This window comes from Flavobacterium oncorhynchi, assembly GCF_002217355.1.
Taxonomy (GTDB): domain Bacteria; phylum Bacteroidota; class Bacteroidia; order Flavobacteriales; family Flavobacteriaceae; genus Flavobacterium; species Flavobacterium oncorhynchi.
This window is the reverse complement of record NZ_MUHA01000028.1, coordinates 115,343-163,250: the sequence shown is the minus strand read 5'-3', so window position 1 is coordinate 163,250 and position 47,908 is coordinate 115,343. Positions and strand designations below refer to the sequence as shown.

The 47,908-nt window shown below is 32.2% G+C and carries 48 protein-coding genes (1 of these 48 only partly in view); 16 read left to right on the top strand and 32 right to left on the bottom strand.

From position 1 onward, the window contains the following. Positions 1–62: 62 nt before the first annotated feature. Positions 63–224 (top strand): DUF1328 family protein, encoded by a 162-nt coding sequence (locus B0A75_RS18500; RefSeq protein ID WP_089055742.1) that lies wholly within the window; start codon positions 63–65, stop codon positions 222–224. A gap of 81 nt (positions 225–305) precedes the next feature. On the opposite strand, the gene B0A75_RS18495 is transcribed toward B0A75_RS18500, so the two are convergent. The 12 genes from B0A75_RS18495 to B0A75_RS18440 form a co-directional block, all read right to left on the bottom strand. Then, on the bottom strand, positions 306–935 hold the full coding sequence (locus tag B0A75_RS18495; protein WP_089055741.1) for an MCP four helix bundle domain-containing protein: 630 nt from the start codon (positions 933–935) through the stop codon (positions 306–308). Positions 936–1,043: 108 nt separating this feature from the next. After that, a complete protein-coding gene (locus B0A75_RS18490) occupies positions 1,044–1,496 on the bottom strand; it encodes a DoxX family protein (protein WP_089055740.1) in 453 nt (150 codons plus the stop codon). Between the two features lie 144 nt (positions 1,497–1,640). Continuing rightward, a complete protein-coding gene (locus B0A75_RS18485) occupies positions 1,641–3,365 on the bottom strand; it encodes a sodium:solute symporter (protein ID WP_089055739.1) in 1,725 nt (574 codons plus the stop codon). 122 nt (positions 3,366–3,487) lie between these two features. Beyond that, the gene (locus tag B0A75_RS18480) at positions 3,488–6,019 is read right to left on the bottom strand and encodes a PIG-L family deacetylase (RefSeq protein ID WP_089055738.1); all 2,532 of its coding nucleotides are present in this window, start codon (positions 6,017–6,019) and stop codon (positions 3,488–3,490) included. Between the two features lie 162 nt (positions 6,020–6,181). Continuing rightward, on the bottom strand, positions 6,182–6,709 hold the full coding sequence (locus B0A75_RS18475) for a hypothetical protein (RefSeq protein WP_089055737.1): 528 nt from the start codon (positions 6,707–6,709) through the stop codon (positions 6,182–6,184). A gap of 188 nt (positions 6,710–6,897) precedes the next feature. Further along, positions 6,898–8,730 carry a BamA/TamA family outer membrane protein gene (locus tag B0A75_RS18470; protein ID WP_089055736.1) on the bottom strand — a complete coding sequence of 611 codons (1,833 nt, stop codon included), beginning with the start codon at positions 8,728–8,730 and terminating at the stop codon, positions 6,898–6,900. An 87-nt stretch (positions 8,731–8,817) separates the two neighbouring features. Then, a complete protein-coding gene (locus tag B0A75_RS18465) occupies positions 8,818–9,918 on the bottom strand; it encodes an AI-2E family transporter (protein ID WP_089055735.1) in 1,101 nt (366 codons plus the stop codon). A 110-nt stretch (positions 9,919–10,028) separates the two neighbouring features. Continuing rightward, positions 10,029–10,559, bottom strand: a complete 531-nt coding sequence (locus B0A75_RS18460; RefSeq protein ID WP_089055734.1) for a mechanosensitive ion channel domain-containing protein — start codon at positions 10,557–10,559, stop codon at positions 10,029–10,031. A 10-nt stretch (positions 10,560–10,569) separates the two neighbouring features. Then, positions 10,570–11,154 (bottom strand): Maf-like protein, encoded by a 585-nt coding sequence (locus B0A75_RS18455; RefSeq protein ID WP_089055733.1) that lies wholly within the window; start codon positions 11,152–11,154, stop codon positions 10,570–10,572. After that, a complete protein-coding gene (locus tag B0A75_RS18450) occupies positions 11,147–12,073 on the bottom strand; it encodes a geranylgeranylglycerol-phosphate geranylgeranyltransferase (protein WP_089055732.1) in 927 nt (308 codons plus the stop codon). Before B0A75_RS18450 ends, B0A75_RS18455 begins: the two co-directional genes overlap by 8 nt. A 158-nt stretch (positions 12,074–12,231) precedes the next feature. Further along, the gene (locus B0A75_RS18445) at positions 12,232–12,759 is read right to left on the bottom strand and encodes a KdsC family phosphatase (RefSeq protein WP_012025012.1); all 528 of its coding nucleotides are present in this window, start codon (positions 12,757–12,759) and stop codon (positions 12,232–12,234) included. After that, positions 12,743–13,504, bottom strand: a complete 762-nt coding sequence (locus tag B0A75_RS18440; protein ID WP_089055731.1) for a Rossmann-like and DUF2520 domain-containing protein — start codon at positions 13,502–13,504, stop codon at positions 12,743–12,745. The genes B0A75_RS18445 and B0A75_RS18440 overlap by 17 nt, the downstream gene beginning before the upstream one ends. A 318-nt stretch (positions 13,505–13,822) precedes the next feature. Here B0A75_RS18440 and ccsA point away from each other — a divergent pair, with 318 nt between their 5' ends. Next, the gene (gene ccsA, locus B0A75_RS18435; protein WP_089055730.1) at positions 13,823–17,035 is read left to right on the top strand and encodes a cytochrome c biogenesis protein CcsA; all 3,213 of its coding nucleotides are present in this window, start codon (positions 13,823–13,825) and stop codon (positions 17,033–17,035) included. Between the two features lie 65 nt (positions 17,036–17,100). Here the strand turns inward: ccsA and B0A75_RS18430 are convergent, their stop codons facing one another. From B0A75_RS18430 to B0A75_RS18405, 6 genes are all read right to left on the bottom strand, one after another. Continuing rightward, positions 17,101–17,721 (bottom strand): arsenate-mycothiol transferase ArsC, encoded by a 621-nt coding sequence (locus B0A75_RS18430; RefSeq protein ID WP_208861284.1) that lies wholly within the window; start codon positions 17,719–17,721, stop codon positions 17,101–17,103. Between the two features lie 12 nt (positions 17,722–17,733). Then, positions 17,734–18,207, bottom strand: a complete 474-nt coding sequence (locus B0A75_RS18425; protein WP_089055729.1) for a DUF6428 family protein — start codon at positions 18,205–18,207, stop codon at positions 17,734–17,736. Positions 18,208–18,227: 20 nt separating this feature from the next. Next, positions 18,228–18,560 (bottom strand): ArsR/SmtB family transcription factor, encoded by a 333-nt coding sequence (locus B0A75_RS18420; RefSeq protein ID WP_089055728.1) that lies wholly within the window; start codon positions 18,558–18,560, stop codon positions 18,228–18,230. A gap of 260 nt (positions 18,561–18,820) precedes the next feature. Continuing rightward, complete coding sequence (locus B0A75_RS18415) at positions 18,821–19,201, bottom strand: DoxX family protein (protein WP_089055727.1); 381 nt, start codon at positions 19,199–19,201, stop codon at positions 18,821–18,823. An 85-nt stretch (positions 19,202–19,286) separates the two neighbouring features. After that, positions 19,287–20,075: an anti-sigma factor gene (locus B0A75_RS18410; protein WP_089055726.1), complete on the bottom strand. Its 789-nt coding sequence runs from the start codon at positions 20,073–20,075 to the stop codon at positions 19,287–19,289. Next, positions 20,075–20,605: an RNA polymerase sigma factor gene (locus B0A75_RS18405; protein ID WP_089055725.1), complete on the bottom strand. Its 531-nt coding sequence runs from the start codon at positions 20,603–20,605 to the stop codon at positions 20,075–20,077. The genes B0A75_RS18410 and B0A75_RS18405 overlap by 1 nt, the downstream gene beginning before the upstream one ends. 351 nt (positions 20,606–20,956) lie before the next feature. Here B0A75_RS18405 and B0A75_RS20805 point away from each other — a divergent pair, with 351 nt between their 5' ends. Then, on the top strand, positions 20,957–21,091 hold the full coding sequence (locus B0A75_RS20805; RefSeq protein WP_262490113.1) for a hypothetical protein: 135 nt from the start codon (positions 20,957–20,959) through the stop codon (positions 21,089–21,091). A gap of 351 nt (positions 21,092–21,442) precedes the next feature. Beyond that, positions 21,443–22,021, top strand: coding sequence for a glutathione peroxidase (locus B0A75_RS18400; protein ID WP_089055724.1), 579 nt, complete (start codon positions 21,443–21,445; stop codon positions 22,019–22,021). 112 nt (positions 22,022–22,133) lie between these two features. Here the strand turns inward: B0A75_RS18400 and pip are convergent, their stop codons facing one another. From pip to B0A75_RS18385, 3 genes are all read right to left on the bottom strand, one after another. Beyond that, positions 22,134–23,045, bottom strand: coding sequence for a prolyl aminopeptidase (gene pip / locus B0A75_RS18395; protein ID WP_089055723.1), 912 nt, complete (start codon positions 23,043–23,045; stop codon positions 22,134–22,136). A 7-nt stretch (positions 23,046–23,052) separates the two neighbouring features. Beyond that, positions 23,053–23,550 (bottom strand): GNAT family N-acetyltransferase, encoded by a 498-nt coding sequence (locus B0A75_RS18390; protein WP_089055722.1) that lies wholly within the window; start codon positions 23,548–23,550, stop codon positions 23,053–23,055. Between the two features lie 96 nt (positions 23,551–23,646). Continuing rightward, a complete protein-coding gene (locus B0A75_RS18385; RefSeq protein ID WP_089055721.1) occupies positions 23,647–24,822 on the bottom strand; it encodes a thioredoxin family protein in 1,176 nt (391 codons plus the stop codon). A gap of 174 nt (positions 24,823–24,996) precedes the next feature. Here B0A75_RS18385 and menD point away from each other — a divergent pair, with 174 nt between their 5' ends. Continuing rightward, positions 24,997–26,658 (top strand): 2-succinyl-5-enolpyruvyl-6-hydroxy-3-cyclohexene-1-carboxylic-acid synthase, encoded by a 1,662-nt coding sequence (menD, locus tag B0A75_RS18380; protein WP_089055751.1) that lies wholly within the window; start codon positions 24,997–24,999, stop codon positions 26,656–26,658. 111 nt (positions 26,659–26,769) lie between these two features. Here menD and B0A75_RS18375 read toward each other — a convergent pair whose 3' ends face one another. Further along, the gene (locus B0A75_RS18375) at positions 26,770–28,119 is read right to left on the bottom strand and encodes a M20/M25/M40 family metallo-hydrolase (protein ID WP_089055720.1); all 1,350 of its coding nucleotides are present in this window, start codon (positions 28,117–28,119) and stop codon (positions 26,770–26,772) included. A 142-nt stretch (positions 28,120–28,261) separates the two neighbouring features. Here B0A75_RS18375 and B0A75_RS18370 point away from each other — a divergent pair, with 142 nt between their 5' ends. From B0A75_RS18370 to B0A75_RS18340, 7 genes are all read left to right on the top strand, one after another. Then, positions 28,262–29,119 carry a CvfB family protein gene (locus B0A75_RS18370; protein ID WP_089055719.1) on the top strand — a complete coding sequence of 286 codons (858 nt, stop codon included), beginning with the start codon at positions 28,262–28,264 and terminating at the stop codon, positions 29,117–29,119. A gap of 802 nt (positions 29,120–29,921) precedes the next feature. Beyond that, complete coding sequence (locus B0A75_RS18365) at positions 29,922–30,755, top strand: 1,4-dihydroxy-2-naphthoyl-CoA synthase (RefSeq protein WP_017498510.1); 834 nt, start codon at positions 29,922–29,924, stop codon at positions 30,753–30,755. A gap of 93 nt (positions 30,756–30,848) precedes the next feature. Beyond that, positions 30,849–31,811 carry a 1,4-dihydroxy-2-naphthoate octaprenyltransferase gene (menA, locus tag B0A75_RS18360; RefSeq protein WP_089055718.1) on the top strand — a complete coding sequence of 321 codons (963 nt, stop codon included), beginning with the start codon at positions 30,849–30,851 and terminating at the stop codon, positions 31,809–31,811. A gap of 31 nt (positions 31,812–31,842) precedes the next feature. Beyond that, entirely contained in the window at positions 31,843–32,520 is a 678-nt protein-coding gene (locus B0A75_RS18355; protein ID WP_089055717.1) for a metal-dependent hydrolase, read from the top strand. A gap of 16 nt (positions 32,521–32,536) precedes the next feature. Continuing rightward, positions 32,537–33,046, top strand: coding sequence for a DUF2199 domain-containing protein (locus B0A75_RS18350; protein WP_089055716.1), 510 nt, complete (start codon positions 32,537–32,539; stop codon positions 33,044–33,046). A gap of 40 nt (positions 33,047–33,086) precedes the next feature. Next, positions 33,087–34,289 carry a tetratricopeptide repeat protein gene (locus tag B0A75_RS20555; protein WP_089055715.1) on the top strand — a complete coding sequence of 401 codons (1,203 nt, stop codon included), beginning with the start codon at positions 33,087–33,089 and terminating at the stop codon, positions 34,287–34,289. Positions 34,290–34,318: 29 nt separating this feature from the next. Continuing rightward, positions 34,319–35,356, top strand: coding sequence for an o-succinylbenzoate synthase (locus B0A75_RS18340; RefSeq protein WP_089055714.1), 1,038 nt, complete (start codon positions 34,319–34,321; stop codon positions 35,354–35,356). Between the two features lie 81 nt (positions 35,357–35,437). Here the strand turns inward: B0A75_RS18340 and B0A75_RS18335 are convergent, their stop codons facing one another. Both B0A75_RS18335 and B0A75_RS18330 read right to left on the bottom strand, forming a co-directional pair. Next, entirely contained in the window at positions 35,438–35,989 is a 552-nt protein-coding gene (locus B0A75_RS18335) for a hypothetical protein (RefSeq protein WP_089055713.1), read from the bottom strand. A gap of 19 nt (positions 35,990–36,008) precedes the next feature. Then, positions 36,009–36,920 (bottom strand): OmpA family protein, encoded by a 912-nt coding sequence (locus tag B0A75_RS18330; RefSeq protein ID WP_089055712.1) that lies wholly within the window; start codon positions 36,918–36,920, stop codon positions 36,009–36,011. Positions 36,921–37,114: 194 nt separating this feature from the next. Between B0A75_RS18330 and B0A75_RS18325 the strand changes: the two genes are divergently transcribed. Both B0A75_RS18325 and B0A75_RS18320 read left to right on the top strand, forming a co-directional pair. Beyond that, entirely contained in the window at positions 37,115–37,591 is a 477-nt protein-coding gene (locus B0A75_RS18325) for a CYTH domain-containing protein (protein ID WP_089055711.1), read from the top strand. 3 nt (positions 37,592–37,594) lie between these two features. After that, the gene (locus B0A75_RS18320; RefSeq protein ID WP_089055710.1) at positions 37,595–38,563 is read left to right on the top strand and encodes a YpdA family putative bacillithiol disulfide reductase; all 969 of its coding nucleotides are present in this window, start codon (positions 37,595–37,597) and stop codon (positions 38,561–38,563) included. A 150-nt stretch (positions 38,564–38,713) separates the two neighbouring features. Here B0A75_RS18320 and B0A75_RS18315 read toward each other — a convergent pair whose 3' ends face one another. Both B0A75_RS18315 and msrA read right to left on the bottom strand, forming a co-directional pair. Next, a complete protein-coding gene (locus tag B0A75_RS18315) occupies positions 38,714–40,282 on the bottom strand; it encodes a protein adenylyltransferase SelO (RefSeq protein ID WP_089055709.1) in 1,569 nt (522 codons plus the stop codon). A gap of 71 nt (positions 40,283–40,353) precedes the next feature. Beyond that, positions 40,354–40,887, bottom strand: a complete 534-nt coding sequence (msrA, locus tag B0A75_RS18310; protein WP_089055708.1) for a peptide-methionine (S)-S-oxide reductase MsrA — start codon at positions 40,885–40,887, stop codon at positions 40,354–40,356. A gap of 182 nt (positions 40,888–41,069) precedes the next feature. Here msrA and B0A75_RS18305 point away from each other — a divergent pair, with 182 nt between their 5' ends. Beyond that, on the top strand, positions 41,070–42,557 hold the full coding sequence (locus B0A75_RS18305; protein WP_089055707.1) for an aminotransferase class V-fold PLP-dependent enzyme: 1,488 nt from the start codon (positions 41,070–41,072) through the stop codon (positions 42,555–42,557). A gap of 111 nt (positions 42,558–42,668) precedes the next feature. Here B0A75_RS18305 and B0A75_RS18300 read toward each other — a convergent pair whose 3' ends face one another. The 6 genes from B0A75_RS18300 to B0A75_RS18275 form a co-directional block, all read right to left on the bottom strand. Beyond that, complete coding sequence (locus tag B0A75_RS18300; RefSeq protein WP_089055706.1) at positions 42,669–44,411, bottom strand: APC family permease; 1,743 nt, start codon at positions 44,409–44,411, stop codon at positions 42,669–42,671. A 129-nt stretch (positions 44,412–44,540) separates the two neighbouring features. Next, positions 44,541–45,011, bottom strand: a complete 471-nt coding sequence (locus B0A75_RS18295; RefSeq protein ID WP_089055705.1) for a nuclear transport factor 2 family protein — start codon at positions 45,009–45,011, stop codon at positions 44,541–44,543. Between the two features lie 53 nt (positions 45,012–45,064). Then, the gene (locus B0A75_RS18290; protein ID WP_244284423.1) at positions 45,065–45,577 is read right to left on the bottom strand and encodes a hypothetical protein; all 513 of its coding nucleotides are present in this window, start codon (positions 45,575–45,577) and stop codon (positions 45,065–45,067) included. 21 nt (positions 45,578–45,598) lie between these two features. Further along, complete coding sequence (locus B0A75_RS18285) at positions 45,599–46,075, bottom strand: hypothetical protein (protein ID WP_089055750.1); 477 nt, start codon at positions 46,073–46,075, stop codon at positions 45,599–45,601. A 6-nt stretch (positions 46,076–46,081) separates the two neighbouring features. Further along, entirely contained in the window at positions 46,082–46,759 is a 678-nt protein-coding gene (locus B0A75_RS18280; protein WP_089055703.1) for a peptidoglycan DD-metalloendopeptidase family protein, read from the bottom strand. A 12-nt stretch (positions 46,760–46,771) separates the two neighbouring features. Next, complete coding sequence (locus tag B0A75_RS18275; RefSeq protein ID WP_089055702.1) at positions 46,772–47,437, bottom strand: spermidine synthase; 666 nt, start codon at positions 47,435–47,437, stop codon at positions 46,772–46,774. Between the two features lie 66 nt (positions 47,438–47,503). Here B0A75_RS18275 and B0A75_RS18270 point away from each other — a divergent pair, with 66 nt between their 5' ends. After that, positions 47,504–47,908: the 5' portion of a 1-acyl-sn-glycerol-3-phosphate acyltransferase gene (locus B0A75_RS18270; protein WP_089055701.1), read on the top strand. Its footprint extends 147 nt past the window's final position; only the first 405 of its 552 coding nucleotides appear in the window; its start codon is at positions 47,504–47,506; its stop codon lies off the right edge, out of view.

Sequence of the window (47,908 nt, the reverse complement as noted above, 5' to 3'; positions counted from 1 at the left end):
ATGTCACTTGAGTAGAATAGGTGAGAAACAAACAAAATCGATATTAACTAAAATTATTTATTATGTTACGATGGACAGTCATATTTATTATTCTGGCAATTATTGCAGGAATATTTGGTTTTGGCGGAATTGCCGCTGGAGCCGCTAGTATAGCAAAAATTTTATTTTTTATATTTCTCGTGTTATTTGTTATTTCGCTCGTTAGCGGACGAAAAAGTGTTTAGAAGCTTAGCTTAAACAACAAAACCACTCTGAATAAAAGTGCAGAGTGGTTTTGTTTAATAATTACAAATAGCTTTTATGTCTTAGTTTAAACTTGGCGGTTCGGGAATTTTAATTGTTCTTTTAATTTTTTTGACAATAAGAAGATAACAAGTTACTCCACCTAGAATTATAAGCAATGCAATTTGAAGCTGACCAAGACTATTGTTTTTACTATACATTGCATTAGCGTTTGCTAATTGTGATTTTCCTTCTTGAATCTGAATTTGCGATAATGATTCTAGTGTTTTTAAAGCTTCTGCGCTCGAAACAGCAATTTTATTCCAATCTTTATTTTCTACTTGTTTATTAATCTCTTTACAAGATTTTAAAAATGTATCAAAATGCTGTTTTTCTTTATTTGTGAGAACCGTTTTAGCATACAAATCATCAATATTATGAATGATATTCAGCGTATGTATAATTTCATCTTTCTTAATATTGTCACTTAGGTCCAGTTTTTCAGCTTCTGCCTTTATAAAATGAAGTTCCTTTGAATATTGAAAAATATAATGCGCTACAACCAATCGATCATTGTAAATTGCATTGATATGTTTGTTTACATTTTTAGAATTTTGCAGTGTATTAAAATTTCCAAGTAAAATTAGCAGCATTACAATCAGCAAAACAAAGGCTGCTTTGGTTTTATTACTATACTTCTTAAGGTCTTTCATGAAAAAGCTTTTAATCGACTAATTTACAAAATTTAATATGGTATTTTAGCAATATTGCAATTAGTTTATTTCCTGATTCTTTATTACAGCTAAAAATTGAAAATGTATTTAATACAAAACTGCACACCAAAATGTCCAGATAATAAAAACGATCTGCAGCGGAATTCTAAACCACAAATACGAGATTCCGTTTCCTTCATAAGTTCCTTTTTGATAATCTATATGTTTTACAGCCGCATAAATATTAGCGGGAAGTAAAAAGATAAAGAATATAATTAATATCCAGCCAGAATAAACTCTCGTTGAAGAAATCAAAAGACATACTCCTAATACAATTTCGATTATTCCAGTTGCGTAAACCAACTCTGTTCGAAATGGGATTTTTTCAGGAAGCATCATTACCATTCCTTTGGTAAAAACAAAATGCGCTATTGCCGTAAAACAAAGCATTACACACATTGCTATTCTTGCTGCCATTGGCATATCGTATTGATTTGTGAGGAATTTTAATGTGAAAACTGAAACTAAAAAAACGAGAATTAAAACAGTTAATGGTTTCATTTTTAGAGATTTGAAGGTTTTGTCAAAGATAGAAGATTTTATACGGATGTTTAAAAACCATTTAGAATGCAAACAAAAAAAAATCTTTGTAAAAGTTTAAAACTTCAACAAAGATCTTCTAAAACACTTAAGCCCAAAAAGATATTATTCTAAAATCACCTTATCATTATCTGTTTTTTCTCTAAAGAATAAAAACTGCATAATCAATGACAATAATATCGTTAGGATAGCTCCAATAAAATTAAGCCATAAATAACCTAATTTTTCTTGTGTATAAATCATGAAATAATATATAACAAAAATGGTTAACTGGCTAATGATAGCACTGTAAAACATAGGTTTTGCCTTAACACGACGTAAATAAAATCCAACTAAAAATATTCCTAGAACGGTGCCATAAAATATTGATCCAATTATATTTACAAGCTGTATTAAGTTTTCAAAAAGAGTTCCAACGCAAGCAAAAAGGATCGCTATAATTCCCCAAAATAGTGTAAAGAATTTAGTCGCATTTAGATAATGTTTTTCAGATTTCTCTGTTTTGAGATTTCTTTTATAAATATCTATTGCTGTTGTCGATGCCAAAGCGGTTAACCCTGAAGCAGTTGATGACATTGCAGCAGATAAAATAACAGCTAATAATAAACCAATTAATCCTTTTGGTAAATAGTGCAATATGAAGTGAAAAAACACGTAATCTTTATCGTTTGTTTCACTGCGGCTATCTGCTCTCGAAATAATTTCTTTGGCGCGGTCACGTAAATCTTTTTCTTTATTTGACAGCGTCACCAATTCTTTACGCAGAATCGGATTATCATAATCTTGATTTAACTGATCGATGTACAATAAATTAATTACTTTTTTATCTTCAGAAAGCTTACTAAGCTTTTTTTCCAAAACATGATATTCTTCTTTAAAAGGCGATTTTTCAATTACTGTTTTGTTATTTGGATTAAAATTTAAAGGAACTGGATTGAATTGAAAAAACACAAAAACCATAACTCCTGTAAGCAGAATAAAAAACTGCATTGGTACTTTTAAAAGGCCGTTCATGATTAATCCCATTTGGCTTTCACGAATCGATTTACCTGATAAATATCGTCCAACCTGCGATTGATCTGTACCAAAATAGGCGAGGGCTAAGAAAAAACCTCCGGTAATACCACTCCAAAAAGTGTATTTCTCTTCTGGATTAAACGAGAAGTCAACAATATTCATTTTATCATTTGCTCCAGCAATATGCATAGCGCTGTTAAACGTCATATCATTTGGCAGATAATGCAAAATCAGGAAAAATGTAATGAACATACCCGACATAATCACAAACATTTGCTGTTTCTGGGTAACGTTTACAGCTTTTGTTCCGCCCGAGAATGTGTAAATAATAACGAGAACACCAATAATAATGTTCATTACGGTAAGATTCCAACCTAAAAGTGCCGAGAGGATAATTGCGGGTGCATAAATGGTAAGTCCAGTTCCTAATCCTCTTTGAACAAGAAATAAAATGGCTGCAAGTGAACGTGTTTTTACATCAAAACGTTTCTCAAGAAACTCGTAAGCGGTAAAAACTTTATTTTTATGATATAGCGGAATAAAAGTAACACATATTACTATCATTGCAATTGGCAGTCCGAAATAGAACTGCACAAAACCCATTCCGTCATGATAAGCCTGCCCTGGAGTTGATAAAAAAGTAATGGCACTGGCTTGGGTTGCCATTACCGAAAGTCCTACAGTGTACCAAGGCGTTTCGTTATTACCTAGAATAAAGTCTTCAACATTTTTACTTCCTTTGGTTTTCCAAGAACCATATCCAACTATGAATAAAAGTGTTACAATAAGTACGATCCAATCAAATAGCTGCATAGGTTATGAATATAATTGCATGATTAAGAAAAATATTAAAATATAAATGGCATTAGCAACCAAAACATAGGTGTAGCTTTTTTTCCATTTTTTTACTTTTTTAGCTTCCATACTTTCGTTTTTTATTGCTTTATATCTTGTTTAGGAGCTTCTATTGGCTGTTTCAGCGAAATCATGTTAGATAATAATCTATAAGCTCCTGCAACGCCTTCAGGTAATTCTCTAAAGAAACTTAAACCGGTGTAAATATAATATCCTTTTCCGTAAGGCGCTACTAATAGTGCACCGTCTTTCGCTGATTCGCCTTTATCATGTGAAGAGATAATAGGAGTAAAGGCAGGATCATATTGATTTGGATAATACAAGCCTTGTTCTTGTGTCCAACCCTCAAAATCTTTTGACGAAATTTTGTTTGGGGTATTTAAAACAGGATGATTTGGTGCTAAGAAAGTAACTTTTGCATTTTCTTCTGTTACTCGGTCGTATGATAATTTTAACGGATATGGCGCAATTTTATCCGTTACCAATTGTCCATTTGTATTGTATTGAACAATCATGTTTTTACCGCTTTTTACAAAATTGAATAATATACTTTGTTTGTTAGCCAAAGCATTTACAGTATTATAAGCACGAACTCCTGTAATAACAACATTAAATGAATCTAATTTTTCTGGTGTGATTTCTTCAGGTTTTAAGATTGTTACTTTATACCCCATTTGAGAAAGACTTTCAGGAACTTCATCACCTGCGCCCATTATATAAGCAATGGCATCTCCTGACGTTTTTAAATCAATTCGTATTGCTTTTGAATCGGCTGATTTTAGAACCATTTGTTTTGTAATATGGCTGAAATCAATAATTGTTTCTGCTTTATCAAAACGTTTATTATCAATAGTAACAATACTTTGAGCTGTAGTTTCCTCAGGATTTACAGGAGGTGTAACTTCGAAATAAAAAATATGTTCGTTTCCTTTTTGATCTAAAGTAAACGGAATTTGTTTAGGAACTACAGTCCAGCTTTTTGGCAATTCCAACTGTAAATTTCCCTTCACATTATTTTTTCCTGCGCGAACTTTTACAGGAATCATTTTACTATTAGTATCTCTAAAAACAAGTACTTTTTCTAAAATTGAAGTGGTTACGTCTGGCACAACATCAAGAAAGTTATACATTTCGCCTTTTACGCTGTCGTTGTATTTGTAAATAACGGTACGCTCAAACGGAATTTCGACACCTTCAATTTTTATGGTAAAAACAACTTTTACATTTCTAATAATATCTGGAATTCCAATGTTTTCTTGATTAGAAACGGTATACATTCCAACAGTTGCTTTTTCCTTTAACCAATAAGGTTGTGTGTATTCAATGTTTTCTGGCAGCTTTGTTTGAAGAATAAACTTTTGATTGCTGTTGTTTTTTAAAATAGTATTTTGAATAGTTATTTTATTGTCTGGCAATGAAGTAACACTTGTAAGCTGCATGTTTACTGGAGATCTGTTTATTGCCTCTAAACTAAGTTTTACGATGCTTCCTGGAGTAGCTTCCTGCTCGCTCGCAACAGCTTCTAAATATAAACCTGCACAAGATGCGATAATATTTTTTACAGCTTCAGATTTTAAATTCTTCCAATGATCGTCGTTTAAAGCTTCAATCATGGTGTAGGCTTTTACTAAATCTGGTATACTCGCAGATGGATTGCTAAAATCGTACTTGGCAATAATTGTCGATATCAAATCACCAATTGGTTTTCCGTTTTTAACGCGATTCCAAGTAGTATCGATTCCATCAAAAACATTGTTTTTATCTAATCCGTTTTCGCCTTTAATTACTTCTAAATATTCTGTTTCTTCACCACGAACACCTGTACTCCCAAAACCTTGTGATTGATGACGACTTCTGCTCAATGCGGCTATTTCTTGATTAGATTTTCCTAATCCAGTATAATATACACCCGTTTCTAATTTTGCAAAATTAGATTTGTTCGCTGCATCAAATTTCTCTTGACTTCCATAAAACCACCACGACGGATTAAAGTAAAGTCTTTTTACCTGCCAAGGCGAAACAAACTTTAATTGCTCAGGATATACTTTTGAATCGTTTGTAAGATTAAAACTCTCAACGCTCAACATTGCAGATGAAGTATGATGTCCGTGCGTTGTTCCTGGCGAACGATGATCAAATCGATTAATTATTACGTCTGGCTGAAATTTTCTAATAGTCCATATAACATCGGCCAAGACTTTATCTTTATCCCAAATTTGTAAAGTTTCATCGGGAGTTTTTGAAAATCCAAAATCATTTGCTCTCGAAAAAAACTGCTCGCCGCCGTCTATTTTTCGGGCTTCAATAAGTTCTTGAGTTCGTATTACACCAAGTAATTCGCGTAATTGAGGACCAATTAAATTTTGACCGCCATCTCCTCTTGTCAGCGACAAATACCCAGTTCTAGCATTTACTTCGTTTGCAAAATAAGAAATCAAACGAGTATTTTCATCATCAGGATGTGCTGCAACATACAAAACTGATCCTAAAAAATTTAATTTTTTGATTTGATTGTAAATTTCAATCGAGTTTGGTTTTTGCGGCTGCTGTGCGAATGCGATGTTAAAACCTATTAAAAAAAATAGAATTAATTGAACTGGAGTTTTTATCATGCTTGGTTAGTTGGTTTTTTAATAGACTCAAAAATAGTAATTAAATTATGGAACAGTATTTAAATGAAATGTTAATGTTTAGTTATTGAAAACTAATTAGATACTGTTTAAACATGCAAAAAGAGCGTCTTAATCAGGATTAATACGCTCTTTTATAGTTATTTATCTTCTTCCGCGACCTTCGTGGCGATCGTCATCATCATCTCTATCATGTTTTCCATGATGCTTGTTGTTATGTTTATCATAATGTTTGTCGTAGTGCTTGTAATTTCTGTTATCATTACGACGATCATTGTAACCATAAACTGGTCTTGGTCTATAAGGTCTTTGTGGTGCACCGCAATATCCTTTGTAGTATTTTACTTTATGTCGATCAAAGTAAGTATAAGGAGTTCTTCCGTGATAATCTGTTAAAACTACTTTGTAACCTCCATATAAATCATAGTTTCTGTACTGTCTAGGTAAATAAGTTGTTCTAACCCATCTACCGCCTCCAAAATAGATGAACTGCGAAGCTCTAACATCATAGTAAGCCTCAATATCTGGCAAATAATAATACTCCATATCTGCATATCCGGCTGGTCCCCAAGCTGGAGGATTACCTATGTTAACGTTTATCGATACCTGAGCTTGTGTGGCATTTGCAATCAAAAGGAATAATCCGGCGATTGCTATTTTCATTGTTTTCATCTTTTCTAAAGTTTAAATGTTAATCTTGTTTAAGGATTTTCATATACCGTGCCAAAAATAAAAACGCAATACCGTTCGTCGGATAAAATATACTTTTTAACGAGTGAATTAGTCTTATAAAACTCGTAATGTATTGATTTTTAAAACAAAAATAAAATATAAAAAAAGTAAAAAAAATTAAGCTCGATCTATTTATAATCGACAATTCTTGGTTTTGCAAGTTCAAAACTTTGAAGACCATAATCTGTAGTTTCAAATGTATTTGTTTTAAAAACACTGTCTCCTTGATTTGGAATACTTGGATAATAGGATAATGAGAGCTGAAAGGAACTGAAAACCAAATAATCATTACTTATTAATAATCCCAAAGTAATTTTAGAATAAGGTTTACTTCTTAACATTGCATTATCTGGACTTCCTAAAACTGCTATAGAATAGTTGAAAAATGGATTTAAACGGAAACCTAAAATAGAATGCGGTGAATAAGTTTGAGTTTGAAGCGATAAAACAGCTTTGCTCGTTCCGTAAATAGCGCTATTAAATCCTGCTAAACCATTTTGCTCGTTTATATTCAGTTCATCTCCAATAATATTCTCGCGGTTTACACCAATAACGACCTTTGGATTAACAAATTGTCTTAATTTCCAGTTTCCTATAGTAAATAATTTGGTAAAGTAATTAGACTCTAATAAAAAGGCGGTTTCGTAAGTTTTTGATTGATGGAAAAAAGTTCCAGCTTCAAAATTCATGCTCAAAAAACCCAATCTGTAGTAGTTTCCAAATGAAAATTGTGCGCCGGCATAAGGTCTCCAAAAGGTATTTTTGTATTGATATCCCAAAGTAATACCATAAATACGACCAATTGGGACATCCTCTGTTTGTCCATTTCTGAAAATATAACTGTCTTTTATAAATTTACGTCTATTCAATCCAATGCCCGCTAAAAGGAGTTTTTGATCTGAATAGAAATTTGTAGGATCATAAACTTCTGAAGGTGTTTCGGTAAAATCAACATTTAAAAAACGTGCTGCTACAATTAGATTTGTAATTGCTTTATTTTCATCCTCAAAAACTTTCGTGGCGTGACCTCCCCATAAATCTTGAAAATTATATTTAAACGGCTGATATGCATAAGTCAAATCAGGAGCTTGCAGCGTATCTTTCCTGAAATTCTGCCCAATATAAACACCGCCTGCCCATTTAGTCAAAGGAGAATAGAAATCACGCTCAATATCTATTGATTTACTATAATTGTTATCGAGATCCATGTTGTAATGCACGGCGGCTCCAATATAAGTATTCTTAATATTAGGAATAGTGTAAGTGGCCTCATTACCATTTCTGCCATCATCAAATCGATTAGTGTATCGATATTCTAATTGCTGACCTGAACCAAAAAAATCTTTTTCTTTAAAACCTATCGACATTTGATTACTAGATATTGAAAATCTTGGTATGGTACTCCATGAATCTAAAACCCTAATAGTAACATCAACAGAATCTGCTGCCATGCCAACTGCTTTATTCGAAATTCTAACTGCAGTAACGTATCTCTGAGATCGTATCAAACGCTCTGTTTCTTGAACTTTATAACTGTCATAAACCGTATTTTTTCTAAATAACAAGAGGTTTTTTATAGCAATTTTCTTTGTTTTTAAGTGAAGCCGATTTCCTGTGCGTTCTCCCCAGTTTTTTGGCATCACAGTAGAATCAGCTACAGAATGTCCAAACGGATCTAATGTAATGATATTGATTTTTCGAATAATTTTTCCATCAAAATTTGTGGTATCATTCGACACAAGGAGTTCTTCTTTTTTTCTAGGTTTCTTTGCTCTGAATATAAGCTTATGTAAGGTTTTGGTGAACTTGTTCTTTTTAGAATAATTTCGAATTCGATTGTATATTTCGGTAGTATCTTTTTTAGTTCTAGTCTTTTCTTTTAAAGTATCTGACTGAGCATAAATGCTTTGTAAACTAAAGCATAATAAAATAAAAACTACTATCTTTTTATTTAGAAACATTCAGATATTTTTAAACTTACTTTTTTACTGATTTTTATATGAATATAAGATAAATAATACGAACATTTTTAAAATTGACAGCTTATTTTAATTGACAGTTTTGGTTTTTCGAACTCGCCACGTGAATTTTTTGGGCATATGATTGCCCATAACATAACCCCAAGGCTCTAGTGATTCTATACGATCGAAGATGATTTTTAAAATTGCAAGAAGCGGAATTGCTAAAAACATTCCAGAAATTCCGGCCGCTGTACCGCCGATAATAATTCCGATAATAGAAACAAAAGCATTTATTTCGACTTTTGAATTAATGATTAATGGCACCAGCAAATTGTTGTCAATTAGTTGAACAATTAGGTTTACGATCAAAATTCCAACAACTAATGATACTTCGGCAGAACCTGTTAAAGAAGCAAGAATAGTAATTAAACCTGCAATTGCAATTCCAATGTAAGGAATCAGGTTTAAAATACCTGTTATTAATCCTAAAAGAATAAAATACTTTACACCAATAATCCAGAGTCCTAAACTGGTAAGCACTGAAACTACTATCATTTCAAGAATCAGACTTACAATATAATTATTGATCGAAACTTTTATCTGCGTAAGAATATCTTTTAATGCGGCGTGATTTTCTTTGCTTATTAATTTGGCTAAAAAAAGTATAAAATGATCTTTGTATAAGAGAAATAGAAACGTGTAAATTGGAATAATAGTGCAGTCTACTAATAGATCACTTATAGAAATTAGAGCTGATCCTAAAGTAGCATTTCCGTTCTTAACTGAATCTTTGGTTACATTATCTAAATACTTCTTCTGCTCACCAATACTTACATGAAAATTCTCTTTTATAAACTTATGAATTTCAATGAGAAATGAGTTGGCATTCTTTTTAATCGTATCAAAATCATTAGCCATATTCGTAACTTGATAGGAAATGAAAACCAAGATTCCGACTATAAACAATAGAAAAATTAAAACACAAATTATAGCAGCAAAATGCCGCGGAAACTTCAATTTAGTGTTTAATATTGTGAAAATTGGAAGTAATAATACAGCAAATAAAAATGCCATGAATACTGGTGTAAGAATATCTTTTGCAGTGCAAAAAATATAAGCAAGTGCAATTAGACTTACTAATATACAAGAAAGTTTTGCATAGAATGGCAGTTTTATTGTTGGAATCATTTGGAGAGATTTTATAGTAAAACGTTAATAAGTTAAACAAATATTGCGATTTATTTAACATTTTGCGTTCCAGCTTTTTAGTTAAGCCTTATAAAATTCCCATTCAAATTTTAGTCAAAAAATTCCTTTTCTTCATATTGGGTAGGCATAATCGAAATACCTTTTTGAAGAAGCAGGTTGTTAGGAAAAATGATTTTTTCTCCTTCTTTGGTTTTTAGATTCACATGAAAAGCGCTGATATCCTCGATTTCGGCTTCGATAGGAAAATCTTTATCGTGTATTTTTATAGTATCTCCAATTCGGAATGGAAACGAAAAAAACAAAATCATTCCCGAAGTAATGTTGCTTAAAATGGACCATTGCGCAAAAAAAGCAACGCCAATTACTGTTGCAATAGATGAAACTGTAAAAAGTATATCTTTTGTTTCAACACCCCAAATTACAATCAAACTTATTACAACAAGTACATTCATTAACACATGAGTATATTTAATTGCCAAATTTGTTCTGTGCTCCAATAGCTGACTGCTGCTGGCAAAACGACGAATTAATTTTGCCACAATAACACGCATTGCTACTAATAATAAAAGAACAATTACGGTAGCAATAATTTCCTCGCTATACTCTTTGAAAGAAAACATATCTAAATTTTTACACTAAAGTACTCAAATATTCATAAACTTTGGCTGTTGGAAGTCCCATAACATTTGTATAAGAACCTTCGACTTTTGCAACTGCCATAAAACCAAACCATTCCTGAATTCCATAAGCACCAGCTTTATCATAAGGTTTATAGTTTTCTATGTAATATAAAATGGCTTCGTCTGATAAATCTGCGAAAGTTACTTTTGTAACATCATTAATAAGAGTAGAAGAGGTCTTGGTTTTAAAACAAACCGATGTAAACACTTCATGTGTTGCATTCGACATAGATTTTATCATTTGAAAAGCATCTTCTGCATTTTTTGGTTTTCCCAATGCCTTATTATTGTGCCAAACAATAGTGTCGCTTGTTACCAAGATCTCATTATCATTTAATTCTCCATCAAAAGCATCTGCCTTTAATTGTGCCAGATAATCAGTAATTTCAACTGCTTTTAGCTCTGGTGGATAGATTTCTTCGATTTCTTTTAAACGAATTTCAAAATCAAGATCTAAATCTTTAAAAAACTGCTGTCTGCGCGGTGATCCCGAAGCAAGGATTAAACTATATTTTTTAAGCTTTTCTTTAAGCATTGTATTTGATATTTAAACTAATGATGAGAATGGATAAAATTCCGAAGAACAAAATAAATTTTAAAACAGTACTTAAATGCTGAAAATCCTTTTTTGACTTTGCGCTGAATACTTTTACAATAAAATAAAGTAATGGCGCTAGAACAAAAGCAAATGCATAAATAGTAACAATATAAAGATGGTTTTGAACAAAATAGGTATTGATGTAAAGCAACGATAAAATAAACGGAATTATAGCACAGCCTAATGCAATTTTAGCAGCTCTATTAATACCAATTGCGATTGGTAAAGTATTCATTCCTTGATTGTAATCGCCATTTACATCTTCAATATCTTTAACTATCTCGCGAGTAAAACTAATCATAAAAGCAAACAAAGCGTAGTCTATTAAAATCGAAAATAAACTAGCCATTTGTGCTTGATTTTCTGAATTTACGACAGGAAAAAGATCAAAGATTCCAATAATCAAAACACTTACAGCAAGGAGTACAGCAACAAGAAAATTACCCAAAATCATAATCTGCTTTAAAGTTGTCGCATAAAAGTAGAGTAGTGCAGCTATTAAAATAAAAAGCGATGCAAAACTAGGACGCAGAATAATATTTGACAACAGAAAACCTATAGCAACACCGCTAATATTAAGTCCGATATAAATATTGTATGCTGCAGTTTCTGAAATTCCTTTTCCAATAACCACATCATTTGGCTTATTTATAGTATCTGTTGCAACATCGTAAATATTGTTTATTACATAACCTGCCGCAGCCAATAAAACGGTACTTAAAACCAAAAATCCGTATTGCCAGTCAGATAAAGCCAAAGGAATATCCTGTTGTTTTAAAAAAGCATAACGAAATAAAACCTGCATAAAAGCAAGCATTAGTAGATTTTTATATCGAATGAGTTTTAGGTATTTCATTTTTTCTTCTAAGGTTCAAAGAGGCAAAGATACAGAGTGACAAAGGTCTTTTCTTATGTTTTCTTTGTCAAAGTTTTGAACTTTGACAAAGAAAATATATTGATTATCGGCTACAAAAATCTAAAATCTAAAGTCAGAAATCTTAAATTTAAAATCTATTAATCATGCTTCCCATTAAAATACTCCATCCATTTCCCTTGTACTTTCATAACCTGTTCAATAACGTCTCTTGCGGCACCTTTTCCACCTTTTACGTGCGAAATATAACGACAGATATTTTTAATTTCAGGAACTGCATCTTGCGGAGAGGCTGGTAAACCTACTAATTTCATTACATGATAATCCGGAATATCATCACCCATGTATAAAACCTGTTCAGGTTTGATGTTATTCGCTTCCGTATACTCTTTAAATGTTTTAACTTTATCAGGAGTTCCTAAATGAATATCGGTAATTCCTAAATTTTGAAGCCTTACTCGAACGCCTTCGTTGCTTCCGCCAGAAATAATACAAACATTATAACCGCTTTCTACAGCTGCTTTCATGGCATAACCATCACGAATATTCATTGTGCGAAGAATTTCTCCTTCGGTGGTTACAAAAACGGAACTGTCTGTAAGTACGCCATCAACATCAAAAATAAATGTTGTAATGTCGTTCATCATTTCTTTATAACTTTTTGCCATTATTCTCTATAGATTGTGTTAGTATTTTATAAATATTCTTTTGATTTTCATCTGTTATAAATTCCAAATGTGCATTTGTTGTTACTGAATCTCGGCGTATTGCAGGTCCAGTTTGTGCATCAATCGGGTCTAGGGTTTTAATTTTATCGGCAGTTTCCTGAATTAAAGGTTTCAAAACTTCAAACGGAACATGATGTTCGTCACAGATTTCTTTTCCTATTTGATACAAATGATTCGTGAAATTATTAACAAAAACGGCGGCTACATGCAATGCTTTTCGCTGTTCTGAACTAATCGCAAAAACAGCGTTTGAAATACATTTTGCAACAGTTTCTAAGACTATGTAATCTTCTTGATTTTCAGCTTCTAAACAAATCGGTATTATAGAAAAATCTACTTCTTTACTTTTTGAAAAAGTTTGAAGCGGATAAAAAACACCTTCTCTGTTTTTTGAATCTAGAACATCGATTGAAGTGGTGCCGGAAGTATGAACAACTAATTGATTTTTAAAAGGTAATTGCTTTGAAACTTCAGAAATAGCATTATCAGAAACTGAAATAATGCATAAATCTGTTTCTTTTAAAGCCGAAAATTCGGTTACAATTTTTTCTGAATCAATAATAGAAATCAAGGCTTCTTTTTTTCTGGAAAACACCTGTACAATTTCAACAAGATCACTTGCAGAGAACGCTTTTATTAAATGCTGAGCAACATTTCCAGAACCAATTATCGTTATTCGAATCATATCGCAAAATTAGTATTATTTTTTTTAAACTTAATTGACATAAGAAAGTTTTGCCACAGTTTATGCTGAATAGAATGATTTTCGATCAATTCATTTTTTTACAATTAAAACAAAGTAATCTTTTTAAATCGCCTAATCTGCAGTAGATAAAATACCGAATATTCTAGAGATGTATTTTTGTAAAACTAAGCGTACATTTTTGTCAATATGATCAAATTTGACGCTCTTTATTTGGTTTTTATTAACAAAATAGCTCTACTGCTAATCAACATTTTTAAGTACTTTTGTGGCACTTTTATACAATGTAATTCCTTAAAAATGGATAAAAAAATATTCTCTTTTTTGTTTTCTACACGATTAATGGCCGTTCTTTTTTTAGCATTTGCAATCGCAATGGGTATTGGAACTTTTATCGAAAGTAAGTATAATACCGATACTGCCAGAATTTTAATTTACAATACATGGTGGTTTGAAGCTATAATGGCGGTTTTCATGCTTAATTTCTTAGGAAATATCAAACGTTATCAATTATTAAAGAAAGAAAAATGGGCAACTTTATTGCTTCATCTTGCTTTCGTTTTTATTCTTTTAGGTGCTTTTATTACTCGATATATCAGTTACGAAGGAATGATGCCTATCCGTGAAGGCGCAGCCGAGAATCAAATTTATTCAGATAAAACATTTATTACTGTTTTTGCTGATGGTGAATACAAAGGTGAAATGAAACGCAGGGTTTTTGATAAAAATCTTTTGTTGTCTCCAGTAACCAATAACAATTTTACACTTTCTGGTAAGTTTGACGAAACTCCTTTTGAAGTAAGTTATGTAAACTATATCATGGGAGCTAAAGAGGTGATAAAACCAGATCCTAAAGGAACACTTTATTTAAAATTAGTTGAAGCGGGAGCGGGCGGACGTGAAGAGCATTTCTTGAAAGATGGTGAAGTACAAAACATTCACAATGTATTATTTGCTTTAAATAAACCAACTGACGGTGCAATCAATATTAATACAACCGGTGAACAATATACCATTCAAACTCCATTTGAAGGAGAATTTATGAGAATGGCCGATAAATTAAAAGGTGCTGTAACTAAAGATAATGTACAACCTTTAATGATGCGTTCTTTATATAGTATTGGCGACATTCGAATTGTGTTTCCAGATCCAGCTGTTAAAGGTGTTGTTGATTACGAATCTAATAATGACTACAAAGCTAAATCTCATCATGATGCTTTAATTGTAAAAGTAAAAGCAGATGGTGAAGAAAAAGAAGTTAGACTTTTAGGTTCTAAAGGAAGCGTAGGAGAGCCTCAAACAGTAAAAATTGGAAAAATAGAATACAGTTTATTCTTTGGTAGTAAAGCTTATGTTTTACCTTTTAAAGTAAGACTGAACGATTTTATCGCTACGAAATACCCGGGAACAGAAAAAAGTTATTCGGCTTTTGAAAGTAAAGTAACAGTTTTAGATTCTACAGAAACTTTTGACGCTGATATTTATATGAATCACGTTTTAGATCATAAAGGATACCGTTTTTTCCAATCTTCATTTGATCCAGATGAAAAAGGAACTGTTTTATCTGTAAACCATGACTTTTGGGGAACTTCAATTACTTATTTTGGCTACTTTATGTTATATCTGGGATTAATGGCAATTATGTTTACCAAACATTCTCGTTTTGCCGATTTAAAACGCAAATTAGAAGTTGTAAAAAAGAAAAAAGAAAAATTTATCACGATCTTAGTTTTAATGATTAGTTTGAGTGGTTTTGCTCAAGCACCTCATGTTCATACGCCAGGTGACAATCACAATCATAATCATACAGCAGATCCAAATGATCATGCAAATCACGTAACAGCTCCGCCAAGTAAAAAACAATTAGACTCTTTATTGTCTATTTACAAAGCACCAGCAGCGCATGCCGCAAAATTTGGACGTTTGATTATTCAAGATGCTGGAGGTAGAATGAAACCTGTTAATACCTTCTCTTCAGAATTATTAAGAAAAGTAAGCCACGACGATACTTATAACGGAATGAACTCTGATCAGGTATTATTGTCTATGACGCAATATGCACAAGTTTGGATTCAGGTTCCTATAATCTATATCAAATCTGGAAATGACAGTATTCGTAAAATTATTGGAGTAGATAAAGAAGCAAAAGCAGTTGCATTTGTTAACTTTTTTGATGCAAACGGAAACTATAAACTTTCTCCATACTTAGATGAAGCTTATAAAGCGGCAAATCCAAATCAGTTTGAGAAAGATTTTATTGAAACAGATAAAAAAGTAAATTTAATGGAATCTGCTTTAAGCGGAAGCATTTTGAAAATTTTCCCTGTCCCAAATGATCCAAACCATAAATGGGTTTCTTATTTAGAACGTGAAAATGCAGGTTTAAAAGGAATGGATTCTACTTATGTAAAGCAAATTTTACCACTTTATTTTAGCGCATTAAACAATGCTTCTATTTCTAAGAATTGGGATACTGCCGATCAATTAGTAGAAAGTCTTAATGGTTTTCAAAAGAAATTTGGTGCTAAAGTCCGTCCAAGCGAACAAAAAATTGATGCCGAAATTGCATACAATAAATATGATGTTTTTAAAGTATTGCCTTATTGGTATATCACAGTGGCGAGCCTTATGTTTATATTTATTATTGTCAATATTTTCTTTGAAAAAAAATGGCTTCGTATTACAATAAACGCATTCCATATCATGGTGGGCTTGCTATTTGCCCTTCATACATTAGGATTAATAGCACGTTGGTATATTTCTGGCCACGCCCCTTGGAGTAATGCCTACGAATCTATTGTATATGTAGCTTGGTCAACAATGTTCTTTGGTTTGGCTTTTGATAGAAAATCGAAACTTACTGTTGCTTCATCTGCATTTGTTACAGCTATGATTTTGATGGCGGCATATATGAACTGGATTGATCCAGAAATTGCAAACTTACAGCCAGTTCTTAACTCGTATTGGTTAATGATTCACGTTGCAGTTATTGTAGGTAGTTATGGTCCAACTGCATTAGGAATGATTTTAGGTTTTGTGGCATTAGTATTGATTTTCTTTACCACTGAGAAAAACAAAGCTAAAATGGAATTAAACATTAAAGAGATAACTTATATCAACGAAATGTCTTTAACTATTGGTCTTATCATGCTGACTATTGGGAACTTTTTAGGTGGACAATGGGCAAACGAAAGTTGGGGACGTTACTGGGGATGGGATCCAAAAGAAACTTGGGCTTTAATTTCTATCATGCTTTATGCGTTTGTAATTCATGCTCGATTTGTTCCAGCTTTACGCGGAAAATGGTTCTTTAATTTGATGAGTATGTTTGCGTTTGTTTCTATTTTATTTACATATTATGGAGTAAACTTCCATTTAGTTGGTCTGCATTCTTACGCAAGCGGAGAGGCGCACTCACTGAGTTGGGTTTATTATTGCCTAGGTACAATTTCTGTAATTGGAGCAATAACATATCCAAAATACCGCAAGTATTATAAAACCAAGAAAAAATAATAAGCAAAAAAAAGGTTCAACTTATAGTTGAACCTTTTTTTTTGACATAAAATAAACGGTAGAATTTATGTTCTTATTTGAGAAAAAACATAAAACATTTCACTTGCAATTTGAAGACTTCTTTCCATATACTTTTCATCCTGCTGTAATGTATTATCAAAAACTTTAGGGTCTTCAAAAGTAATAGGAAAACGTTTTTCTGCTCCAGCTACATATGGACAATCTCCGTCTGCTTGCGAACAAGTCATTATAGCGGCAAAACTATCTATTGGATTAAAATCATCATCGAATTTTTTAGAGAAACCAATTATTGGATTTTCATTCTGCGCAAACTTTATTGTATAAATTGGATTATTATCTTTTGATAATTTCTTAACCTTAAACCCTGATTTTACAAGTGTTTCAACAATTTTAGGAAACACAGCGGTTGCTTCAGTTCCGCCAGAGTAACAACTTACATTCTTAATATTATAAAAATAAGCTGCCGTCTGCGCCCAAACCTGAGATAAATGACTTCTTCTAGAATTGTGCGTACAAATAAAGTTTAATCTAATCTCGAGATTATTTTCATTTTTAAATTCAACAAAATCAATTAGCGGCTGCAAAATAATCTTACGTTCATCTGTAATAGATCGAAAATCAAAAGATAAAACTAGCTTTCCAATTTCTGGAAATAATATATTCATATCAATCCTTTTTTAGCAGCATCCATTTCCAGGAATACAAGAATTTGAATTATCAGGACTTAATTGCGTTAGATTCAACTTCGTTTTTTCAGCTGGAATTCCGCATTGATCTTGCGCTAAACAAGCAGTTTGTTTATTCAGCAGTAAGAAATCTTTTCCATTAAAACCTAAATCATACTTTCCAATTGTAGTATCTTGATATTCTACTTCAATTTCAAAATCTGGAATATTTAGAACTTTTTCCGAAAGTTCAATAATATGAATAAGTTTTCCGGGTTTTAATCTATGTTCAAAATCATTTGCATCCCACAGCTGAAAATTTACGACAGTTTCATTGCGTACAACTCCACCGCAGTCTATAAAATTTTTAGTGATCAAACCAACTTCTGTAACATGAAAATGCTCAGGAACAAAAGTTCCGTTTGGTAATTGAAAATTTACTGTGTCAACTGTTTTTAAGATTGTTTTTATTTCTGAAAGTTTCATAATAATTTATATTTTTTAGATTAACAACATTCGTTTTTTCTTTTGTCTAAGTGTGCTGTAATAACATTAAGAAATGCTTTTACTTTTTCAAATCCAATTTCGTTTATACAATAACAAATTGTATTGCCTTCGATACTTCCTTTGATTAAGCCCGCATTTTTAAGTTCTTTTAAATGCTGTGATACAGTTGGCTGCGAAAGAGGCAATTCATTTACAATATCACCACAAATGCAAGTATTAACTTTTAGAAGATATTCTAAAATAGCAATTCGTGCCGGATGACCTAAAGCTTTTGTTAAAACGGCTAATTCATTTTGGTTTTCTGTAAAGTGATCTGATTTTGTAGTGCCCATAATTATATCTATATATACCTATATTGCAATATTACGATATAAAATTAAGCATTTGGAATTTTTAGTACATTTTAACTAAAAAATAATACTTTACTTATTTTAAGACGATCTTACGAATGAAAAAACAGAATAGGTAACAATATTCAAAAAATAAAAAACAACTCAACAAGACAAATGTGGTGAAGTCATTTTTTTAACATTTAAAACAAAATTACTAAAATCATAAAAAATGCTTCATGGAGAAATTTTAAAAAAAAACACTAAATTTTCTCTTGCAAACCATTTGGAAACATAATTGTCAAAAGAACGCATATCAACAAGAAATTATATTCGACACCATTTCTTCCTCCGCCAACAACAAACCAACCCTCTTGAAAATGAACAAAAACAATTCCCATTATAAGAATAAATATGGTAACAAAACCAGCTGCTCTAACATATTTGTTTAAAATTAAAAGTATAGCAGCCACAATATGAGAAAGTTTGATTGACCAAGCTAAAAACAATCCAAAAGGAGCGAAGCCAATTTGATTCAAATACAAATTTCCAAAGTCATTAATTCCGTTATTAAAAATCCCAAAAACAGAATGGGTTAAAAGTATAACAGCAACAGCAATTCTAAGAAGCATTAGTCCTTTCATAAATTTAATTTTGGATTATCATTTAAAAATAATAAAAAACGCATATTATAGTAATATGCGTTTGAGTTTTATGACAAGTTAAATTTTAAACTTTTCCTAAAGTATACAATTGTGTCATTGTTGGAGTTAAGCTTCCGCCGGCTGGCTCAAGGGTAATTCCAAAAGCTTCAGCTTCATTTGTACGATCAACAGCAAAGATTTTTTGTGAGTTTCCTTCAAAATCACTCAATAAACCAATACTCGTTGGCGTAAGTACCGGACTTAATTTTAATGCCCAAACCTGATATACCATTCCTTTAGGCGGTTCTGGCAAGCCTGCAGCATCAATATAAGTCGTTTTAGTGTCTTTGTTCCAGTACACTTTTGCAAAAGATGTCGGCGAAACAGCTTGACCTCCAAGTGTTACTCCCGTATTTTTAATATCTCTCACGATGGTTAAACTCTTGGTGATCTCTTTATTTTGTTCACCTAAGAAAGCGTACTCTTTCTCGATTTTACTTTTCTCTGTTCCAACAGTAGTAATCGCTTCTTTTGTTTTTGTAAGTTCTAAAGTCTGATAACCAAAGCCTAACAATAACAATGCAGCTGCAGCCCAGCCCACATATTGTGTCCAGTTTGAAGCAGGTTTCATTTCGACTACCTTCCCGTGTTTAAGCTCTAAACGTGCTTTTATTTTTTCGAAATTAGCAACAGAGTGGAAAGGAGAGAAGCTTGAAGATAAAGCAACAATTGCTTTTTCTATCGAGATAATTTCCTGTTCAACTTCTGGGCTTTTTTTTGCCATTTCGGCTATTTCTAAATTCTCCGTTTCGGTTAATAAACCATAAACATAAAGTTCTAGAATTCCTGAGTCTATATATTCTTGTGCTTCCATTAGATTTTTAGATAATTACGTAAGTCGTTAATACAGTTTCTGTTTTGCGTTTTGATAGTTCCCAGCGGCAGTGCCAATTCTTCAGAAGCTTCTTGTTGGGTATATCCTTTAAAAAATAATAAATCGATGATTGCAATACACTTTGGTTTCAGTTTTTTGACAAATTCCTGAATTCCAATTGTGTCAATTTTATCAAGGAGTTTATTACTGTCGTCTAACAGATTTACGAAATTATCGGATGAAAGGTTTTTTTGAGTGTTGTTAAAATTCTTTGAACGAAGCTGATCTACAGATGCATTTCTGGCAATATTAAGAATCCACGTATAAAATCGACCTTTGCTTTCACTATAAGAATCGATATTTTTCCAGATTTTTACAAAGACTTCCTGCAAAACATCTTCTGCTTCTTCACGGTTTTTTATTAAAACATGTATGACCGAGAACAAACTTTTGGCGTACATATCGTACAAATGTGTAAAAGCTCTTTCGTCTTTCTTGTAAATTAAAACTAATAATTCTTCTTGACTCATAGATTTGGATTTTTAAAGTTTAAACAAAAAATTAGTAAATATTATCTGTAACCTGAGATAAAGATAATTTATTTTTTTGTCAAAATTTCATTTTTTTTAACAGTCTTAAACCTAGAAAAATAAGGGGTTTCAAAAAAAATGTAATTTTTTTTCATTTTTTTAAAACCAAAAGTGAACCAATTACGTAAATGCTATTATAACATGTAAAAAATTTCAAGTAAAATAGCAGTCTTCTTTCTTTTTAATTGATGCTAAAGTACTTAAGAGGAATTTTCAAGTATTCATATTCAAAAAAAAAATAGTATTCAGACCGAAATAAATAGAATGTAAATCTTACAAAACTAAAGTTCTATGATAAGTACAAATAGATTTAAAATATTAATTGTGGGTTTAACAACAGTTTTGGCTTTACAGAATTACAGTGAAAGTGATTTTAGAAAAGAAATTGAAAAAAAATGGAACAAAGAAACTAAAGAAATACAATAAAAAATAAGATAGTTGATGTCTTCGGACTTCCAACCAAAAATTATTAAAGCAAAAAAGTAATCACAAAAATAGCAAAGAAAACAATCTACATATAAACGCCATCGAAAGAAAATTTAGTGATTAAGATTGAAAAAATAATTTTTACCATAACCGAAGCATCAACTATAATTTTAGAAAGATATAAAAGCATTTAAAAATAAATTCATGGTTTGATTTGTTTGTATGGGGGGAAGCCTAGCGTCTGATTAACGCTAGGCTTCAATTTTTTATTTAACGTATGTTTAATAAAAATAAAGACTTCAAAAATATACTGCAAAACAGATTTTGACTAATTTTATAAAAAATTAAACAATGAAAAATATAGCAATTTTAATTTGCAGCGCTTTATTTATGATAGCTCCGCAAATTCAGGCTCTAACGAGCCATAAACCTAAAAAAGATGTCATGGCAAAAGAAAACATTTACCAATTTAAAGTAGAAGATTTATCAGGTGATACCTTTGATTTTGCGTCTTTAAAAGGCAAAAAAGTCATGATTGTAAACACAGCTTCAAAATGTGGATTAACACCGCAGTACAAAGATCTGGAAGCAATCTACAAAGAATATAAAGATAAAGGATTTGTAATTGTAGGTTTTCCAGCAAACAACTTTGCTTCACAAGAACCAGGAACCAATAAAGAAATCGAAACGTTTTGCCAGCAAAATTATGGCGTAACTTTTCCGATGATGAATAAAGTTTCGGTAAAAGGAGATGATATGTGCGAAATTTATAAATTCCTGACTCAAAAATCTAAAAATGGTTTGCAGGATTCTGAAGTAGAATGGAATTTTCAAAAATATTTAATCAATGAAAAAGGAGAATTGGTAAAGGTTATTAAACCAAAAACACTTCCAACAGATCCTGAAATTATTAAATGGATTAAGAGTTAAAAACGCTTTCAAAAAAGCTCCAAATTTGAATTCTTCGAATTTGGAGCTTTTTTTTAGGTACAAAGAGGCAAAGGCGCATAGGAGCAGAGTTCTCTTTGTTTTTCTTTAAAGATTATTGATTTAAGACACTTATGATTCTTTTTTCAATGGCAGGTTCAGAATCTGAATGACCTGCATTTTCAATATATAAAACAGATTTTTTTAAGTTACTGTGAATTTTCTGCGCAAACTCAACGGGACAGATTGCATCATGTTCTCCATGTATTATTGTAATGGGAATGTCTTCAATAATTCTTAGATTATCAGCTATGTAATCATCTTCTAAGAAACAATTATTACTCATATAATGAGCCTCCATAATACTTAAAGACTGATATGGAAATTGTTGAATAATGCCATCGATTTCATTTGCTTTAATTCCTTTTATAAAAATAGAAATTTCATAATAAGCCCATTCATAGCAATAAAAATCTCTATTTTCGAGAGTTCCGTTCAGCATCTGATCTAAGTAATATTCTGAAATACTTAGTGAAGAGTCAGCAGGAACATTCTTTTTAAACCTTTGCCATTCTGCAGGATATTGTTTATTAAGAGCTCCTCCTAAAAAGTGGTGAATTGTTTTTTGATCTGCAAGAAAAACACCTCTTAGCAAAAGACTTTTTACTTTCTCAGGATTTTGAATTGCAAATACAAGACTTAACGCTGTTCCCCATGAACCACCAAAAATGTTTATTTTTTCAATATTAAGATGAGATAAAAGGGTATTTATATCATTGACCAAATCTTGAGTCGTATTATCTTCTATGCTCGCAAATGGTTTACTTTTTGAAGCTCCTCTTTGGTCAAAGAAAACAACTTTATGTTTTTTAAAATCAAAAAAACGTTTGTCTTTTTCTGAAAAACCAGCACCTGGACCTCCATGAACAAACAAATAGGGTTCTCCAGTACCACAAACTTCATAATAGATTTCATGCAAATTATTAACTTGAAGGTATCCTTTTTGTATAGCAGGGTTTGAATTCATTTTAAAATTATTTCAAGATCAATTGCATAAAAACCAAATCAAGCCAGTGATCAAATTTATATCCAACTTCGCGAATTGTACCGGTTGTCACAAAACCAAATTTTTCATGAAAAGCAATACTTCCTGCATTATCTGCGTCGATTGCACCAATCATTACATGAAAACCTTGTTCTTTGGCCAACCGAATAAGTTCTGTAAGCAATTTTGAACCTACGCCTTTTCCAATTACATTGTCCACTACATATACAGAATGTTCAACAGTGTATTGATAACCAATTTTCTCGCGAAACTGTCCATAACTTCCAAAACCAACAACCTCATTTTCTAACTCAGCCACGACAATTGGAATGTTTTTAGTTTTCTTATCTTCAAACCATTTTGTTTGTACTTCAATAGTCTGAATATCGTAACTATAATTTGCTGTTGTATGCAGGATAGAATGATTTACAATTTCAAGAATTTTTTCTAAATCCTTTTTTATTGCAGGTCTAAGAATAAGTGCCATGTTTTGGTTATTTTTTGAAAATTCAAATCACAAAAACTACTTTGTGATTCAAGCGAAAGCAAACTCATTAAGTAAATTTGCTGCTTTTTTTTTGATTTATTTAGAGTTTAATTCGGCCAGTAATGTATCAACATCTTTGGTACTCCAAGTCATTTCGGTACAAATTACTTTTGCATCTTTGGCATATTTAAGTGCTGTTTTTTTGTCTTTTATCTTATTGTAAAGTCTTGCGAGAAGTAAATTACCGTCATAAGAATCATTTAGTTCTATTGAATGTTTTACCCAAAAAATGCATTTTTTTAAACTTTCGGCATCAGAAATATGTTTTAAATAAGTTTGTCCTATATCCTTCAAAAAACTGGCATCATTCCAAACTAATTTTTGAGTATCTTCAAGCGTTACTTTTTTATAAAACTGCCATTTTTCGGTACGTTCAGCCAATGTTAAATCAAATTTAAACACAAGAGAATCTGTCTTTTGCAATCGAATCGATTTTGCAACTTCTCTTTGTTTATAGTAGTTCACAGTGTCTAAATTATCAACTAAAGGACGTAGTAATTCGTTTACAATACTTTCAACTTTACGATCAATACGTTTTTGAGAAGCAACAGCAGCGAATTCATTTTGATGTTTTAAAACGTACTGAAATTCTCTCGAATTAATATCTGTAACACCATTTGCAATTATACGCCAATTGGTCTCACTTATTAATTGTGCATCTGATTGTGTATTAAGATAAATGTGTGTTGGAATAGCTATTTCATTTCTATCTCTTCCTTTTTTCAAACTATTCAAATAAGCAAAATAGGCATTAGAATTGCTTGGATCGGCTAGAAACTGTTTTTCTAAATAAGGTAATTGTAATTTTGGATTTAAAGCATTAGACGCTTCTGTTAAAAAATCGGCTGTTTTCATTTCTCCTTTTAAAGCATATAAAAGATTTTCATTTGAATCTAAAAATAGAAAAGCAGGAAGTGAAGTCGTTCTAAATTTATTTTTAAGCGCAGTTCCTTCTTCTTTATCCACATTTTTCCAAACACAGATATAGTTTTTATTTAAAAAAGCCATCACATTTGGATCACTAAAAACTTCTTTTTTCATTTTGTTGCAATGCGGACACCAATCTGCAAAAAGCATTACAAACAGTGGTTTATTCTGTGTTTTAGCACTTTCTAACGCTGTTTTATATGGCGTTTCATCAACAGTAAACTGATTTTGTGCTTGTATAGACTGAACTGAAATGAGAATAAAAAGTAAATATAAGAAACGCATAAACGATCTGTTTTAATAAAAAATGTTCGATTTACAAATATATTCCCTTTTTCTAAAAATGGGTCATAATATCTTGCTAATATAAGTTAAATCATGCATGAAGTTTGTAACTTTGTAATTGTAAAAGAAATTCTAAGCAATAGATTTTCTTTAAAAAGTAATACACTATTTAGAATGATTTACCCCAAAATAGAGCTTGCGCAAAGCATTATCGAAATTTGTTCAGCAAAAGGAATTCACAATATTATAATTTCTCCCGGTTCACGAAACGCTCCATTAACTATCGGATTTGCCCAAAATTCTAACTTCAAATGTTACAGCATTGCCGATGAGCGCTGTGCGGCATTTTTCGCATTAGGAATTGCGCAGCAAACTAAAAAACCTACAGCAGTTATCTGCACTTCAGGTTCAGCATTGCTTAATTATTATCCAGCTGTAGCCGAAGCTTTTTATAGTCAGATTCCGTTGATCATAATCTCTGCCGATCGCCCGCAAAGCAAAATCGATATTGGCGATGGACAAACTATTCGTCAGGAAAATGTTTTTAAAAATCACTCTGTTTTTAATGCTAATTTAACGGAAGAAGCTTCTGTTGAAAATGATTTGAAAATAAATAAGGCCATAGAAACTGCAATTCTTCAAAGAGGACCAGTTCATATTAATGCTCCGTTTGAAGAACCTTTATATGAAACTGTTGAAACACTTTCTGTACAGCCAAAAATTACAACTATAGAAGCAGCAGAAGATGTAAAAATCATCGAAAATGGAGCAGAATTTATTTCGATTTGGAATTCAGCGAAACGAAAATTAGTTCTTGTAGGAGTAAATGATGCCAATACAATTGATACTGAAATTCTTGAGAACTTAGCCGCCGATCCTTCAGTTGTAGTTCTTACAGAAACTACTTCAAACTTGCATCATCCTAGTTTTATCAATAGTATTGATACTTTAATTACTCCATTTGACGATTCTGATTTTCAAGCATTTCAACCAGATATTTTAGTGACTTTTGGCGGAATGATTGTATCTAAACGAATTAAAGGTTTTTTACGTAAGTACAAACCACAAAATCATTGGCATATAGATACACTTCGAGCTTATGATACTTTTAGCGCTTTAACGAAGCATTTTGTTATGAAGCCAAATGAATTCTTTAAATCTTTGCTGCCAAAAACAGAATTTACAATTAGTGACTATTCTTCTAAAATTAGTAAAATCTATACTTTACGAAAAGCCCGAAAACAAGAATATTTAGATAAAATTGCCTTTTCAGATTTTAAAGTCTTTGAAAAAGTTATTGAATCACTTCCTAAAAACAGCCAATTGCAAATCAGTAACAGTTCTGCAATTCGATATGCACAATTAATTGATATTGATTCAAGTATTGAAGTATTCTGCAATCGTGGCACCAGTGGTATTGACGGAAGTACTTCAACCGCAATTGGTGCAGCTGTTGGAAATACCAAACAAAATGTGTTTATTACAGGCGATATCAGTTTTTTATACGATAGTAATGCTTTATGGAATTCCTATATCCCTAAGAACTTTAAAATCATTTTGATCAACAATGGCGGCGGCGGAATATTTAGAATTTTACCCGGACATGAAGAAAAACCTGTATTTAACACCTATTTTGAAACTTCACATCATCTAACTGCGGAACATTTAGCAGCGATGTATAAATGCAATTATTTCAAAGCTGATGATTTAACTTCATTAGAACAGAATCTGGAATTACTTTATAATACAAATGATGAACCTGGAATACTGGAGATTTTTACTCCAACAGCAGAGAACGATGTTATTTTAAAACAATATTTTAAGAAGCTGGTTTAATAGTAAGTACAGAGTTGTCCTTTATTACTTATCAACCGTTATACTTTAAAAAAGAAAATACTTACAAATAGAACTAAAAAAAGCGCCATAAAGGCGCTTTTTTTAGTTCTATTATTTAATTGGAATTGGAAAAACAGGTAAACTTGCATGTCCTAAAGCATCAACAGTTTGCACGGCAAAAAAGTAATTATCTTTAGAATAAGGTATTTCGGCTCGAGTATCTTTTACAAAAAAGGTTTTTTCCCAATGTGAAGAAGAAGTTTCTCGCATTAAAATTTGATAACCATACTGTTCTTTTCCAGCAGGTGCTGACCAAATTAAAGTCGATGAATTTGAAAGTTTCTTAACCACAATTCCAAGATTTTCTGGTGCTTTTGGCGATGAAGCAAGATTAGCTAAAGTGGCTAAATTCGAACAGGTATTTTTTCTTAAATAATCAAAATCCATAAATTCCGGCAAATCGCCATATTTAATATTGTTTTCGGTTCTTAAATCTTGATGCTGATGATCAAAATTTTCATTCATTTCGCAAAAACGAACGGCGGTAAAACCATTTTGACTAAAAGGAGTATGATCTCCACCACGCAAAAAACGATCATTTCGATATACTAATTTTACTTTCAGCTGATCTACATATTGCTCTGTAACGGTTTTTATATATCGAGCCAAAAGCCTTGATGGGCTATCATTATCACGGCTTACAGCTTTACGCATTTTTGCTTCTTCTTCAGTTTCTAAATACGGAATTGTTTCACTGAAAACGCGAATTTGAGTATTGTCTCTTAAATTAGTCCCGCTTGATAAACTGTTGCCAATCATATCATTATTAAGCATTGCAACTATATTCCAGTTTTGTGCTTTTGCTTTTTCTGCAAGATGTCGAGCTCCAATCAAACCTTGTTCTTCGCCAGTTACAGCAACAAATATTATAGTAGCTGGAAATGATCTTTTGCTCATTACTTTGGCAAGTTCAATAACTGCCGCAACGCCAGAACCATCATCATTTGCTCCGGGAGCATTTGCTTTAATATTCATAACATCTGTTACGCGTGAATCAAGATGTCCGCTGATAATCAATACACGATTATCTGTAGGGTCAGTTCCTTTTAAAGTCGCCATTACATTCCCAATCTGGCTGTCTACGTTAATTCGCTTACCGTCGGCTTTAACAGTAAAATAGTCAATTTCAGAAGTTAATCTTCCGTTAGATTCCAATGCAAATTTATCGAACTCAGATTTCACCCATTGCTGCGCAGCCCCAATTCCTTTTGTTTTGTTTTTTGCATCGCTCAAAGTATGTCTAGTTCCAAACGAAACTAATTTATAAACGGTAGCTTCAAGATTTTCGGCCTTAATTTCGCCTATCATTTTTTTTATTTCCAAGTCTTCGGAAACTTGCGAGATTGAAGCCTGCGCGAAAAGAAGAAAGGCAAAAGCAGTATAAATAAGATTCTTTTTCATTGATTTGGGATTAATTACAAGTTTTCAAATTTAACCAAAAGCAACAAACTACAATAAAATGACTGCTTCTTTTTTTATCCCGCATATTTTTCGGATTACCATTTTCAAACTTCGTACATTTGCACCTTAGAACTTTATGAATATGATTGAAATAGGAAAATACAATACACTAACTATATTACGTGATACCAAAGTGGGACTTTTTTTAGGAAATCCTGAAAAAGATCCTGAAGGAATTCACGACATTTTATTACCCAACAAATATGTTCCAAATGAATTTGAAATAGGCGAAGAACTAGTTGTCTTTGTTTATCTAGATCACGAACAACGCCCAGTTGCAACTACGCTGGAACCTTATATTTTATTAAATGAATTTGCACTTTTAAGAGTAAATTATATTAATAATGTGGGCGCTTTTATGGATTGGGGAATGGAGAAAGACATTCTTGTTCCGTTTAAAGAACAAGCTCGTCCAATGGAAAAAGGAAAACGTTATCTGGTTTACCTTTATAAAGATGAAAAAACGAATCGTTTAGTAGCATCAAGTAAATTAAACCAATTTTTAAACAACGATCAGCTTACAGTTGAAAAAGGAGAAGAAGTTGATTTGATCGTTTCGCATATTACTGAATTAGGAATAAATGTAATTATCAATGAGCAGCACAAAGGTTTGTTGTATAAAGATGAAGTTTACGACGATTCAATAAGAACCGGCGACAGAATGCGTGGTTACATTAAAAACATTCGCCCTGACAATAAAATAGATGTTGCATTGCAAGTTCAAGGTTACCAAAGTATTGAACCAAATGCAGAGAAAATCTTAGATGAATTAAGAGCAAATAGAGGCTTTTTACGTTTAAACGACAATTCGCACCCTGAAGATATTAAAACGGTCCTAAAAATGAGTAAAAAAACTTTTAAGAAAGCAATTGGAGCTTTATACAAAGAAAAACTTATCGAGATCAAGGAAGATGGAATTTATTTGGTAAAAGAAAATTAGCATTTTTAAAATTTCAATAAAAAATTCCAAATTCCAATGGCATTGAATGCTCAATTGGAATTTGGAATTTCTATTTTTTAGAGTTTAAACAAACTGATTATAACAGGAAAGGCTGCTCATTACAAGCAGCCTTTCCCTTTTTATTCTCGTTTTAAAAAAAATTGTAATTAAAAAAAAACAGAAATAAAATAAATTCGAATCTGATCAAAAAATAGCAGCTTTAAAAATTTTAGAAGCTACTTCTTGAAAAGGTATGTCTTTAAACAATCAATACATCCATCTTAAAAGCGAAACGTTAATTTCACGGCTAATCCATTGGTTTTAGAAAATAATTTATAGAAAGTTTTAGTTAGTATCTTTTCCTCTTTTCGTAATCAATTTCATACTAATTACTTAAACAATTCTAGTGTTTAACCTTAGGTGTTACTATCTTCTTTTCGAAGTCTTGACAAATGAATAAATCATTTGCTCATTATTCAAGGGTTTACTAATAAAAACCATAAAAAAATGAGCGACAAATTTTTTAAATTTTCTCAAAAAAATCATTTTTTAGGTTAATAAATCAGTGAAAGAAAATCAATCTTGTATCAACAAAATAAATCGTATCTCGTTGATTTCTAGGATGTAAAATTACTTATTATTTTTTATAACTAATGTTAAAAAATGTTATTTTTTGAGCAAAAAGCCTAATTGTTAACATTACCGCAAATTGTAAACCGCTATATAAACCAAAATCAGTGGGTGAAAATCTAAAAAATGGCTTATTTTTACACTATAAATTTTTAAAATAAAACAAACAGAAATGGATTGGATTACTGCCAGAGAATTTGAAGATATAACTTATAAAAAATGTAACGGAGTTGCTAGAATTGCTTTCAACAGACCAAATGTTAGAAATGCATTCAGACCTAAAACAACTTCAGAATTATACCAAGCTTTTTACGATGCACAGGAAGATACTTCGATTGGAGTAGTATTACTTTCTGCTGAAGGACCGTCGACAAAAGACGGAGTTTATTCATTTTGCAGCGGCGGTGATCAAAATGCACGCGGACATCAAGGTTATGTTGGCGAAGATGGTCAGCACCGTTTAAACATTCTAGAAGTACAGCGCTTAATTCGTTTTATGCCAAAAGTGGTTATTGCAGTCGTTCCAGGATGGGCAGTTGGCGGCGGACACAGTTTACATGTAGTTTGCGACATGACTTTGGCTAGTAAAGAACATGCTATTTTTAAACAAACTGATGCCGATGTTACCAGTTTCGACGGTGGATACGGATCTGCTTATTTGGCTAAAATGGTTGGACAGAAAAAAGCAAGAGAAATTTTCTTTTTAGGAAGAAATTATTCTGCTCAAGAAGCGATGGATATGGGAATGGTAAATGCTGTAATTCCTCACGATGAACTTGAAGCTACAGCTTATGAATGGGCTCAGGAAATTCTTCAAAAATCTCCAACATCTATCAAAATGCTAAAATTCGCTATGAACTTAACGGATGACGGAATGGTAGGACAGCAGGTTTTTGCTGGAGAAGCAACTCGTTTAGCTTATATGACTGAAGAAGCAAAAGAGGGAAGAAACGCTTTCTTAGAAAAAAGAAAACCAAATTTTGGCGAAAATAAATGGCTGCCGTAAAGAAGTTACAAAATAGTTTAAAGTTTCAGGTTTCAAATTGCGAACCTGAAACGTGAAACCTAAAACTTGAAATTAAAATAAACAAAATAAATAATGAAACATTGGATTGAAGCGGCTAGACTGCGCACATTACCTTTATCGGTTTCTGGAATTATAGTTGGGAGTATTTATGCACTTTCAAACCCAACAGAAACTATCAATACACCAACAGACGTTTTTAGCTGGAAAATCTTTGGTTTTGCTCTTTTAACTACTTTGGGTTTGCAGGTTTTATCCAATTTTGCAAATGATTACGGAGATGGTGTAAAAGGTACTGATAATGCTGATCGAGTAGGGCCGCAGCGTGCTATTCAGAGCGGAGTTATTACGCCTCAAGCGATGAAAAAAGCGATAATAATTACTTCGCTGTTAACTTTATTATCTGCCATTATCTTAATTTATTTTGCTTTTGGAGAATCAAATTTTGGTTATTCAATATTCTTTCTTCTTTTAGGAATTGCTGCAATTGTTTCAGCAATTCGTTATACAGTTGGTAATTCTGCTTACGGTTATAAAGGATTTGGTGATGTGTTTGTTTTCATCTTTTTTGGGCTTGTAAGCACATTAGGTGTTAACTTTTTATATTCAAAAGAAGTTGATCCGCTTTTAATTCTTCCGGCAATTTCTATCGGATTATTAAGCGTGGGCGTTTTAAACCTGAATAATATGCGTGATGAAGAATCAGACCGAAAATCAGGAAAAAATACAATCGTAGTTCAAATTGGCGGAGCAAAAGCAAAAATCTATCATTTCTCATTGATTATTACAGCAATGATTTTAGTTGTAGTTTTTGCCTTTTTAAGCGATTATAACTTTGATCAATATTTATTCTTATTAGCTTATATTCCTTTAACTAAACATTTAATTACGGTTTATAAAAATCAAAACCCTAAGCTTTTAGATCCCGAATTAAAAAAACTAGCATTAAGTACATTTTTACTTTCTATATTATTAACAGTATGTATGATTTCATTGATTTCAGATATAATTGTTAACCTATTTTTAGGCGGAAGATAAAATTAAGTTCAACTATAAAAACACTCATAAAATGAAAATCACTTTTTACGGACATGCTTCTTTAGGAATTGAAGTAGGAGGAAAGCACATTATTGTTGATCCATTTATTACAGGAAATCCGCAAGCTTCACACATCGATATCAACAGCCTAAAAGCAGACTATATTTTATTAACACACGCTCACGGCGATCATATTCTTGATGTGGAAAGTATTGCAAAACGAACTAATGCAGTCATTGTTTCAAATGCTGAGATTGCAGGATACTATGCAAAAAACGGTCTTAACTCTCATCCTATGAATCATGGCGGAAGCTGGAATTTTGATTTTGGAAAAGTAAAATATGTCAATGCAATTCACTCAAGTTCTTTTCCTGACGGTACTTACGGAGGAAATCCTGGCGGATTTGTAATCGAAGGAGAGCATAAAAATATTTATATTGCTGGAGATACTGCACTTACTTACGACATGAAATTAATTCCGTTACGAACTAAACTTGATCTTGCTATTCTTCCAATCGGAAATAATTTTACAATGGATGTTGAAGATGCAATTATTGCTTCTGACTTTGTTGAATGCGATAAAATTCTTGGCTATCATTTTGATACTTTTGGCTATATCGAAATTAATCATGAAGAATCAATTCGTAAATTCTTTGATAAAGGAAAAGATTTAATGCTTTTAGAAATTGGCGCCTCAATTGAGCTATAATAGCATTTGTTAAAATATGAGTGATATTAAATTTACGTGTGATTGCTGCGGCGAAGAGCACGAAAGCTGGCCCGCAATAACTTATAACGCTCCAAACAGCTACAGCAATCTATCTTCTCAGGAAAAGGAAGATATTGCTGTAATTGATGAAGATTTTTGCGTTATAAAACATTCCGATCAAGTAGATCGATTTATTAGATGTGTTCTAGTTCAAAAAGTTAATGATCACTGCGAAGATTTAGAATATGGCTTCTGGGTTTCGTTAAGCGAAAAAAGTTTTGAAAACTACTTAGAAAACTTTGATGATCAAAAAGAAGAAAACCAGTATTTTGGCTGGCTTTCAAATTATATTCCGCAATATGAGTTCTCAAACAGCATTCCAACAACAGTGGTAACAAAAACTGGAAATGAAAGACCAGAAATATTTCCTCACAAAGATTTTGATCATCCTTTTGTAAAAGATTATTACGAAGGAATCACAAAAGCAGAAGCTGAAAAGAGAATAAACGCAATACTTAAAAAATAGGCTTGAAATTTGTATGAGATCTTTAACTAAATTTTCTAAAATGAATTTAAAAAAAATAGCTCTATTTATTTTAATTATAGCTTCATCTAACGTTTTTGCACAAAAAGACGGCTATTGGGATAAAGAAAGAGCTACAACTAAAGAACTTATTGTTTCTGCCGGAGACAGAGTAACTTTTAAAATAGAAGATCTGCCTCTAGGTACTACCGAAATTGTATACAGAATCACTCTTTTAGACGAAAACCAGCAAATGGCCAATAGTTTAGTTTCGGTACTAAAAGCAATTCCAGATCCATATGGAATTGGTCAAGGATCTGCAGGAGCCGTTTTTTTGATGTCAAAAATTTCCGGAGATGATACTTGTACCTATGCTTTGTTTGCTTCAAATGACGACGCAAAAAGATACATTATAGACGGTAAAACAGATAAAGCTTGTTATGCACAGACAGAACCGTTAAGTAAAGATGCCAAACGTTTATCTGTAGATAAATCTTCTTGTTTGAACCAGAATTCAAATACAATTTGGTTTGCATTTCAGAGTAAAAACTGGTTTTTGAATCAAAAAGTAGTATTAGAAGTTGTTCCGTGGGTTAATACCGTTCTTAGTCGTGGCTGGGATAAAGACAATAAAAACGAAATTATCAGCTTATGTAAAACATCTACATTAGCACAAAAAATGGCCAATTCTGATGATTTTTGTGTTTGTATTCTAAATAAAATCATCAAACAATATCGTTATACAGAATTTCAGAAGTTATTAGCAGTTGAAAAAACCAAAGCATACAAAGATTTTGGAAACGCTTGTTATAAAGATGAAGATATTTCTAAAAACGTTTACAGTGATTTAAGAAAGCAGGCTTCTTTATTAATAAAACAACAAAAATACAACGAAGCTATTCCTAAGTTAAATTCGATTATTAACGACGGAAAAGCTACTGCTTTAGATTACAACTCTATTGGTTATTGCTTCATTTTAACCAAGCAATACGGAAAAGCGTTGAAATTTTTAAAAGAAGGTGAAAAGCTTGATGATACTGAATTGTTAGTTAAACTAAATCTTGCTCATGTTTACTTGATAAGCGATGATTACAGCGAAGCCAAAGCAATTTACAAAAAATACCAAACACAAAATGTAACTGATAGTGTAAGCTGGAAAGAAAAAACAAAACAAGATTTTACTGTTTTTCAAAAAGCTGGCCTGCCATCAAAGGATTTCGAAAAAGTTTTAAAACTTTATAATTAAAAACCTTTCCTTAATTTAAAAACAATAAATTGAAAGCTGTTTACCATAAATACATGCTCGAGTTTAAACGTCCGTCTGGGACATCTCGCGGCATTATGACCGAAAAAGAAACCTGGTTTATTGTTTTAGACGATAATGGCAGAAAAGGAATAGGAGAATGCGGAATTCTTCGAGGCTTAAGCGCTGATGATCGTGATGATTATGAGGAAAAACTTAAATGGACTTGTGAAAATATTCATTTAGGAGAAACTGCACTTTGGGAAGCTTTGTTAGAGTTTCCTTCAATACAGTTTGGAGTAGAAATGGCTTTTTTATCATTAAAAAGTGAAAATCCGTATTTACTTTTTCCTTCAAATTTTACGTCGCATTCTGAATCAATACCTATAAACGGCTTAGTTTGGATGGGTGAAGCTTCATTTATGAAAGAACAAATTGAAGAGAAATTAGCGGATGGTTTTAATTGTATCAAACTTAAAATTGGCGCTATAGATTTTCAAAAAGAGCTAGAATTACTTGAGTTTATCCGAAGTCATTTTTCGGCAGAACAAATCGAAATTAGAGTCGATGCAAATGGTGCTTTTACTTTAAATGAAGCTTTAGATAAACTTAACCAACTCAATATATTTCAACTTCATAGTATTGAACAACCTATAAAAAAAGGAAATACTACTGCAATGGCAGATTTATGTAATGCAACACCTTTTCCAATTGCTTTAGACGAAGAATTGATAGGCGTTTTTTCATTAGAAGAGAAAGAAGAATTGCTGCAAAAAATCAAACCGCAATACATTATTTTAAAACCAAGTTTTGTCGGCGGTTTTAGAGGAACACAGGAATGGATCACTTTAGCCGAAAAATATAATATCGGCTGGTGGATTACTTCGGCATTAGAAAGCAATATTGGTTTAAATGCAATTGCGCAATGGACTTTTCTTTTAAACTCAAAAATGCCGCAAGGATTAGGAACAGGAGCACTTTACACTAATAATTTTGATTGCCCGCTCGAAGTAAAACAAGGACAGCTATGGTATAATACAAAAAAAAACTGGCTGGGAGCCAGTTTTTAAGGTTCAAAGTTACAGAGGTTCAAAGGAACAAAGTATTAAAACCTTTGAACCTCTGTATCTTTGAACCTTTGTGTCTTTTTTTTACTCTTTCCCTCCACGTAAATTATCCTGCCAGTCTTTTAATTCCTGCCATTTACCTTGATAGGCTAATAAAGCTTGTTTAGCCCAAGTACTTGGATTGTGAATGGCATAATTTTCTCCGCCTGCATCCAGAATAGATTGCGATTTTTCTGTAGATGTTTCTGATAATTGATGCCAAGTTGATATTCCTGCTGCATGATATAAAGCTTCAATCTTTGGACCTATTCCTTCAACAACTTTCAAATCATTTTCTTTTATTTTTTTACCAAAAACTGTGGCTGCCAAAGCTGCATCAAATGCGATTGCAGCAGGTGAAGACACAAACGACTGCGCCGTAGACGAAGTGTTTTTTACTTTTGCTGCTAAATCTGCTTCTAATGCTGCTATTTTAGCATTTAAGCTTTTCGTATTTGCTTTACAAGCATCTAAATCGGCTTGTAAAGATACAGCCAGTGAATCATCTCCTTTAGAATTCATTTTTCCTAGTAAGTAACCTAAAATTCCACAGATTAACCCCACTAAAATCGGTATTAAGATACATGGTATATTCATAATCGTATATTTTAATTAGTTATTTAATTGTAATTACAGTTCTTCTGTTATTCGCTTTACCTTCTGCGGTAGTATTTTCTCCAATTGGTTCATCAGGACCTTTTGATTGCGTTTCAATTCGTGTAGTCTCAATGCCTTTTTTAACCAGATAGTTTTTAGAGAAATCAGCACGTTTTTGTCCAAGAACAATATTCGAATCACGATTTCCTACATTGTCGCTGTGCCCAACAACCAATACAACAGCTTCTTTAACATGATCCATGTACTTGGCTATATCTGCCACTTTTTGCTTCTCGTCGGCACTTAAATCTTCACTAGATTTATTGGTGCTAAAATGAAGAACTAATGCATCACCATTAATCTTATTCTTTAAAATAACCCATTCATCTGTCGATACCGCTGGGGTATTAGCACTCTCAAAATTGTACTCAACAGGACCAAGAAGCGTATCAGAACTCATTTTCCATTGATCGATAATTTTGCCTTTTGTATCAAAATTAGAAGCTGCTAATCCTTTAGAAACAAAAAAGTTCTTAACTCCATTTGCTCTTGCTAAACCAAGATTCTCAAAAGTTGTAGTGTTCTTTTCATCAGATGTGGCGTAACCAGTAATCGTAATTTTTTGCTGTGGATTTTTAATTAAAAACCCTTTTAGATTTTCTATTCCTATAGCTACCGAATCATGTACAGGCATGATTACCGCTGCATTGTTTTTAAGGAACTTAAGATTGCCGTGTGTGCGATAATCAATTCCAGAACCGCTTAAAACAAAGGGAACAAAATTAGTGTCCTGAGCTACAACAACGCTTACTGTTTCAGTAGTAACGTCAGCTGTTTTCGTACAACAATTGCAACAGAATTTCAGGTATAAAAAAGTCCCCAAAATGATTGTTATTGCAATGCCCAATAGATAAAGTGCTTTTTTAGACATAGTAATGAAGTTAAGGTTTTATCAAATTTAGGAAAAATAAAAACACGTAACCTACTAACAATCAATCAACATGGTTGCATTTTCCACTTTTGTTTGAATTTGATTCGTGAACAAATAAAAAGAGGTTTTATAAATGCAAATTCTCAAACTTAATTTAATTAAGTAACTTTGAGTAAAATTAATTCAGAAACAAAATGCTCGAAATAGAAAGAAAGTTTCTTGTAAAATCAAATGATTTTAAAGAACAAGCTTTTACTCATAATAAAATTGCCCAAGGCTATTTAAGTTCGATTCCTGAAAGAACCGTAAGAGTTAGAATTAAAGGCGAAAAAGCCTTTTTAACTATTAAAGGTATTGGGCATCAAGGCGGTATGTCGCGCTTTGAATGGGAGAATGAAATTCCGCTTGATGAAGCTATAGAGCTTTTAAAATTATGCGAAAAAGGCAAAATAGAAAAAACACGTTACGAGGTAAAACTTGGAAATCATATTTTTGAAGTTGATGAATTTTACGGCGAAAATGAAGGCTTAATAATGGCCGAAGTGGAACTGAAATCTGAAACAGAAACTTTTGAAAAGCCAGAATGGCTAGGGAAAGAGGTAACAGATGACAAAAGATATTACAATGCTTATTTAAGTAAACATCCTTTTAAAAGCTGGGAAAAAGAATAATTTATGACGGATCAATATGATGTAATTATTGTGGGAGGCGGGCCAATAGGACTTGCCTGCGCAATTGAAGCTCAAAAGAACAATTTAAAATACTTAATAATCGAAAAAGGCGCTATTGTAAACAGTATATTCAATTATCCGCTGTACATGACTTTTTTCTCTACTGCCGAAAGGTTAGAAATTGGTGATATTCCGTTTAATTGTCTTGCTCCAAAACCTGGAAGACAGGAAGCTTTAGAATATTATCGAAATATTCATCGTTATTTTAAATTCAATATCAATTTATTTGAAAAAGTTACCGAAGTCAAAAAAATCGAAAATTCGACTTTTGTAGTTTCCACCGATAAAAAATTGTATGAAGCAAAGAATGTGATTATTGCTACGGGTTTTTATGATATTCCAATTCAAATGAATGTAATAGGAGAGGAATTACCTAAAGTACGTCATTATTACAAAGAAGCCCACGAATATGCTTTCCGTAAAGTTTTAGTCGTTGGCGCCAATAATTCATCTGTTGATGCCGCTTTAGAATGCTGGCGAAAAGGTGCTGATGTTACAATGGTGATTCGTAAAAACGAAATAAACAATAGAGTAAAATATTGGGTAAAACCTGATATTGAAAACCGAATTGCTGAGGGCAGCATTAAGGCTTATTTTGAATCTAATATTACGAAAATAAAAGATAACGAAGTCGAAATTGAAACTCCAAACGGAAAAGTTACGATTGAAAATGATTTTGTTTTGGCTTTAACGGGCTATAAACCCGATTTAACTTTTCTAGAAAAAATGGGCATTGAACTTTCAAATGATGAATTAAAGATTCCTGTTTACAACGCCGAAACGATGGAAACAAATGTAAAAGGTCTATTCTTAGCTGGTGTTGTCTGCGGCGGAATGCAGACGCACAAATGGTTTATTGAGAACTCAAGAATACATGCTAATATGATAATGGATTATATTAGTACTAAATAAAGGTTTGCCATGAATTTCACTAATTACACTAATTTATTTTCGAACTGTCACATCGAGCGAAGTCGAGATGCTAACGTGTTCTCGACTTCGCTCGATGTAACAAAAATCTAATTCGTGCTAATTCGTGAAATTCCTGGCTAAAAATAAAATTTAAGAACTGCAAGAAAGCATTGAACAACCTACTTTAGATCGTGCCCAATCTGGTCGTTTTGCAAACCATTTTTGATAATCAGGCTGCTCGTCGTAAGGTTTTTGCAAGAGCGTATAAAACTCATTTACCAACGAATAATCTTCTTTGTCTGCTGCATCAATAGCTAATTGCGCCATATAATTACGAAGCACATATTTAGGATTAATGGAGTTCATCCTTTGTGAACGTTCCTGATCTGATAAATTTTCAGCTTTTAATCTTTCTAGATATTGCGAAAACCATTTTTTCCATGCTTCTAGAATTTCCCCGGAAACTTCTTCCATTTTATAAAACGAAAATTCAATTTTCTCTATTGCTTTTTCAACTAAATCTTCTTTTTCAACAGTACTCAAATTTCTAAAAAAGATAGTCATATCCGTTTCTGTTAATTGCAAATTAGCTTCTAACTCATCAATTAAAGCATTATCAGTTTTACTTAAAGCAAACAAACCTAATTTACTCAAAAACATCACTTTATAATCTATAATAAAATCATCCATAAATGATTCTAAGATTTTTTCTAATTGCTCTGTTTCATTTATTAAAGGATAAATTGCATTAGCTAATTGGTATAAATTCCATTGTGCAATTTGAGGCTGATTTCCAAATCTGTATCTTCTATATTGACTATCGGTAGTGTTTGGCGTCCAGTTTGGATCATAGTTTTCTAGCCATCCATATGGACCATAATCGATCGTAATTCCATGAATCGACATATTATCTGTATTCATTACGCCATGTACAAAACCCACACGCTGCCAATGCAAAATCATTTCGTGAGTAGAATCGGCCACTTTCTTAAAGAATGTTAAATATTGTTCTTTCGGCTCACCTGTGATTTCAGGAAAATAATGTTTGATATTATATTCAACAAACTGTTTCAAATTCTTGAGTTCGTTTCGGGCTGTCAACATTTCAAAACTTCCAAAACGGATAAAAGACGGAGCAACTCGACAAACAATTGCGCCTTTTTCGTAAGCTGGATTTCCATTATACAAAACATCTCTCAACACTTGATCACCAGAAAGCATTAAAGAAAGTGATCGAGTAGTAGGCACACCTAAATAATGCATGGCTTCAGCACATAAATACTCTCTAATAGAAGAACGCAAAACCGCCAAACCATCTGCAGTTCTCGAATAAGGTGTTTTTCCTGCTCCTTTTAATTGAAGCATAAAAAACTTACTGTTGTTTTCAACTTCCGTTAAATTAATAGCACGACCGTCACCTAATTGCCCTGCCCAATTTCCAAACTGGTGTCCAGCATAACTCATTGCAAACGGACGTGTTCCTGATAGGATTTCTTTTCCTGAGAAAACATTCAAAAAAGTTTCAGAATGAATTTCTTCTTTTGAAATACCAACTAATTCTGCAACTTCTTCGGAAGCATGAATTAACTTAGGATTCGATGGTTTTGTTGGGTCTACATACGAGAATACAGTATTCTTCACCTGACGCACTTCGTTTGTAGTTTCAGGATCTGCAGGTAATTCCGCAGTAAATCGATTATTTATTTTTAAATTTTTCATTTTAGTTTATGTAGGCTTGCTACAACTTTTGATGATTTTTTTATTACCTCTAATTCGTGACTAAAAATTTATCAGCCAATTAATTTATCAGCATACATTTTTTTAAGTTTTTGAACTTTCGGATCGATTACAAACTGACAATAGCCGGCTTCTTGATTGTTGTTGTAATAGTTTTGATGATAATCTTCGGCTTCATAAAAGACTTCAAAAGGCTTTAACTGCGTAACAATTGGATCTGCGTAAACAGACTGCACTTCTTGAAACACTTTTTCAGCAATTTCCTTTTGTTCCTCATCATGATATAAAACAATCGAACGATATTGGGTACCGCTGTCACCGCCTTGACGATTTAAAGTTGTTGGATCATGACTCGTCATAAACACAGTTATCAAATCATGATATGAAATTATGTCAGGATTAAAGGTTACCTGAATTACTTCTGCGTGACCAGTGCGTCCCGTGCAAACTTCACGATATGCGGGATTTTTTATAAAACCATCTGAATATCCCGATTTTATTGTTTCAACTCCTTTTAAACGCTGAATTACAGCTTCTACACACCAAAAACATCCACCACCAAAAGTGGCTGTTGATAAATTTTCCATAAATGTAAATAGTTTAAAGTTTACATGCCCTATTAATCCGATAGAATATTATGATAATTTATCTAAAAAATAGCTTTTTAACTAAAGATATTAAAAGTTTACTCACTGTTTGAAGTTTATAATTGATAAATTCTCAATTCTATAAAAAAACAATATATTTGCATTCAAACACAGGCACACTAATGAATACCAAAAATAGTACCATCAGTCTAGAAACCTACTTTCAGGACTTTAGACAACATATTGTTGGCATAGATCAGGAATTTATGTCACCTTTTGGCAAAAAAAATATTGTTTATACTGATTGGACTGCCAGCGGAAGGCTTTACAGACCAATTGAAGAGAAACTTTTAAATCAATTTGGCCCTTTTGTAGCCAACACACATACTGAAACTACTGTATCTGGTACTGCCATGACAAAGGCGTATCATCATGCAAGACATATTATCAAACGTCATACAAACGCTAATAACGATGATGTTTTGATTACAGATGGAACTGGTATGACAGGTGTTATTAATAAGTTTCAACGTATTTTAGGTTTGAAAATTCCTGAAAATCTAAAAAGCTTTACAACAGTTCCTGCAGAGAAAAAACCTATTGTTTTTATTTCACATATGGAGCATCATTCTAATCAAACTTCTTGGTTAGAAACTATTGCTGATGTCGAAATTATTCCGTCTTGTGAAAAAGGACTTTTTAGTTTAGATAATTTAGAGCTGTTGTTACAAAAATACAGCGATAGAACAATAAAAATTGCTTCTATTACTTCGTGTTCGAATGTTACAGGTTTAAAAACACCTTTTCACGAAGCTGCCAAATTAATGCATCAATACAACGGTGTTTGCTTTGTCGATTTTGCCTGTTCAGGACCATATGTAGAAATTGATATGCATCCTGCAGATGAAGAAGCGTATTTAGATGCTATTTTCTTTTCTCCGCATAAATTCTTAGGAGGACCTGGTACTTCTGGTGTTCTTATTTTTAATAAAAAATTATACAACAATATGATTCCTGATTGTCCCGGCGGTGGAACTGTGAGCTGGACAAATCCTTGGGGAGAGCATAAATATATTGACAATATCGAGGATCGTGAAGATGGCGGAACTCCAGGATTTCTTCAGGTTATTAAAACAGCTTTGGCAATTGAGTTAAAGGAAGAAATGGGAATTGAAAACATTTTACAGCGTGAGCATGAAATTGTTGATTACGTTTTCAGTCAATTAGAACCTGTTGATAATATTAAAATTCTAGCAGGACAGCATAAAAACAGATTAGGAGTTGTTTCATTTTTTATTGAAAACCTTCATTTTAATTTAGGTGTAAAAATATTAAATGACCGATTTGGAGTTCAAACTAGAGGAGGATGCAGCTGTGCAGGAACTTACGGGCATTTTTTACTTCATGTTGATCAAGAAACTTCAAATAAGCTGGTTAACGAAATTACAATTGGAGATTTAATCAAAAAACCGGGATGGATTAGAATGTCAATTCATCCAACTACGACTGATGAAGAAATTGCTTTTGTTTGTGAAAGCATTAAAGAGTTAGCTAAAAACCATAAAGAGTGGGCTTTAGACTATTCTTACAATAAAGATACAAATGAGTTTGTTCATAAAAATGCAACTTCTTTTGAAGATGAATTGGTTGAAGGCTGGTTTAAATCTTAAGAATTAATCTACTGCAAGTTTCTTTAAACTATATACGAAGAACTTTGAAATACTAAAAACCCGATAGACTTTAAAAATCTATCGGTTTTTTTATTTAAACTGTTTTTAGAACTACATAATCAAACGTACGCCGCCAAGATCAGAAACTCTATAAGAAAACTTATTTCCAGGCGAACCAATAAACATGAAATTCTTTGGGATTTTCCATTTTTGAGATAATTCATCTATAATTTCTGGGCCAAAAACACCTTGAATTTCAAGATATTCGATATCAATATCATCATAGGCTCGATCTAAAACTTCAAGATCTTTCATTAAAGCTTCATTGTTTACAGAATCACTTTTAACATGAACTATTTTTAGCTTTTTGGTCGTTTCGTTGCCTTGAACATATTGCAGGACTTTGTTTAAAATGGCAATATCATCACCCTTAGTAAAAAAGACAAACTCTTGAGAGTTGATCTGGACACTCATTTTTTGTAAATATCGGTTACTTAAAATCACCATTTTTCGTAATGGCTGATAAAAATATTCTAAAGCTTCGATTAAAAGTTTAATCAGTATAACTCTGTTCAACATGATTCCGATAAATAATAATGACGGAACCATATATTTTAGAAAAGTATAGAACGCATTAATGTTCAGCTCCATATTGCCTACAAATGCAATAATAACAAAAATTATTGCGGTTACAACAGCTATACCGCGTGCTCGTACAGGTCTTGGAAGTTTACTGCGTTTAAATTTAAGAAGCAGATTACCTATTCCAAACAATGCCATTACCGCCAAAAACGAAAATGTATAAACGCCCGCTAAAGATTCTAAATGACCATTTGTAGCAAAAAGAACGGATATACAAAGAATTAAAAAACTTATCGCAATACGATAATGTGATCCTCTTTTATTCTGTTTTAAAAAATAATTTGGCAGAATTCGATCTAAGGTCATTCGGTTTAAAAGCCCAGAAACACCAACAAATGAAGTTAATACAGCACCACAAAGTACTAAAACTGCATCAATAGAAATTAACCATGCAAGCCAAGAACCGCCAGTTGTTTGCCCTAAAAAAGCCAATAACGATTCTTTGTTTTCGCCAACTTGTGCTAACGGAATTACTCCAATAATTAGAATTGCAATAACGGGATTAAAAAAGCTGACAATCGCCCACATATTGCGGAGTGTCTTAGGAAATACTCCAGCTTCTTGCTCTTCAACAAAATTAGCAGAACTCTCAAATCCTGAAATTCCGAGCATTGCTGCCGAAAAACCTAAAAATAGAGCTGTTTTTAAATTCCCAAACGCAATAGGAGCCTGCCAATTCAGCTGAAATACATCTAAACCGTTCATGGCGATATATAAAAGCGACGCTAAAACAAGTAAACTTAAAGTGGTTAAATGGGTTACAAATATAATTACTGCGACAAAAGCAGATTCTCCAATTCCTAAAATGGCCAGAAAAGTAAAAAGAATTAAAACGACAACGGTAGCAATTGTGACATTGATTCCTTCAAAAATTCCGTGTAAATAATGCATTCCTTCTGAAGCAGAAATTACAGCGGTTGCCATATAGGATAAAACGGTAAGCGTTGCGGCCAGCGATGCGAGTTTTTTAGTAGATGTATTTAGTAATACATTGTAAGCGCCTCCATTTAAAGGAATTGCACCAACAACTTCTCCATAAATTTTTCTGAATAAAAATAAAACGGCAGCTACAATCAACAGTGAAATCCATGCGTATTGTCCTGCGTATAAAATAGTTAATGCTGATACATACAAGCAGGAAGAACTTATATCGTTTCCGCATATTGCCGTAGCTTGTAATTGATTTAATCTCTTGTGTATAATTTCTTTCATTTTTAATAGAATTGAAAACAATTGACTTAAAAAATAATGAAGGGCAAAGTATTAGACTTTTGCAAGAGGCGTATAAATGCAGAGAACTACATCAGTTTTGGTACAAAAGAAAAAATTAAGTTAGGAAAATTATTTGGATTCCTCAAATTTATTAAGTGACAGCAAAGCTTGCTGTTGAATTTTTTTCTGAAAAAAACCAGTCCATCCAAGTAAATAACCAGTAAGTCCAAAAGCTTGTTTTGACCATTTCCAAACATCAAAATCGTCAATATGTTTAATAATTAAGCCGTCTTGAAATATAAATTCGGCTCTAATTTTATTGACTACCTTACGATTTGTTTTGCTAAAGTTGTAGGTAGCAACCCATTTTGCAGAACCCGAAAAATCATCGGCTTTTACATCTGAAAATTCAATTTTGATGTTTCCTTTGCTTTTAAGTAACAGCATTTTCCACATTTTAGAAACCTGCTCATCTTTCAATAAACCAAATGCAGGATCAATAAAATGTACTTTTGGATGGTAGCATTCAGACATTGTTTGAGCATCTGAATTAGCAAATGCGGTATAAAACTTTGTTATTACTGCTTCGTTAGGAGTCATATTAAATTGTAATTAGATTATAAATATAAGATTTATTCTAATAAATTTTATATTTATAAAACACTTATTTCTTTTGCTGTATCGTAACTCTTTTTAGATTTATCGTAAGCCGTTGAGAAATAGTTCATTTTGTTATGCGCTGTAAAATATCCGTTTTCATTGCCAAAAGCATTAGAACCGCCAGTTATAATAAAACGAACAGCATAAATATCGTTTTTCTTCAGTTTTGCAAATTCGGCAGGAGTAAAATAATAATAGGCAGATATTTTACCGTCTGCAGTTTCTTTCACATTTTTATCTACGCAAGCAATAACATCAGCATTTGCCAGATCAACATATAAACCGCCAGAAATTTTTGCTTTATCATTTGATGGTAAAATTGTAATTTTTAAAACACCGCCTTTGTCTGTTTTTGCAATTTGTATATCAGCTTCTCCTGTAAAAGCATATTTCTCGCAGATAAACGTATACGTTTTTGTTGCAGAAAGAGGAGCAGCGCCTTTAATGCTCATAGTTTCTTGAGCATTTACAATAGTTGAGAATAACAGTAATAAAAATAGGGGCATTTTTAAATTCATAATTTTACTTTATTGTTCGGTTAATTTTGAGTCAAACTTCTCATCCCAATCCATTGACTTTATTGCTGAAACTAAATTTTCATTGTTCACAAATACACGAAGCTCTTTGTTTGCAACCTTTTTAGTATACAAGGCGTGATAACGGTAAATTACTTCTTGCTTGGTTTTATAAACGCCATCTAATTTCAAATCAATAAAACTCCCGTAATATTGTCTAAATCTTGTACAAGTTTTAGTCAATCGTTCTTCAGTTGTGTTTTCTCTCACAGACTGTGTTACTTCGGTTTCATTAAAAGGCTTGAATTTTGATGTGTTACAAGTTTCTAATACTCTTTTGCCCAATTCATAAGCTTTTCGTTGCTGCTGTGAATTAATCTCGGCACTTGGAACTTTTTTTATCTTTAAATCTTCAGTATCTCGACTTATCGTTTTCGTTTTACATCCAATTAATAACAACAAACATATAATCAATCCTGCTTTCTTCATAATCATTTAAGTAATTTTTAATAATAAGTTAGGGTCAGGGCAGTTTTCAATATAAAAATTCAAATCATTTGTATTGCATACTCCAGGATAATCGCCCCAGTAATCTCCCAAATTTCGTATAATTTGAAAGTGAACATGAGGCGCATAATCTCCATTTATAGATGAATTCCCTAAAGATGCAATTTGTTCGCCTTTTGCAAAAACCGTCCCAACAGTAAGGTTTTCTATACTTTCTAACGATAAATGTCCGTATAAAGTATAAAATATTTCATTTTCAATTTCGTGCTCTAAAATAATAGTAGGGCCATAATCGCCTAAACCAAGATTGTTTTTAAAACTGTGAACTTTTCCATCAAGAGGCGCCAAAACAGAAGTGCCTTCTTTTGTCCATAAATCCAATCCTATATGAATATTTCGTTCTGGAATTGAATCATTTCTAAAAATCGAACTTCGCTTGTACAAAGAACGTCCTTCAATATACCCGCCATAAGCCACTTCAGCATTATTTCTTTTTAAAAAATCCGTAATAAAGCGCTCAAAATCAGCTGCGCTTTCTGGTTTATTTTCAACCAATTCGGTATTTGTAGACGATAAATCAAGTGGAAGATATTTTGAAAAATCAATAACATCATCAATTACTTTAGCAGGAGGCAAGGTTTTTAGAATAGAAACAAGGGACTTCATGAATATACGATTTTAGGATAATTTCTCAATTATTATTATTTCATTATGCACTTCTATGCGCGGCAGCATTTTTACCGTAAACGATTCAGCGTTTATTTCGGCTTTGTATTTTCTATTACGAACATTATGTGCTTCATCAAGAATCATTGTGTTAAATAAAATGAAGCCTTTATCTTTTAATAAAAAACAGACTCTCTCGCTGAAAAACTTTTCAAACAAAAAGTTAGGCATATTAGTATCCTCAAAAATATCGATTATAATCAAGTCATATTTATCTTTTGTTTTTAAAACAAATTCAAAAGCATCATCTATTATAATTTCAAGCTGCTTAATTTGATTGAGATTAAAATATTCATTGGCAATCTGAATCATATCTGAATCAATCTCGACACCTGTAATTTTTCCTTTGTATTCTATTTCATCAACAAGGGTTTTAATTACGCTTCCGCCGGCAACTCCAAGAACCAGAATATGATCCATTTTTAAAACCTTATCATATCCTATATTTCTAAGACCATATCTTAATATTCGCTGTAAGCTTCCATATGAATAATTTGTATTTTCAGAATCGATTACCAATTCTCCGTTTGTCCAAGTAACTTCGATTATTTTACTTCTTGCTGACTTTTTTTTGAATATATTTATAGGTATAAGATAACTGAACAGTTTTTGAATCATTTTATAATGGTTTTACTCAAAAATACCATTTTAAATCTTTTATTTTGTAGCAAAAATTAAATTTTAATGAAGAAACAATTATACAATTTTATCTTTTGCAAGCTAATGGGCTGGAAAATAACAGGGTTGAAGAACGCTGAAGTAAAAAAATGTATATTGATGGTTATGCCTCATACCAGTAATCACGATTTTTATATTGGGCTTTTTACCCGAGGAATCTCTGGCTTGCAAATGAATTGGGTAGGAAAGAAGGAATTGTTTAGATTTCCTTTTGGATATTACTTTAAGAATGTTGGCGGAGAACCTATTGATCGCACGGGAGGATTAAACAAAGTAGATTCTATTGCTGCTATTTTTGACCGTAAAGAAATCTTTCGTTTGGCTGTTGCTCCAGAAGGAACCCGAAAAGGCGTTACCGAAATTAAAAGCGGTTTTTATTATATTGCACTCAAAGCAAATGTTCCTATTGTT

What these genes read in the sequence shown, in the direction of transcription:
- menA (WP_089055718.1), top strand. Translation starts at nt 30,849, where the DNA reads ATGAAACATTGGATTGAAGCGGCTAGACTGCGCACATTACCTTTATCG.
- B0A75_RS18300 (WP_089055706.1), bottom strand. Translation starts at nt 44,411, where the DNA reads ATGAAAGAAATTATACACAAGAGATTAAATCAATTACAAGCTACGGCA.
- B0A75_RS18460 (WP_089055734.1), bottom strand. Translation starts at nt 10,559, where the DNA reads ATGTTTTCTTTCAAAGAGTATAGCGAGGAAATTATTGCTACCGTAATT.
- B0A75_RS20805 (WP_262490113.1), top strand. Translation starts at nt 20,957, where the DNA reads ATGATAAGTACAAATAGATTTAAAATATTAATTGTGGGTTTAACAACA.
- B0A75_RS18315 (WP_089055709.1), bottom strand. Translation starts at nt 40,282, where the DNA reads ATGAAAAATTTAAAAATAAATAATCGATTTACTGCGGAATTACCTGCA.
- B0A75_RS18410 (WP_089055726.1), bottom strand. Translation starts at nt 20,075, where the DNA reads ATGGAAGCACAAGAATATATAGACTCAGGAATTCTAGAACTTTATGTT.
- B0A75_RS18375 (WP_089055720.1), bottom strand. Translation starts at nt 28,119, where the DNA reads ATGAAAAAGAATCTTATTTATACTGCTTTTGCCTTTCTTCTTTTCGCG.
- B0A75_RS18400 (WP_089055724.1), top strand. Translation starts at nt 21,443, where the DNA reads ATGAAAAATATAGCAATTTTAATTTGCAGCGCTTTATTTATGATAGCT.
- B0A75_RS18385 (WP_089055721.1), bottom strand. Translation starts at nt 24,822, where the DNA reads ATGCGTTTCTTATATTTACTTTTTATTCTCATTTCAGTTCAGTCTATA.
- B0A75_RS18290 (WP_244284423.1), bottom strand. Translation starts at nt 45,577, where the DNA reads ATGCCCCTATTTTTATTACTGTTATTCTCAACTATTGTAAATGCTCAA.
- B0A75_RS18330 (WP_089055712.1), bottom strand. Translation starts at nt 36,920, where the DNA reads ATGTCTAAAAAAGCACTTTATCTATTGGGCATTGCAATAACAATCATT.
- B0A75_RS18370 (WP_089055719.1), top strand. Translation starts at nt 28,262, where the DNA reads ATGATTGAAATAGGAAAATACAATACACTAACTATATTACGTGATACC.
- B0A75_RS18350 (WP_089055716.1), top strand. Translation starts at nt 32,537, where the DNA reads ATGAGTGATATTAAATTTACGTGTGATTGCTGCGGCGAAGAGCACGAA.
- B0A75_RS18325 (WP_089055711.1), top strand. Translation starts at nt 37,115, where the DNA reads ATGCTCGAAATAGAAAGAAAGTTTCTTGTAAAATCAAATGATTTTAAA.
- pip (WP_089055723.1), bottom strand. Translation starts at nt 23,045, where the DNA reads ATGAATTCAAACCCTGCTATACAAAAAGGATACCTTCAAGTTAATAAT.
- B0A75_RS18295 (WP_089055705.1), bottom strand. Translation starts at nt 45,011, where the DNA reads ATGACTCCTAACGAAGCAGTAATAACAAAGTTTTATACCGCATTTGCT.
- B0A75_RS18450 (WP_089055732.1), bottom strand. Translation starts at nt 12,073, where the DNA reads ATGAAATACCTAAAACTCATTCGATATAAAAATCTACTAATGCTTGCT.
- B0A75_RS18365 (WP_017498510.1), top strand. Translation starts at nt 29,922, where the DNA reads ATGGATTGGATTACTGCCAGAGAATTTGAAGATATAACTTATAAAAAA.
- B0A75_RS18405 (WP_089055725.1), bottom strand. Translation starts at nt 20,605, where the DNA reads ATGAGTCAAGAAGAATTATTAGTTTTAATTTACAAGAAAGACGAAAGA.
- B0A75_RS18440 (WP_089055731.1), bottom strand. Translation starts at nt 13,504, where the DNA reads ATGATTCGAATAACGATAATTGGTTCTGGAAATGTTGCTCAGCATTTA.
- B0A75_RS18285 (WP_089055750.1), bottom strand. Translation starts at nt 46,075, where the DNA reads ATGAAGAAAGCAGGATTGATTATATGTTTGTTGTTATTAATTGGATGT.
- B0A75_RS18415 (WP_089055727.1), bottom strand. Translation starts at nt 19,201, where the DNA reads ATGAAAGGACTAATGCTTCTTAGAATTGCTGTTGCTGTTATACTTTTA.
- B0A75_RS18335 (WP_089055713.1), bottom strand. Translation starts at nt 35,989, where the DNA reads ATGAATATACCATGTATCTTAATACCGATTTTAGTGGGGTTAATCTGT.
- B0A75_RS18480 (WP_089055738.1), bottom strand. Translation starts at nt 6,019, where the DNA reads ATGATAAAAACTCCAGTTCAATTAATTCTATTTTTTTTAATAGGTTTT.
- B0A75_RS18490 (WP_089055740.1), bottom strand. Translation starts at nt 1,496, where the DNA reads ATGAAACCATTAACTGTTTTAATTCTCGTTTTTTTAGTTTCAGTTTTC.
- ccsA (WP_089055730.1), top strand. Translation starts at nt 13,823, where the DNA reads ATGGATAAAAAAATATTCTCTTTTTTGTTTTCTACACGATTAATGGCC.
- B0A75_RS18355 (WP_089055717.1), top strand. Translation starts at nt 31,843, where the DNA reads ATGAAAATCACTTTTTACGGACATGCTTCTTTAGGAATTGAAGTAGGA.
- B0A75_RS18420 (WP_089055728.1), bottom strand. Translation starts at nt 18,560, where the DNA reads ATGGGCACTACAAAATCAGATCACTTTACAGAAAACCAAAATGAATTA.
- B0A75_RS18390 (WP_089055722.1), bottom strand. Translation starts at nt 23,550, where the DNA reads ATGGCACTTATTCTTAGACCTGCAATAAAAAAGGATTTAGAAAAAATT.
- B0A75_RS18430 (WP_208861284.1), bottom strand. Translation starts at nt 17,721, where the DNA reads ATGAATATATTATTTCCAGAAATTGGAAAGCTAGTTTTATCTTTTGAT.
- B0A75_RS18425 (WP_089055729.1), bottom strand. Translation starts at nt 18,207, where the DNA reads ATGAAACTTTCAGAAATAAAAACAATCTTAAAAACAGTTGACACAGTA.
- B0A75_RS18320 (WP_089055710.1), top strand. Translation starts at nt 37,595, where the DNA reads ATGACGGATCAATATGATGTAATTATTGTGGGAGGCGGGCCAATAGGA.
- B0A75_RS18495 (WP_089055741.1), bottom strand. Translation starts at nt 935, where the DNA reads ATGAAAGACCTTAAGAAGTATAGTAATAAAACCAAAGCAGCCTTTGTT.
- B0A75_RS18465 (WP_089055735.1), bottom strand. Translation starts at nt 9,918, where the DNA reads ATGATTCCAACAATAAAACTGCCATTCTATGCAAAACTTTCTTGTATA.
- B0A75_RS18485 (WP_089055739.1), bottom strand. Translation starts at nt 3,365, where the DNA reads ATGCAGCTATTTGATTGGATCGTACTTATTGTAACACTTTTATTCATA.
- B0A75_RS18455 (WP_089055733.1), bottom strand. Translation starts at nt 11,154, where the DNA reads ATGCTTAAAGAAAAGCTTAAAAAATATAGTTTAATCCTTGCTTCGGGA.
- menD (WP_089055751.1), top strand. Translation starts at nt 24,997, where the DNA reads ATGATTTACCCCAAAATAGAGCTTGCGCAAAGCATTATCGAAATTTGT.
- B0A75_RS18275 (WP_089055702.1), bottom strand. Translation starts at nt 47,437, where the DNA reads ATGATTCAAAAACTGTTCAGTTATCTTATACCTATAAATATATTCAAA.
- msrA (WP_089055708.1), bottom strand. Translation starts at nt 40,887, where the DNA reads ATGGAAAATTTATCAACAGCCACTTTTGGTGGTGGATGTTTTTGGTGT.
- B0A75_RS20555 (WP_089055715.1), top strand. Translation starts at nt 33,087, where the DNA reads ATGAATTTAAAAAAAATAGCTCTATTTATTTTAATTATAGCTTCATCT.
- B0A75_RS18475 (WP_089055737.1), bottom strand. Translation starts at nt 6,709, where the DNA reads ATGAAAACAATGAAAATAGCAATCGCCGGATTATTCCTTTTGATTGCA.
- B0A75_RS18305 (WP_089055707.1), top strand. Translation starts at nt 41,070, where the DNA reads ATGAATACCAAAAATAGTACCATCAGTCTAGAAACCTACTTTCAGGAC.
- B0A75_RS18280 (WP_089055703.1), bottom strand. Translation starts at nt 46,759, where the DNA reads ATGAAGTCCCTTGTTTCTATTCTAAAAACCTTGCCTCCTGCTAAAGTA.
- B0A75_RS18445 (WP_012025012.1), bottom strand. Translation starts at nt 12,759, where the DNA reads ATGGCAAAAAGTTATAAAGAAATGATGAACGACATTACAACATTTATT.
- B0A75_RS18500 (WP_089055742.1), top strand. Translation starts at nt 63, where the DNA reads ATGTTACGATGGACAGTCATATTTATTATTCTGGCAATTATTGCAGGA.
- B0A75_RS18470 (WP_089055736.1), bottom strand. Translation starts at nt 8,730, where the DNA reads ATGTTTCTAAATAAAAAGATAGTAGTTTTTATTTTATTATGCTTTAGT.